Genomic DNA, 52,953 nt, shown 5'->3' on the forward strand with positions numbered 1-52,953 from the left:
AGATTTTAGATTTTAGATTTTAGATTTTAGATTTTAGATTTTAGATTTTAGATTTTAAAAAAATCGCTACGCTCTTTTTTTGGAATTTGTGATTTAAAAATTGGATTTATTAACATCCAGCTTTGCGAACTTTTTATTCATAAAGATTTACAATCAAAATCAAAAAAACCTTGCGCTCTTTGCGGTAAAAAAAATGATCGCAGTAATAAATAATTAGATACTATAAAAAAATAAAATATGAACTTAGAAAGTCCAAAGGTTACTGTTCAGAAATCAGCTCAGGATTTATTTGATTTATTGACTGATGTAAAGAATTTCGAAAAATTAATGCCGGATAATATCGCTAAATTTGAAGTGACTGGCGAAGATGCTTTTATTTTTGGACTGAAAGGTATGCCGGAAATAAAACTAAAAATGAAAGAAAAAGTAGCACCAAACAAAATTGTTTTGGGTGCTGCAAGTGATAAACTTCCGTTTACTTTGGTTTCGAACATCGAAAGTGTTTCTGATGCCTCAAGCGCTGTTCAATTGCAATTTGAGGGCGAATTTAACCCAATGATGGCCATGATGATTAAAGGACCAATTAGCAAATTCATTGAAACTTTGGCAACTAATATGACTAAACTTTAATGGTGAATTGTTACTTGTAAATTATAAATTTTGAAAAGCCTGATCTTCTTGATTGGGCTTTTTTTTATGCCACAAAGGCGCTAAGACACAAAGTTTAATTTCTTCGCTTCTTTTGCGAAATACTTTAAAAAACTTTGCGTCCTAGCGCCTTCGTGGCAAAACTTCCTCAATAAAGCATTTGAACTTCCTTTATATCAAATTCTGCAACAGAATCATCTTCTAATAAAATTTGAATTTTCCCGATGTAAGAAACGCCTTGAATGATTCCCATAAAGTTTCGTCCGGCACCATTTTTAAACGGCATCGGAACACCTTTTTTAAACAAAGTATTGAAATATTGTTTCCAAAAGTCGGCTGAATTGGTTTCCCACAATCTGATTTTCTCTTGTATTTTGTCAATGATTAAAGCGGGAAGAATATCTTTATCAAAAGTATTTCCGGTAATTACTGCCAATGAAGATGCATGTGGCAATTCAGTGAAGTTGGTTTGGTTAACATTTAAGCCTAATCCTACAACTGACACGATTCTGCCATCACTTTTGAGGGTATTTTCGATAAGTATGCCACCAATTTTTTTATTGTATGACATAATGTCGTTAGGCCATTTTATACATAAATTGGGAATATCAAAAGATTTTAAAGTTTCGATTACGGCTAATGAAACCACAATACTCAGATTAAAAACCTGTTCATTATCATATAGAAAATCCTTTACCAAGGCACTCATAATTAAGTTTTTACCTGATTCAGACTGCCATTTAGAGCCCATCTGCCCCTTGCCTTTTGTCTGATTTTCAGCCGTTACGACGGTAAAATTATCAAGCTCGTCCTGACTTGCTAAAGCTTTTAGGAAATCGTTTGTAGAATCTATGGCATCGAGTTTGATTAGTTTCATTAAAATAATTTATTTATACTTAATTTAATATTTTGTTAAGGTTCAAAATTAATCACAAAAATTGGTAACTTTACAAAATCATATAAAATAATTCATGGCGAAAAAGACTATTAATAACGATGTTCTATTGGCGAACATAATCAAAGGAATTGAAGAAGTAAAGGGAAATGATATCGATATTCTTGACTTAAGAGAGATAGACACGGCTGTTTGTGACTATTTTGTTATCTGCAACGGTAACTCTAACACTCAGGTTAACGCCATTGTGAATTCAATTCAAAAAACAGTATCAAAAGACTTAAAAGATAAACCGTGGCACGTAGAAGGAACCGATAACGCGGAATGGGTTCTTATGGATTATGTGCACATCGTCGTACATGTTTTCCAGAAACACATTCGTGAATATTACAATATCGAAAGCCTTTGGGGTGACGCCAAAATAACTACAATCGAAAACAAATACTAAAGAAAATTTCTTCTAATGGCTAAAGATAATAATCCAAATCCGAGTAAATTTAAAATAAGTCCCTGGTTAATATATACTGCAATACTTCTAGTTTTTTTATTTATAAGTTTTGCAACCGGTGGATCTAACTTAAGCGAACCTGCTCAATTAACTTCTTCTAAATTCAATGTATTATTAGAGAAAGGACAAATTGAAAAAGTAATCGTTTATAATAAAGCTGAAGCTGAAGTATACTTAAATGCTGCAGCTCTTAAAGATGCTGCCAATAAAAAAGTAGCTAAAGATATTTTTGACAGACCAAATAAAGGTCCGCACTATACTTTAGAAATTGGTAACGATCAAATTTTTCAAACTAAACTAGAAAAAGCAGTTGGTGAAGGCAAACTAAAAGATTTTAACTTTCTTCAAAAAAATAACTGGAGCGATATTTTAATCAGTCTTCTTCCTATCATCATCATCATTGGTGTATGGATTTTCATTATGCGTAAAATGTCAGGCGGTGCCGGTGGAGGTGGCGGACAAATTTTCAATATTGGAAAATCAAAAGCGAAACTGTTTGACGAAAAAACAGATATCAAAACTACATTTAAAGATGTAGCTGGTTTAGAAGGTGCAAAAGAGGAAATACAAGAAATTGTAGAATTCCTTAAAAATCCTGAAAAATACACCAATCTTGGAGGTAAAATTCCAAAAGGAGCTTTACTTGTAGGACCTCCGGGAACTGGTAAAACTTTGCTTGCAAAAGCGGTTGCCGGTGAAGCTCAGGTTCCGTTCTTCTCCTTATCAGGTTCTGATTTTGTTGAAATGTTCGTAGGTGTTGGTGCTTCACGTGTGCGTGATTTATTCAAACAGGCTAAAGAAAAATCTCCTGCTATTATTTTCATCGACGAGATTGATGCTGTTGGTAGAGCAAGAGGAAAAAGCAATATGTCTGGCGGAAACGACGAGAGAGAAAATACTTTGAACCAATTATTGACAGAAATGGATGGTTTTGGTACAAACTCAAACGTAATTGTTTTGGCTGCGACAAACAGAGCTGACGTTCTTGATAAAGCATTAATGCGTGCAGGACGTTTTGACAGACAAATTTTTGTTGACTTACCGGACATTCGCGAAAGAGCTGAAATCTTTAAAGTACACTTAGCTCCTATCAAAAAAGTTGAAGGTCTTGATCTTGATTTCTTAGCAAAACAAACTCCGGGATTCTCTGGTGCTGATATTGCAAATGTTTGTAACGAAGCTGCCTTAATTGCTGCCCGTAACAACAAAGCTGCTGTAGACAGACAAGATTTTTTAGATGCTGTTGATAGAATCATTGGTGGTCTTGAAAAGAAAAATAAAATTATTACTCCAGAAGAGAAAAGAGCAATCGCAATTCACGAAGCTGGTCACGCAACTGTAAGCTGGATGCTAGAACATGCTGCACCACTTATTAAAGTAACGATTGTACCTCGTGGACAAAGTTTGGGAGCTGCATGGTACTTACCGGAAGAGAGACAAATCGTGAGAACAGATCAAATGTTAGACGAAATGTGTGCTACTATGGGTGGAAGAGCTGCTGAAAAGGTAACTTTTGACAGAATTTCTACCGGAGCATTAAGCGATTTAGAAAAAGTAACACGTCAGGCTCGTGCAATGGTAACAATTTATGGTTTGAATGATAAAATCGGAAATGTTACGTATTATGATTCAAGCGGACAAAGCGAATATAATTTCTCTAAACCATATTCTGATGAAACTGCGAAAGTTATTGACAAAGAAATTTCGGAATTAATTGAAGGTCAATACCAAAGAGCAATTCAAATTTTACAGGAAAACAAAGACAAGCTAAATCAATTGGCTGACATCTTAATAGAAAAAGAAGTTATCTTTAAAGATGACTTAGAAACGATTTTCGGAAAACGTACTTTTGACAAAAATTTGGAAGAAGTAGTTTCGTAAATTATTCAGGAAATATACATTATTTATTAAAATCTTAATTCAAAATAGCCTTTTGAATTAAGATTTTTTTATCTTTGAACGTTTTCAATTAACATGTAAAGTATTTCATATAAAAATGAATTTTTTCAAAAAAATATTTGGTTCCAGCGACGCCGCTTCTGATGAAGAAAACGAAAGTGAATATGCAGGCTCTCCAGTTCAGGATAGTCATTTGTCTATAGACGAAAGATTCATTTTCAATTTCAAGAAAAATGGAGGTAAATTTTTGTATTGTGAAAACAAACAGGAAGTAGCTGAACAGTTCGAAAATATCCTTGAAGAAAACGACTGGTTTGAAAAAGAAGTTTTATGTTATGAACCTGCCTTATTTAGTTTATTAGAAGAGAATAAATTACCCTATCTTTCTCCTTCAAATCCAAAATTTTTATTTGCAACCTGCGAAAATTTAATTGCTGACGAAGGATCTATTTTATTTTCATCAAAACAAATCAAACAAAATAAACCAAACGAACTACCTCCAAACATTGTAATTGTAGCCACAACAAGCCAGATGCTGCCAATGAAAAGCGATGGGCTAAGCGCTATTAAACGCAAATACGAAAGAGACTATCCTACCAATATCACCACCATAAAATATTTCGAAAAAGCAAAAGAAGAAGATTTTACACAATACGGAAGTGTTGCCAAAAATCTGTATTTATTGCTTTTAGAGGACCTTTAAGATGAATGAAACACTCAAGAGAACCATTTCTGGTGCTGTTTATATCGCTTTACTTTTAACTTCAATTCTGTTTTCTACAGAGAGCTTTATCATTCTTTTTGGTATATTTCTGGTCATAGCAACTTATGAATTTTGTAATTTAGTAAAAATCAACAAGTACTTTGCTATACTATTTGTTTCGCTTTTTTATTCCACTGTATCTTTAATCAGTTTTTATAGAACTGAAACTGAAAGTTACATCAGTAAAATTTTAAAAGAAAACACGATCCTTACTGTTAATACAGATAAATTATTTTCTGTATTACTCATTATTACATTAATTATTTCCATAAAATGTATCGTGTTTCTGTTTGATGACACTCAGATCATAAGTAAAGTATCAAAATACATTTACCTGATTGGATACATAATGTTACCATTTCTTTTTATAGTCAAAATTTCTTTTGGAATTGCCGCTTACAATCCGAAAATCATAATTGGCTTATTTATCTTAATCTGGACAAATGACACTTTTGCCTATTTGGTTGGAAAATCTATTGGAAAACATAAATTATTTGAACGTATTTCTCCTAAAAAAACCATTGAAGGTTTCTTTGGCGGAGTTGTTTTTGCGGCTTTTGCAGGTTTTTTAATTTCCAAATTTTACATTCAGCCTACTCCTGAGTTTAGCAATAAATCTATTTTAATTTGGATGATAATTGCGCTCATTGTTAGTGTTTTCGGAACTATAGGAGATTTGATTGAATCAAAATTTAAGAGAATTGCTGGCGTAAAAGACAGCGGTTCGATAATGCCGGGACACGGAGGTGTTTTAGATCGATTAGATAGTGTTATATTTGTAGCACCAGTTATATATTTATTTTACCAAATTTTATATTATGTTTCATAAAGAGGGAGGCCCATCCATTTTATTAGGTACTGTTTTTGCAGTTGCTGTGCTTTTAATTGCTGACAAATTCATTGATATTACCTGGCTAAGAATGCTGGTACAAATTGCCGGCGTTGTAGTTTTGATTATTATTTTGCAATTTTTTAGAAATCCTAAAAGAATCGCAATTAGAAACAGCGATCACATTCTTGCTCCGGTAGACGGAAAAGTTGTGGTAATTGAAGAAGTTTATGAAGGTGAATTTTTTAAAGACAAACGTTTACAGGTTTCTATCTTTATGTCGCCTATAAACGTGCATGTTACGCGTTATGCAATGGACGGTATTATTAAATTTAGTAAATACCATCCGGGAAAATTTTTAGTAGCATGGCATCCAAAAGCAAGCGAAGAAAACGAACGAACAACGGTTGTAATTGAAAATGAAACTTTTGGGCAAATATTATACAGACAAATTGCAGGTGCTTTGGCGCGTAGAATTGTAAACTACGCTCAGGAAGGAATGCAGGTTGTGCAGGGTACTGATGCCGGATTTATTAAATTTGGTTCAAGAGTAGATTTATTTTTACCTTTAGGTACAGAAATTAATGTAGAGTTGAACCAAAAAGCAATTGGCGGTAAAACTATTATCGCTACAAAAGCATAAATGACTCAAAAAGATTTAGATACTCGCTTTTTAGAGGCTGTAGAAACTGCTTTAAAAATGACTCAGGCCTCGCTGCCGCAAGATGTGCAGCTAAGGCTTTATGCGTATTACAAACAGGCAACTTTTGGAACCGCAGTATACAATCAATCTGAAAATTTTGATTTGCGCGATGCATTCAAAACAAATGCATGGATGCAAATTAGTCATATTTCGATTGATGAAGCAAAAGAAAATTATATTGCAATAATTAATTCTTTAACATCAAAATAATTTCTATCATGAAGAAAATCATCACCTGTTTGACAATTTCGGCTTCATTTTTACTATTATTTTCTTGTAACGAGAGTAATAAGCTAACTGAAGTTGTTGAAGTTCCTTTGCCTACGAAGGAAGAAAAAATAACAATTGGTTCTCCAGACGAAGTAAAAGCTGAGCCTGGTTCTTTCGGATTGCTAAAATTACCTTTTTCTTACGATGCGCTCGCTCCCGAAATTCGTTCTCTTACTTTAGAAACGCATTATTCGAAACATTATGTATCGTATACAAATAATCTGAATAAAGAAATTGCATCGACGGAGTTTGAAAATATGCCGATTGAGGATATTTTGAAAAAGTTAGATCTTAATAATGCTAAGCTTCGTCAAAATGCAGGTGGATATTACAACCACACCATGTACTTTAATCTTTTAACACCTAAGGAACAAACACCGCAGGATACTTTGGCCGGATCTATTAATAAGGAATTTGGTTCTTTTAATAATCTTACCAATCAGTTTAAAGGTCAGGCTACAAAACAATTTGGTTCTGGCTGGGTTTGGCTGGTAGTTGATAAACTGGGAAAACTTCAGGTTACTACTACTGAAAATCAAGATAATCCGTTGATGCGAAATGCTTTGGTTCCGGGAACTCCAATTTTAGGAATTGACTTATGGGAACATGCTTACTATCTTGACTATCAAAATAGAAAAGGAAGTTATATTGATGCTTTTTATAAACATATCAATTGGGAAAAAGTAAACGAAAACTACATAGAAGCCTTAAAAAAGGTTCGAAAAGTATAAAACAAAAAAGCTGATACAAATTAAGTATCAGCTTTTTTTTATGCATTAAAAGTTCACGACTCCGCTCGAACTGAGAAACCTATTTTAACTCATAAATAAATGATTCTGAAGGGCTAATTTTAACTTTTGCAATTCCTTCACCATTCGCTACTTTTAACTGAACAGCATTCTTTTTATACAATTGATCTATGAGTTGATATTCTCCGTCTTTTAAATTCCATTTTGAAATAATATCTGTTGGAATCTTCAAATCAAATTCACTTGTTTTTTCAGATGAAAAATTGGCAACTATTATTAGTTTTTGATTTTGTGACCAACGAACATACGAATAAATCAATTCATCATAACCTGGATTATTCTGGCGATTTACAGATTGAATTTCCTGAAAACTTCCCATCAAGGCAGAACTGTTAATTGAAAAATTTAATAATCGTTTGTAAAAATCACGTAAGTTTTTTTCTAATTCAGAAAGTTGTCCTCCATCGAATTTTCCTTCATTCATCCAGCGCTGATGATTTGGAACTCCTATATAATCAAAAATTGAAGTTCGCGAACGCGTACCGAAACCTGCATTTTCATTTCCGGCCTCTCCTACTTCCTGTCCAAAATACACCATTGTTGGCGATGTGCTAATTGTTGCTGAAACTACCATTAAAGGTTTTCCCCGTTCGGGCGTTCCTGCAAATTCAGGACTTGCTAAACGCTGTTCGTCATGATTGTCCAAAAAATGCAACATATGATGCTCAATATCCGACATTCCTTTTTGAATATCTGACAATCCATCCGGCGATGATTTTCCTCTAATTATATCTTTTAGTTTGTCATAAGTTTCGACTTTATCATACAAATAATCCATTTTTCCTAAGCGAATGTAATTGCGATATTCATTTGGATTATAAACTTCTGCCAATAAAAAAGCATTTGGATTTTTCATTTTGATAGCCGAATTCATATAACTCCAAAATTCAAACGGGACCATTTCGGCCATATCATAACGGAAACCATCGACACCTTTTGCTGTCCAGTATAAAGCGATAGATTTGAATTTTTTCCACGAATCCGGAACGTCTTTATCCTGCCAAAAAGCAAAATGTTCCTGATATGATTTTTGATCAAATCCTGAAGGAAGTTCAGGAAAATCTTTTGAACCATCCGGACGAATTCCGTAATTTACTTTTACGGTTTCGTACCAATCATTTTGATCCGGTTTTACCTTTCGAGACCCGTTTCCTGTCCATTTAGCAGGATTTTCATCAAAGAAACCGTCAACCATTGGATTTTTTTCTCCGTTTAAAGGAATATCTCCATCCGGGATTTCAAAATGATTATTTGGGATATAATAAAAATTATTATTGCGATTATATTCTACATTTATATTATCGTCGGCACCAAAATCTTTAATTCCTTCGGGATTATTTTTTCCTTCGTATTTTCGGGCAATATGATTGGGCACAATGTCTATTATTACTTTTAATCCGGCTTTGTGTGTGCGGGCTATTAAAGCCTCAAATTCCTGCAATCTATTTGCCGGATTTGCAGCCAGATCAGGATTTACATTATAATAATCTTTTACCGCATACGGCGATCCTGCGCGGCCTTTAACTACTTCGGGATCGTCATTTGAAATTCCGTAAGCTGTATAATCCCCAACCAAAGCATGATGCGGAACTCCAGTATACCAAATATAAGTAACGCCCAAATCTTTAATTTCATGAAGCGCCTTATCTGTAAAATCATTAAACTTTCCTACTCCATTTTCTTCAATTGTTCCCCAGGGTTTGTTGGTTGTATTTTTATTTCCAAATAAACGTGTAAAAACCTGATACACTACAATTTTCTTATTTGTAGCATTTTCTTCATTTGCTGTATTCATTCTCAAATCTCTTGTTTTACATGCCGAAAACAGCATTGTTGCAGCCATTCCTGCAACCAAAATTCTTTTATTTATCATAATCCATTTATAAACTCCAATTTTTAAATTCTAAATTCCAGTTTTAGCGAAATCGAGATTATTTTTTACTGAGTTATTCTTAATCAATAGCAACCATTTTTTAAATTTAATCTAATTTTTAAAATTCAAAAGAAACAAAAATCATTTTGCATTAATTCTGTTCCTGAAAAGTCAACTACAACGAAATAGTTTGTTGTTTTGTTGGTAACTTAAAGAAGGTTCAAAGAGGCAAAGGTTTTTAATAATCTGAAATTTTGAAAATTGTTGTTTTTTAAATTGAATCCCGCATCTTTATGTTATACGCACTGCAGTGCGTCTCTACGATATACTTTATGCATAAAAATTCTTTTATAAACCTTTGAACCTTTGCTACTCTGAACCTTTGCATCTAAAAAATATAAATTAATCCTAATATCCTCAAAGGTTGTAACCTTTTTCATAAATTTGACAAAAATTTAATCAATTGAAGAAATCACTGTTTTTCATAACTTATTGTTTGCTGTTTTTAAGTGTTCAAAGCATTTTTGCGCAGGCACCTAAAAAAATTATTGTTGAAAATGCCGATTATTCTGATGTCAATCAGGAATTAATGCCAGATGCACTTTTACTAACCGGAAATGTAAAGGTAAATCATGACGGTGTTGTGCTAACTTGCAATAAAGCTTATTTTTTTCAAAAAGAAAACTACCTAAAAGCCTTTGGAAATGTACAATTAGTGCAGGGTGATACTTTATTTCTTAATAGTAAATACGCCGAATATAACGGAAATTTCAAAAGGGCTTTCGCGACAGGGGATGCCGTTATGAGTTCGCCGGATGCTACTTTGCAAACGGATACCATTAATTTTGACCGAAATGTTCAGGAAGTTTTTTACAACTCAAAAGGAACAATTGTAAATAAAGATAATACTTTGGTAAGTAAATCAGGCCGCTATTATGTTGCTCAAAAGAAGTTTCAGTTTTTAACCGAAGTGACAATTACGAATCCAAAATACGTTATTAAATCAAATCATTTAGATTATTATAGTAATTCAGGCCATAGTTATTTACTTGGTCCGTCGACAATTACAAGTAAAGCCAATTATATTTATACCGAAAAAGGATTTTATGATACGAAGAAAAACGTAGCTCATTTTGTTCGAAACTCTTATATCAAATATGATGACAGGCGTATAGAAGGCGATAGTTTATTTTATAATCGAAATACCGAATTTGCTTCGGCAACACGAAATGTAAAAATTACAGATTCTATTAATAAAGGTGTTGTAAAAGGCCATTATGCAGAATTATACAAGCTAAAGGACTCGATGTTTGTAACCAAAAGAGCTGTTGCGATTAACCAGGTTGAAAATGATTCGGTTTACATTCACGGAACAAAATTGATGGTTACAGGAAAAGAAGGCGAACGTATTTTGAGAGCTTATAATAATGTTCGTTTTTATAAAACTGACATGAGCGGAAAATGTGATTCGATTCATTCTAATTCTAAAACGGCTTTGACAAAACTAATCGGAAATCCGATTTTATGGAATGGCGAAAATCAGATTACCGGAGATATCATGCATTTAATTGGTGATAATAACACAAAAAAGCTCGATTCGCTAAAAGTCCTCAACAATACGTTTCTCGTCTCGCGGGACACGCTGAGCACTGGTTTTAATCAGGTAAAAGGACTTAATTTATTTGGAAAATTCAAAGAAGGAAAACTACATGATGTTGACGTCATCAAAAATACCGAAGTCATTTATTATATGCGAAATGACGCGAAGGAACTCATCGGAATTAATAAAAATGTAAGTAGTAAAATCAATCTTATTTTAGAGAATAATGCGGTTGAAACCATTACGTTTTTCAACAAAGTAGATGGCGATATTTATCCTGAAGCTGATTTACCCGAAAATGCCCGTAAATTAAGAGGTTTAGTCTGGCGCGGTGACGAGCGAATAAAGTCGAAAGATGATATTTTTACTGCCGAAGAAAATGAAATGAATGAGAAATTAATTCAGGAAGGAAAAGACGAAAACGCAAAAGAAAATGTTCCGATGAAAGTCAGGAAGGAAACACTTGATTACGGTAAAAAGAAACCAGCGATAAAAACTACAGCAAAAGCGAGTGCAAAAACTAAAAAGTAGTTTTTAGTTTTCAGTCGCAGTTTTCAGTTTTCTATCCTAAACTAAAAAACTTAGAATCTTAGTAGCTTAGCAACTTAGAACCTCAAAAAAATGAATCCAGATTTTATAAAATACCAGGCACAAACTTCTCCTTATCCATTAGGAATGGAAGTTTCACATGCCATTGGCTCTTATATTTACGACACTAACGATAAAAAATATTTAGATTTTGTTGCCGGAGTTTCTGCCTGCACATTAGGGCATCAGCATCCAAGGGTAAATCAGGCTATAAAAGATCAGTTAGATAAATATTCGCATGTAATGGTTTACGGCGAATATTCGCAAAGTCCGGCCGTACAGTATTGTAAGCTACTGGCTTCACTCCTGCCGGAATCTTTAAATAAAACCTATTTGGTTAATTCAGGTACAGAAGCGATTGAAGGCGCGCTTAAATTAGCCAAAAGATCAACAGGTCGCAGTCAGCTTATTTCGTGTCATAATGCTTATCATGGCAACACAATGGGCTCTATGAGTGTTATGGGATTTGAAGAACGCAAACAAGCTTTTAGACCATTGCTTCCTGACGTTGATTTTATTACCTTTAACAACGAAGAAGATTTACAAAAAATAACAACCAGAACTGCGGCAATTTTACTTGAAACAATTCAGGGCGGTGCCGGATTTATTCAGCCTCACGATAACTTTTTACAGAAAGTCCGTAAGCGCTGTGATGAAGTTGGTGCCATGATGATTGTCGATGAAATTCAACCTGGTTTCGGCAGAACAGGAAAACTTTTTGGTTTTCAAAATTACGATGTCGTACCGGATATTGTGGTTATGGGAAAAGGAATGGGTGGTGGAATGCCTGTAGGAGCCTTCACAGCTTCGGCAGAAAAAATGGATCTTTTAACAGAAAATCCTAAATTAGGGCATATAACCACATTTGGAGGCCATCCTGTCATTGCGTCAGCTTGTTTAGCTACTTTGCAGGAATTAACTGAAACTAATTTGATGCAAGAAGCATTAGAGAAGGAAAAACTGTTCAGATCGCTTTTGGTACATCCTTTGATAAAGGAAGTTAGAGGAAAAGGATTAATGCTTGCCGCAATGACCGAAACTGCCGAAATAACCAATGAAGTTATTTTAAGCTGTCAGGACAAAGGTCTTATTTTATTCTGGTTACTATTTGAAGGATGTGCTATACGAATAACGCCTCCATTAACCATCTCTGAAGAAGAAATAAAAGAAGGCTGCGCCATAATTTTAGAAGTTATGGATCAAATCATTAAAAGACAACAAAAAGCTTAATTAAAGCTTTACATTAAAAAGAAGAATAATAACGAATAATCTTTTACATTTCAGAAGATTATGATTAAAAACAGAATGTGAATTCTGTCCATATTGTTAATTAAATTGTTCAAAACAATTAATTTCCTTTCCACACAACAATAATATGGTTGCCTAAATTTATAACAGGCTAATTTCAAATAAAACAAAGTATGCAATTAAGCAACGAAGAAGAAGATTATAACCTATCCTTATCAAAATTTGAGTCTATGTTAAAAACTAACAAAGTACTCTTTTTTGATTCTGAAGAATTTGAAGAAATTATTCTTCATTATTTAGATATAGGTAAGGCTAATTTAGCAAAAAAGGCCTTAAAACTTGCATTAGACCAACACCCAAAATCTACAGGCTTAAAATTAGTACAAGTAGAAATGCTGGTTTATGACGACAAACTTGAGATTGCTGAGAAGCTTTTAAATGAGTTGTATGCAATTGAACCAAATAACGAGGAAATTTACATCCAGAAAGCGAATATCTGCTCCAAAAGAGATCAACACGAGAAAGCTGTAGAATTGCTTAAAATTGCCTTGCAATATACTGACGACTACGCCGATGTGTACAACTTAATTGGAATGGAATATCTTTTCATGGATAACCTTGAGATGGCAAAAGAAAGTTTCATCAAATGTCTTGAAGAAGATTTAGAAGATCAATCTGCGCTTTATAATGTAGTTTACTGTTTTGAATTTTTAGATCAAAACCAGGAAGCTATTCTTTATCTTAACGATTATATCAACAAAAACCCATATAGTGAAATCGCCTGGCATCAACTTGGACGTTTGCATTATGGGGTAAAAGAATACGAAAACGCCATTCGTGCTTTTGATTATGCAACACTTATTGACGATGAGTTTTTAGGTGCTTTTATGGAAAAAGCAAAAGCTTACGAGCGTCTTAAAAAATACAACGAAGCTATTGAAAGCTACAACCGCACGATCGAATTAGACGATGCGACTTCGTATGCTCTATTACGAATTGGTAAGTGTTACGAAAAATTGGGGAATTCTGTAAAAGCGCTTCAATATTATAACCAAACTGTTCATGAAGATCCGCTTTTAGACAAAGGCTGGATTGCCATTACTGATTTTCATGTTCGCCAGAAAAACTTCCAAAAAGCATTATTTTTTGTAAATAAAGCTTTAGCTATCGACAATCAAAATCGTTTGTATTGGAAACGTTATGCAACGATCAACAAACAAATGAACTTTTTTGAAGAAGCAGAATTTGGATATAGAAAAGCGGTAGAATTTGGTGATTATGCGCTAGATACCTGGTTATTCTGGGTTGATATTTTACAATTTTTAGGAGAATTTGAAAGCGCAATTCAGACTTTATTGCAAGCTACTGAGTATTTTCCTGAAGAAAATGAAATAGAATATCGTTTGGCAGGATTGTATTTTATGATTCAGGACAACACAAAAGCAAAATTCCATTTAAGCAATGGGTTACGTTTAAACTTTGATAATTACATTTTAATCGAAGATTTATTTCCAGTGGTTTGGACAAAGAAAACGGTTAGAAACTATATAGAAAAACACAGAAAACAATAATGATTGATATTTTAAAAAGACGTTTTGGCTTATTAGGGCGTAATATTAGTTACTCATTTTCAAAAGGATATTTTACTGAAAAGTTTAATAATGATGAAGTTTTTTTGGGCAACAGCTATGAAAACTTCGATATTTCAGAAATTAATCATTTCAGTGGATTAATAAAAAACAATCCTGATTTAAAAGGGCTAAATGTAACGATACCTTATAAAGAACAAGTTATTCCGTTTTTAGATAAATTATCAAAAAAAGCAGCCATAATTGGAGCCGTTAACACCATTAAATTCACCAAAAAAGAAAAATTAAAAGGCTACAATACAGATTATTATGGTTTTAAAAAGTCTTTAAAGCCCTTATTAGAACCACATCATAAAAAAGCGCTTATTCTTGGTACAGGAGGCGCATCAAAAGGTGTTGCCTTTGCCCTTGACGAACTTAATATTCCGTACACTTTTGTCTCCAGGGAAGCAAAAGAAAACATTATTGATTACGATTTGATAAATGCCACTACATTTGATAATTTTCAAATCATAATCAACTGTACGCCAGTAGGAACAAGCCCGAATATTGAAGCTTGTCCTAATCTTCCGTACGAGTTTTTTACAGATAAGCACATCGCTTACGATTTAATTTATAATCCTGAAGAAACGCAATTTTTAAAAAATGCTAAAGAAAAAGGAGCAATAATTAAAAACGGTTATGATATGCTTATTTTTCAGGCTGAAAAAGCATGGAAAATATGGAATAAATAAAAAACAGCAGAGGGTAAAATGTTAAGGTAATTTTCGTACTTTTAGACTACTCATTTATAAGTAGTTATGAAAAAATTCTACCTTTTTTTACTGCTATTTTTATTTATTACTTTTTTCGCAAAAGCTCAGGACACTGAAGAAGCTGCCAAAAACGTATATACAGAGGCACGCTATCATTATTATCTAAAAACCATTTTATTATTTAATGAATATTTAGATACAGATTCCGGATCATTTAATACGACCGAACTTCGATTTTTACATCCTATCGCCAACAAAGCATGGAATTTAAGAATTGATCTTCCTTTAATTTCAACCAACTCAAGTTCTGATAATAAAACCGGAATTGGTGATATTGGTGCAGGAATCAGTTATATCCCTTATTTAGAACATGAAAATGGCGGAATTGCTTTTCGCGCCAGAGTCATTTCTAATTCGGCAACTGATCCCGCTCGCGGATCCGGGAAATGGGTTTTCTCTCCTGCCTTTTTCTACGGAAAATATTTAAAGAAAGACAAAATAATATGGATTTCTTCTCTGGAAAACCAGCTTAGTTTTGCAGGTTCGGATAATAGAGAAGACATTAATACAACTTCGTTTGAAAATTATTTCATGTTTATAATGGGAAAAAACTGGATTGCAGCTGATGCGGCATTTAGATATAACGCTACAAACAAAGGATTTCCAAACAATGCTTTTTTAGAATTTGGCAGACGAATAACAGCAAACGATATGGCCTATATTCATCCAAGTGTGGGTTTTGGAAGTCATAAGTCTTATAATTTTGGTATTGAAGTCGGAATGTTAATTCTCTTTTAAGTTTTAATTAAAATAAGAAGTTATTTACTAAAATATTATTTTATTATTGTTTTTCTTAAAACGATATTGTTTTTAAATTTAAATTTACTTCAAAAATAAAGCGAAAAAACAAGTATCATAATCTTAAATCACTTCAATAAATAAGAATTTCACCGCAAAATAGCAGATAAACAAACGATTTATTTTGTATTTAGAAACACCTTTACTATCTTTCGCAATGTTTAAATCAATATACTTATACATTTAAAATGTTAGAAGAAAAGAATGATAACCTGCAAGAGGCAGACGGAAAAGTTGGAATCGAAATTAGTGATTCTATCGAGAATGATGCAATTGAAACATCAGAGACAGTGACAGCACCCGAAAATGAAATAGAAAGTGCAGATGAAACTGTGGAAGCAAATCATCAAACAGCATTAGACGCTATTACAAATTCGAATGCCGAAGAGAGTGAAGATGAGACGCTAAAAGAGCGTCATGATATTCCTATGCAGGATTATGACACTTTTTCAATGGATGCGCTTGTTGATGAATTGAAAAAACTTGTCAATACAGATAAAGTAATGTCTGTAAAAGATCATATTGAAGAAATTAAAAAATCGTTTTTATTACAATACAATCATCTTATAGAGGAGAAAAAAGAAGAATTTAACGCTTCTAAAGAGGATCCAAATGAAGAATTTGAATATCATTCTCCTTTAAAATCTAAATTTGACGAATACTACAACATCTTTAGAGAAAAAAGAAATGTTCATTTTAAACATTTACAAACTAATTTAAAAACAAATTTAGAGAATCGACTTGCTATTGTTGAAGAACTAAAAGAGCTTATAAATCCGCAGGAAAACATCAAAGACACACTTAAACATTTTAATGATTTAAGAGAAAGATGGAAAAATGCAGGAGCAATTCCGAAAGATAAATACAATCACGTTTGGAATAATTATCACTTTCATGTAGAAAATTTTTATGATTATCTGCATTTAGATCGTGAAGCAAGAGATTTAGACTTTAAATATAACTTAGATCAAAAGCAAAAAATTATTGCTCGCGTTGAAGAATTGGTTAATGAAACTGATATTAGCAAAGCTTTCCGTGAATTGCAGGATTTACACAGAATCTGGAAAGAAGATATCGGACCGGTTTCTAAAGAACACCGTGATGTGATTTGGAATAAATTTAGTGAGTTAACTAAAAAAATTCATGATAAAAGAGAACTTTTATTTGAAAGCCAAAGAGCAAACGAACAGCAAAACCTTGAAGTTAAAAAGGAAATTATTGCAAAAATAGAAGTACTGGGTACCGAAAAAGTAAACTCACATTCGCAATGGCTGGTACAAATACAAAAAGTTGAAGCACTTAGAAATGAGTTTTTTGCAGCTGGTAAAGTTCCATCTGAAGTAAATGAAGAAACATGGGCCGCGTTTAAAACTGCCGTTAGAAACTTTAATTCATTTAAAAATTCGTTTTACAAAGACATTAAAAAAGACCAAAACGATAATTTAAATAAAAAAATGGCTTTGGTTGCTAAAGCCAAAGAATTACAGGAAAGTACAGATTTTGCTGCCACTACTCCAATAATGAAGCAAATTCAGGAAGAATGGAAGCAAATTGGACATGTGCCTAAAAAATATTCTGATAAAATCTGGAAAGAATTCAAAGACGCCTGCAATCATTATTTTGACAAATTAAAAGAGCATAAATCTGAAGAAAACGGTGATGAAGTTGCTGCTTTTGATAATAAAAAAGCTTATTTAGATATTCTGAGAACTTATCAGTTAACAGGTGATCACAAAACAGATTTAGATGCAATAAAACAACATATTGAAACCTGGAAAGGCTTTGGAAAAGTTCCTTTTTCAAGACGTCATATTGAAGGTAAATTCAATAAAATTCTGGATGCTCTTTTCGAAAAATTAAGTTTGAGTAAGAAAGAAACAGAAATGATGCGTTTCTCAAACAGAATAGATTCATTATCTGAAAGTAACGACACGAGAAAATTAGATAACGAAAAGATTTTCTTAATGCGTAAAATTGAAGAAGTACAAAACGAAATATTCCAATTAGAGAATAACATTCAGTTTTTTACGAATACTAAAAACGCTAAAAAAGAGAATTCAATTGTTCTTGAAGTTCGTAAAAACATTGCTATTCACAAGGAAAGTCTTGACGTTTGGAAAGACAAACTGAAACAATTGCGAAATTTAGGTCAGGAATAAGATTTAAATATTAAAAATAAATTAGGGTGTAATGAATTTCATTGCACCTTTTTTTATGCACTAGGTTTTTTTTACCGCAAAGCACGCAAAGATTTTACGCAAAGTTCGCAAAGCTGGAACATACAAAGCTTTGCGAACTTTGCGTTTTTTTATAAGCTCAGTCTAAAAAAACATTGCGTGCTTTGCGGTTAAATAATCCTCAAACTTAACATTCTAATTAAATTTGATAAAACTATTCTGTAAAATATTGATTATATTTGAGTATCAAAAGATTATAAACCTTAATACAATATCACATGAAATTTACAAGAAAAGCAAATGCTAACTGGCAAGGAACCGGTATGGAAGGAACTGGAAAAATTAGCACTCAAAGTACAACCCTCGATAATGCTCAATTATCATTTAAAACCAGATTTGCAGATGGCGTTGGAACAAATCCTGAGGAACTTGTTGCTGCAGCTCATTCGGGGTGTTTTACAATGCAATTAAGTTTTTTACTAAATGAAGGAGGTTTTACTGCAGATGATTTATCAACAGAAGCGACTGTAACTTTTGAAGATGGCACAATTACTTTAATTCATTTAGATTTAAAAGGAAAAGTCCCTTCTATTTCTGCAGAAGAATTTGAGAAAACAGCAGCAAAAGCAAAAGAAATTTGTCCGATATCTAAACTATTGAATACTACAATTACCTTATCTGCTACTTTAGTAAGTTAATTTAAAAAGTATAAGGCATAAAAAAAACCATTCGTTGTAACGAATGGTTTTTTTTTATTATCAAAAGAAATAGAATTCTAGTTCATTGTAGCTTTTAATGCTTTTGCCTCAGCAGTCATTTCTAAAGCTTTGTAAACTCCTAATAATGTTTTAGAAACATCATCATTTTTAGGATCTAATTCATGTGCTTTTTTAAGATAAGGAATTACTCCTTTGAAAACATTTTCTCTTTCTGTTTTCAAAACGTCATAACGCTTCATATCTTTTGCAGAAGTTCCCAATTTGTTCATTTCGTCAATGATTGGTTTCTCAGCCTCTAATTTTAAAGCTGCAAGATTAAGGTAAGCATTTGTATAGTTTGGATCAATTTCGATTGATTTCAAATAATATTTTTCAGCATCGGCATTGTTTTTAGCATTTGCACTAATAACTCCTAAGTTGAAAACTAAATCAGCATTGTTTGGATCTTTTTGTAAAGCCTCTCCAACTAATTTTTTGTAAGTATCAAAATCTTTAGTTTCTAAATATAAATTAGCTTCTGAAAGAATTAAAGAAGAATCATCCGGATTTGCTTTTCTTGCATCTGCAATTGCTTTTTTAGCATCTTCAACACGTCCTTTTTGTACTAAAATCAAAGCTAAGTTTTTGTAGATCTCACCTCTTTTAGAAGGAATTGCTTCTGTTTTAGGTTTTTCGTGAGTTCCTAATTTAATAGCCAAATCTCTTTCGCTAGCTGTATTGAAACCATCTTCGTTACCAGAAGCTTTGTTGATTGCAGTATAGCTTGTTCCTTTTCCAGAATAGTTTAATTTTTTCAACTCTTCATACATTGGTAAAGCTGTATCGTAATCCTGAGCATTTACAGCTGTTGAAGCAGCATAATACAAGTTAATTGTATCTTTTCTGTCTAACAAATAAGCATCATACAATTTTTTTGCTCCATCAGCATGTTTGTTTGCCTGAGTGTCAGCAATTGCTGAATTAATCAATAAACCTTTAATTTGAGTAATTGAAGCTGCAGCCTGAGTTGAATACTTTTGTTTTCCAGATGCTTTTTCAACTTCAATCAATTTATTATAGCTTTGAGCAGCTGAAGATAAATTTTTACTTTCTTCTACTTTTTTATTTGCTAAATCAAGGTAAGCATTACCTTGTACAAAATAATATTGAGCCTGTTCAACATCTTTGGCATTCACCACCATGTTTTCAGCATCTTTTAGTATCGTAATTGCTCCTTGAGCATCTCCGCCTTTTAATGCTTTTTCAGCACTTTTAATTTGATCTTTTTGAGCAAAAGTAGCTACCGAAATCAATAATGCTGACGCAAGTATTACATATTTACTTTTCATAATATTCAATTTGTGTATTTAATTTTAATTTTCGTGGTTATATATTTTTACTCTTCCGATTCTTCTTCAGAATCATCTTCGTCTTCTACTACTTCATCAGTATCGTCTTCATCGTCTTCAACTGTACCGTCGTCTTCAAGAACTTCCAAATCTGGCTTAACTCTTTCGATAACCGGCCCAACTACATTTCCATCTTCATCAACAACAACTTCTTCAACATCGTCTTTCATGACTTTTGTTACGGCTGCAATAGAATCTTTACCTTTTAAGTTAATTAATCGAACCCCTTGAGTTGCACGACCCATTACACGTAAATCTTCGATAGCCATTCTAATTGTCAATCCTGATTTATTGATAATCATTAAGTCATCAGCATCAGTTACAGCGTTGATAGAAATAAGTTTTCCTGTTTTTTCTGTAATGTTAAGTGTCTTCACACCTTTTCCACCACGGTTCGTAATTCTGTAAACATCTTCTCCGTCTTCGTCTACTAATTTGGTACGTTTTCCGTATCCATTTTCAGTTACAACTAAAATTTGCGAATCGTTAACATCATTTTTAGCAACAGTAACCATACCAATTACTTCATCAGTATCGTCTTTTAAGCTAATTCCACGAACTCCAGAAGCTGTTCTTCCCATCGGACGTGTTTTAGTTTCTTCAAAACGAACCAATTTACCAGATTTAACGGCCAGGATAATTTGGCTTTCACCGTCTGTTAATTGCGCACCCATTAATTCGTCGCCTTCCTTAATAGTAATAGCCGCAACTCCATTTACTCTTGGTTTAGAATATTTCTCTAAAGAAGTTTTCTTAACCTGACCTTGTTTGGTAACCATTACAAGGTTATGACTGTTGATATAATCTTTATCTTTTAAGTCTTGCGTACAAATGAAAGCTTTTACTTTATCATCGCTTTCAATGTTTACAAGGTTCTGAATTGCTCTACCTTTTGCCGTTTTACTTCCTTCCGGAATTTCGTAAACACGCATCCAGAAACATTTTCCTTTTTGGGTAAAGAACATCATATATTGGTGGTTGGTTGCAACGAACATGTGCTCAAGGAAATCCTGATCTCTTGTTCCTGCACTTTTTTGTCCAACTCCTCCTCTATTCTGCGTTTTATATTCTGTTAAGTTCGTACGCTTGATATAACCTGCATGAGAAATTGTAATTACTACATTTTCATCGGCAATTAAATCTTCGATACTTACATCTCCACCAGAATATTCAATTTGAGAACGACGCTCATCTCCGTATTTCTCACGAATTTCTTCAAGTTCCTCCTTAATTAATTTAGTTCTCAAATCAACATCAGCTAATAATGCTTTTAAGTGCTCAATTAATTTCATTAATTCTTCAAACTCAGCTCGTAATTTATCCTGCTCCAGACCTGTTAACTGACGCAAACGCATCTCAACAATAGCACGGGCCTGAATATCTGATAATTTAAATCTTTCGATTAATTTCTCACGAGCTTCTTCCGTGTTTTTAGAACCTCTAATTATAGCGATTACTTCATCAATATTATCAGAAGCAATAATTAAACCTTCTAAAATATGTGCTCTTTCTTCGGCTTTACGTAATTCAAATTGTGTTCTACGAACTACAACATCATGACGGTGCTCAATAAAATAGTGAATCATATCTTTTAGATTCAACATTTGAGGACGTCCTTTTACCAATGCAATATTGTTTACACTGAAAGAAGATTGCAGTGAAGTAAACTTATATAAGGTATTCAAAACTACGTTTGGCGTAGCGTCACGTTTCAGGATATAAACGATACGCATACCGTTTCTGTCAGATTCGTCACGAATATTGGCAATACCTTCAATTTTTTTATCGTTAACCAAATCAGCCGTACGTTTGATCATTTCGGCTTTGTTAACCTGATATGGAATCTCGGTAACGATGATACATTCTCTACCGTCAACTTCTTCAAAACCAACTTTTGCACGCATTACAATACGTCCTCTACCGGTTTTAAAAGCTTCACGAACGCCTTCATAACCATATATTACACCACCAGTTGGAAAATCAGGAGCTTTAATATGTGTCATTAATTCGTCAACTTCAATATCGTTATTATCAAGGTACGCCAATGTACCATTGATTACTTCAGTTAAATTGTGTGGAGGCATATTGGTTGCCATACCTACTGCAATACCGGTTGCACCGTTTACTAACAAGGTAGGAACTCTTGTAGGCATTACTTTTGGCTCATATAATGTATCGTCAAAGTTCAATTGAAAATCAACTGTTTCTTTTTCGATATCTGCCATAATATCCTCAGAGATTTTTCGCATTCTGGCCTCAGTATAACGCATTGCCGCCGGACTATCTCCATCGACAGAACCAAAGTTACCCTGACCATCAACTAATAAATATCGCATACTCCATTCCTGAGCCATACGTACCATCGCATCATAAACAGATGTATCTCCGTGTGGGTGATACTTACCCAGAACCTCCCCTACGATTCTCGCAGATTTTTTGTGGGCAGATCTTGATGTTACTCCTAAGTCATACATTCCGTAAAGAACTCTTCGATGCACTGGTTTCAAGCCATCTCTAACATCCGGAAGCGCTCTTGATACGATTACTGACATCGAATAATCGATGTAAGCTGATTTCATTTCATCTTCTATGTTAATGGGAATTAACTTTTCTCCTTCAGACATAAGTTGTTATGTTTAATAATTATATTAGTTTCAAAGCGTGCCAAGATACGGTTTTTTGAAATTTTTTCAGCTATTTACTTACACTTATTTCAATGATTTATTAACAACTTTATTTTACTTTTTAGTTAATAAATTAAGCGTTTTTTAACGCTTTTATTGTTATTTTTTTTGTCTATTAGCTGACAGGAGATTCGGAAGGGTATGGTTTTTGTTTTTCAAAGACTAATTCACTAAATTTACAATTACAATTATATATTATGGATGATAATTTTTCACCAAGAGTAAAAGATGTTATTACCTACAGTAAAGAAGAGGCCTTACGTTTGGGTCACGACTTTATAGGTACTGAACATCTAATGCTAGGCATTTTGAGGGATGGAAACGGTAAAGCCATTCATATACTTAATAACCTTGCAGTCGATTTAGATCATTTGCGCAGAAAGGTAGAAATACTGAGTCCGGCCAATCAAAGCGTTGAAGTAAATGCTGAAAAGAAAAATCTTCATCTTACCCGTCAAGCGGAAAGGGCACTGAAGACAACTTTTCTGGAAGCGAAAGTATTTCAGAGCTCATCAATTAGCACGGCCCACCTGCTTTTATGTATCTTACGAAACGAAAACGATCCCACAACCAAGCTGTTGAATAAACTAAAAATAGATTATGACATAGCTAAAGAACAATATTTAAATATGACTCCAAACGAAGAAGAATTCTTAGAAAACTTGCCAAGAAACGAATCATACAATGACGATTCAGGACAAGATGACAGTCTTAAGGAAAGTAGTTTTAATAATCCAGCCAATAAGTCAAACAAAAAATCCAAGACTCCGGTTTTAGATAATTTTGGGAGAGATTTAACAGAAATGGCCGAAGAAGGAAAACTAGATCCTGTTGTAGGACGCGAAAAAGAAATAGAGCGTGTATCGCAAATTTTAAGCCGTAGAAAAAAGAACAACCCACTTCTTATTGGTGAACCAGGAGTTGGTAAATCTGCTATTGCCGAAGGATTAGCATTGCGTATCATTCAGAAAAAAGTATCACGTATTCTTTTCCACAAACGTGTAGTAACGCTTGATCTGGCAAGTTTAGTTGCCGGAACAAAATACCGCGGTCAGTTTGAAGAAAGAATGAAAGCCGTGATGAACGAACTTGAAAAAAATGACGATATCATTCTTTTCATTGATGAAATTCACACTATTGTGGGTGCTGGCGGAGCAACAGGTTCTCTTGATGCTTCAAACATGTTCAAACCTGCATTAGCAAGAGGCGAAATTCAATGTATTGGTGCAACAACGCTTGATGAGTACAGACAATATATTGAAAAAGACGGAGCTCTTGAAAGACGTTTTCAAAAAGTAATTGTAGAACCAACTTCTGTTGAGGAAACAATCGCGATTTTGAACAATGTAAAAGACAAATACGAAGATCACCATAACGTAACTTACACGCAGGAAGCGATCGAAGCTTGTGTTAAATTAACAAACAGATATATGTCTGAGCGTTTTTTACCGGACAAAGCTATTGATGCTCTTGACGAAGCTGGTTCTCGTGTACACATTACTAATATTGATGTTCCTAAACAAATTCTTGATTTAGAGCGTCAGTTAGAAGAAGTTCGCGAAAACAAAAACATGGTAGTGAAAAAACAAAAATATGAAGAAGCTGCCAAACTTCGTGATGATGAAAAACGTATCGAAAAAGATTTAGCTGTTGCACAAGAGCAATGGGAAGAAGATTCTAAAAACAACAGAATTGAAGTTACAGAAGATAATGTAGCCGATGTTGTTTCCATGATGACCGGGATTCCTGTAAACAGAATTGCACAAACAGAGAGTAATAAATTAGCCAAATTACCTGAATTGATTCAGAATAAAGTAATTGGTCAAAACGATGCGGTTTTAAAAATTGCACGTTCTATTCAACGTAACAGAGCCGGACTTAAAGATCCTAATAAACCAATTGGTTCGTTTATTTTCTTAGGTCAGACCGGAGTTGGTAAAACCCAATTGGCAAAAGTTTTAGCAAAAGAATTATTCGATTCTGAAGATGCATTGGTTCGTATCGACATGAGTGAATACATGGAAAAATTTGCTATCTCTCGTTTAGTTGGAGCGCCTCCGGGATACGTAGGTTACGAAGAAGGTGGACAATTAACTGAAAAAGTTCGTAGAAAACCTTATTGTGTTGTTCTTTTAGATGAGATCGAAAAAGCGCATCCGGATGTGTTTAATATGATGCTTCAGGTGCTTGATGACGGATATTTGACCGATAGTTTAGGTCGTAAAATCGACTTTAAAAATACTATCATTATCATGACATCTAACGTTGGAGCACGTCAGTTGAAAGATTTTGGACAAGGTGTAGGATTCGGAACTGCTGCAAAAGTGGCTCAGGCCGATGAAAACTCAAAAAGCATTATCGAAAATGCATTGAAAAAAACTTTCGCTCCAGAATTTTTAAACAGAATTGATGACGTAATCGTGTTCAACGCATTAGAGAAACATGATATTGATTTGATTATCGAAATCGAGCTTACAAAACTGTACACTCGTATTGCTGAATTAGGATATAAATTAAGTCTTACTGATAAAGCAAAAGCATTTATCGCTGAAAAAGGTTTTGACAGACAATTTGGTGCAAGACCTCTAAAAAGAGCGATTCAGAAATATGTTGAAGATTTGTTAGCAGAAGAAATCATTACTTCAAAAATACATTCAGGTGATGAAATCTTAATGGATTTAAAAGATGATTCTCAGGAACTTTCTGTAGAAGTACACAAAGCCGAAGAGCCTACAAATCTATAAATTGATAAATTTTATAACAGAAATAACAAACCCGTTACGTTTTTATAACATAACGGGTTTTTTCTTTGGATAAAATCGTATATTTATTAAAAGCAAATAGCTACTTTTGAATATTAAATTTTATAACAAACAATAACGTATGCTTCAAAATAAAGTCATTTTAGGTAGCGAAGAATGGTGCTCATTTCCAGAACTAGGAATCCCTACAATCAAGGCTCGCGTCGATTCTGGCGCAAAAACTTCGGCAATGCACGCCATAAACATAGCTCCTTTTATAAAAAATGATGCCAATTGGGTAAAATTCGACATTAACCCTATTCAGAATAATATCAAAACCATTATTCATTGTGAAGCTCCGCTGGTTGACAAACGAATTGTAAAAAGTTCAAGCGGTTTTAGAGAACATCGTTATGTTATTCAAACCAACTTAAAAATTGGCGATGCAAAATGGCCAATCGAAATGACTTTGACCAATCGTGACTCAATGGGTTTTCGCATGCTTTTAGGACGCGAAGCCATGAGCGGACGTGTATTGGTTGATCCTGAAGAAAAATACATGTTGGGACAGCCAACAACTGAAGCGTTAAAAGAATTATACCAAAACTCAGAAAAAGCAAGTTCTGGTTTGCGAATCGGACTTTTGGCGAGTAATCCTGAATTATACAGCAATAAAAGAATCATGGAAGCCGGCGAAATGCGCGGTCACGAAATGCATTTTTTGAATATCAAAGAATGTTACATGAAACTGGATGCTAAAACTCCTGAAATTCATTACAGAGGCGGAAAAATATTGAATCAATTTGACGCTATTATTCCGAGAATTCGACCAAGCATTACGTTTTATGGTTGTGCTTTAACACGTCAGTTTGAGGCTTTGAAGGTTTTCGTTTTAAACTCGGCTACAGCCATAACGCAATCGCGAGATAAATTATACTCATTGCAATTGCTTTTAAACAGCGGAATTGACATCCCAACAACCGGTTTTGCCAATTCTCCTCTAGATACTGACAACTTGATTAAAATGGTTGGAGGTTCGCCTTTAATCGTAAAATTACTGGAAGGAACTCAAGGAAAAGGTGTTGTTTTGGCAGAAACAAAAAAAGCGGCAGAAAGTGTTATCAACGCTTTTAAAAGCTTAAATGCAAACATTTTAGTTCAGGAATTCATTAAAGAAGCCAACGGAAAAGACATTCGTTGTTTTGTAATTGACGGAAAAGTAGTTGCGGCAATTCAGCGTGAAGCAATGCCAGGCGAATTCAGAGCGAATATTCACTTGGGCGGAACAGCTTCTGTTATAAAAGTAACTGCAGAAGAGAAAAAAATTGCCATTAAAGCCGCAAAAGCAATGGATTTAAAGGTTGCTGGAGTTGATATTATTCGTTCTTCAAAAGGACCTTTATTGCTGGAAGTAAACTCTTCTCCTGGACTTGAGGGAATTGAAGGTGCAACAAATAAAGACATTGCCGGAGAAATGATCAAAGCCATTGAGAAGAATTTTAAATTGATATAAGTTAATCACAATTCGTATAATATAAAAGCAAAGTAGCCCCAATATTGTCATCCCGAGGAACGAGGGATCACACTCGTAGCTCGACAACGGCTTTCGATTTACTTTGCGGAGTTTCTAGTGCGATCCCTCGTTCCTTGGGATGACACAAACACATACTAGCTTTGTCAAAGTTTAAAACTTTGACAAAGCTTTTTTTAAACATAAATCCAAAAAAAATGACACTATACCCCTATTTAGACATTGTTTTTAGAAGTCTCGCTGTTTATTTTTTCATGACAATTGCAATTAGAATTTTCGGTAAAAAAGAACTTTCACAATTAAATACTGCCGATATCATTCTGATTTTACTAATTAGCAACTCTGTTCAAAATGCAATGGTTGGACCGGATACAAGTCTTTGGGGAGGTTTGGTTGCGGCTTTGGTTTTGTTTGTAATCAATTTTGTTATAAAAAAACTAACGCACAAATACAAAGTGCTCAACGATTTACTTCTGGATAAACCTGAAATCCTGATTCACGATGGAAAACTTGACTTTAAAGCCTTAAGCAAATTAGACATTTCACACGACGAATTGAAAGAAGCGATGCGCGAACATGGTTTAGAACATTATACCGATGTAAAGCTTTGTATGCTCGAAATTGACGGTACAATCAGTGTAATTTCTGAAGACAAAAAGAATCTGAAACAAACGCATTATAAAAGAAAGCACAATCATAAGAATTTTAGAAAATAACTGTTAGAAATTCCAAATTCCAAACTGAAAACAAATTCAAGTACAAAAATTTCAAATTCCAACTAACTAAACCAATCAATGAAGAAATTATTCCCGATTTTATTTGCTTTTATTATTACCAACGGATTTTCCCAAAATCTAAATAGTAAAAGACTAGACAGTTTATTTCAACTTTTAGACAAAAACAATAAATATATGGGAAGCATTGCGATTTCAGAAAACGGAAAACTTATTTATTCAAACTCTATTGGTTATGAAAATGTTGAGGCTTCAAAAAAATCAGATATAAACACTAAATACAGAATTGGTTCTATTTCGAAAATATTTACTGCTTCATTGATTTTTAAAGCTATTGAAGAGAAAAAAATCAATTTAAACCAAACGATGAATCAATACTTTCCAACAATAAAAAATTCCGGCAAAATCACTATTTCAAATCTATTGAATCATCGAAGCGGCATACATGATTTTACTAATGATGACAGCTACTTTGATTGGAATACACAATATCAGTCAAGAGAAAAAATGATTGAGAGAATTGCTTCCGGAGAAATTGCTTTTGAGCCTGACACAAAAGGGGAATACAGTAATTCTAATTATGTGCTGCTAACTTTTATTCTTGAAGATATTTACAAAAAATCCTATTCTGAAATTTTAGCTCAAAAGATAATCAAACCCCTAAAGCTTAAAAACACTTATTTTGGAGGAAAAATAAACACAGACAACAAAGAATGTAATTCTTATACCTATTCCGGAAAATGGCAAAAAAGTACTGAAACAGATATGTCTATTCCGCAAGGAGCCGGAGGAATTGTTTCGAACCCAACTGATCTGAATCTTTTTATTGAAAGTCTGTTTGCGGGTAAAATCATTTCTGCAGAACATTTAAATGAAATGAAAACCATAAAAGACAAATTTGGTATGGGAATGTTTGAATTTCCTTATCAGGATAAAAAAATATACGGTCACACGGGTGGAGTTGACAGATTTAAATCGGTATTGGCTTATTTGCCAAAAGAAAAACTGGCAATAGCATTTTGTTCAAACGGAAAAGATTATGATAATAACAATGTTTTACAATGTGTTTTAAGTTCTTATTTTAATAATCCATTTCAAATGCCAATATTTTAAAAATTCCAAATAAAAAATTCCAAATTCCAACGCTTTGGGATTTGGAATTTAATATTGAAACCTGCGTTTTTTATTTCCAAAACTCAAACCATTTCTTTTCATTAATTACATCAATGTTAATAGTTTTTATAGTTGTAGTGGTCAATCCAAATAACTTAAGATTTTGATTTAAATTGGATAAAATATAATCCTGCTCTTTCGGGAATTTCTCAGCAATCATCTTATAATAAACTAAAAGTTTTTTATCTTTTACTCCATTCACAGCTTGTAGCGCCGCATGAATAACCAAATTTGAGCTATCTTGTAAACCCACTATAAAAGTATCGACATAATCACTTTTATTTTCTAATTGTCCAAGAGAATAATAAGCAGCCTTTTTTATTTCTTCATTTTCATTATATACAAATGGAACCATAACAGCTCCGTAATCGAATTTCATTTCTTTCAGTAAATAAGTACCGAATCTAAATGTTTCTTCATCTTTTATTCTCTCAATATTGTTTTTGATAAATTCTTTCCAATCAGCACTTTTATTTTTTGCGTACCAAAACACAAACTGAAACACAGACAAAATATCTTCTTTGGCAAAAGCTGTCAAATAAGGATAAGCCCGATTATAATCAAACTTAACAAGCACCTGAAGCAGCATTTTTTTAATTTTACCAGTAGCCGATTTATACTGTTCTTCAAGAAAATTCAATTCGCCAGAGTCTATTTTTTTCTTTTTTAAGATTCCATATAAACATTCTAATTTTATCTTTTCGTCATCCGTAGCAGCATAAACACTCAAAATATGCGATACAGCACCGCCTAATGTATAATTGAATAACTCTGTTTCTGCTTCATTTTCAGAAGTAATTTCATCAAGCCAGCGTTCGTACCAATCCAGAAAATTGGATTCAAAAACAAAAAATGGCTTTTGCAGATCTAAATCAATATTCACGATTCGCCCTTTAAATTCTCCATTTAAAACAAGTCCATAATAATAAGTACAGCCTTGAGTGCCAATGGGTAAAACACCTGAATATAATTTCCCTGATTCAACATCAAAATCATCGTCAGACAGGTTTTCATTTTCATCAATATTTTTTGTCAAATCTTTCCAGAATTCATCGCTCATTTCTGGATTTAACATACAGTCTTCTTTTAAATATTTTTCCGGATTAGCTGAAATAAATTCCTCAACATTTTTCCCGAGAGGAAATATTCCATAACCGGGACCGGCAGCAGAATCCTGATAAGATATTCCACCATTGCCAATATGCAGTAAAAACGTTTTGTAACCATCCGGAAGAGAAACATTGTAATCACTCTCAAATTGTATAATATCGCCAATATCTGCCGTTTTACCAATAATATATTCATGACTATCAGCACCAAATACTTTTAAGCCTTTATCTGTATTTTTTGCTATAATCAACTTCTTTTTTATCCTCTCTATTTGATCTGAAGTTTTTTGATCTATCATAATGAAATTTGAATTTGTATCAAATATATTACTTTATAAGTATTGAAAAAGATGTTTCTGCAAACAAAAAAACCGCTTTCAAAATTGAAAGCGGCTTTAATATATTTTGACAAATGTGATAATTACTCTCTCACATTTTACATTCATCTGTTTACGAAATAAATAAACTTAAAACAAAGTAAACCAATCCAGCTAAAATAGCCGAAATAGGAATCGTTAATATCCAGGCCCAGATCAAACTTACAGTTACCCCCCAACGAACGGCAGATACACGTTTTGTTAATCCAACCCCGATGATAGAACCTGTAATCGTGTGAGTTGTACTTACTGGTATTTTTAAGTGTTCTGTAAAATACAATGTTAAAGCTCCGGCAGTTTCAGCAGCAACACCTTCAAATGAAGTTACTTTTGTGATTTTAGAACCCATTGTTTTTACAATTTTCCATCCTCCGCTTAAAGTTCCTGCAGCAATTGCAGAATAACAAGCTAGCGGAATCCAGCCCGGCATTACTCCTTTTACTCCAGTATCATCATTTGGCAAAACAACGTCTAACCATGAAGCCATATGAACTCCAGGATTTGTATGGATATAAACGGCTACAGCGGCAGCAATAATACCCATTACTTTTTGAGAATCGTTTCCTCCGTGACCTAAACTAAAAGCAGCAGAAGAAAGTAATTGCATCTTTTTCAAAGCAGCATCTGCCTGATGAAGATTTAAGCTACTGAATATTAAACAAAAAGCACTTACCGTTAAGATAATAAAAGCAACTAAAAACCATTTAATATTGTGCGGATCAAAAGCTACACTCCAAAAATGAGAATCAAAACGAGGTTTGTCAATTTCTGAATAAGGAACCATTAAACTACTCACAACCCAAATAGTTGCGATCATTAAAGCCACAGTAAATATTTTTGGAAAAATACTTTTACGAGAAGCGTTTAATAACCAGATTGATATTAAATAAGAAGCAAACGCTCCCAATAAAGGTGCTAAAACAATAAAAGCAATAATGATAATAACTCCCGAGGGCATTCCACCATCTTTTCCAGCCTTATACCAGCTTACGATTTCATACCAATAATGTGTAGCTCCATCTTCACCAATATAACCAGAAAAACCGTGTACAGCGATTGCGTGAGCAACAGCTGCTCCTGCAAAACCACCAATTAACGTATGTGAAGAACTTGAAGGAATTCCTAACCACCAGGTTAATAAATTCCAACAAATAGCTGCAATTACACCGGCAAGAATTACGACAAGATTGATTTCCATAGTGTGCGCTGTTTTGGCAACAGTATCTGCAACACCAAATCCGAAAACCCAATACGCCAGAAAGTTAAAAAACGCTGCCCAAAGAACGGCCTGAAAAGGCGTTAATACCTTTGTGGCAACAACTGTAGCAATAGCATTTGCCGCATCATGAAAACCATTGATGTAATCAAAAATTAAAGCTAATACTATAATAATTATAAGTAGCGTCATAAATTATAACTTCAGAATGAAATAAATTGAATTAAGAATGTTTTACAGAAATAGATTCCAGTATGTTGGCAACACTCTTACATTTATCTGTCGCAGATTCTAAAACCGATAACACTTCTTTATATTTAATAATATTTTTAGCGTCTGTTTCGTTCTCAAAAATTTCAAAAACTGCTTTGTTATAAACGTTATCTGATTTATTTTCCAATTTATTAATTCTGGCGCAAGCCTCCTTAATAATATTCATGTTTTTCAAATTGCTCAACTCTTTTACAGCGCTGTCGATGTTTTGACAAGCTTCAAGGTTGATTTCAGTCATTTTTCTGATTGATTTTGTAATTTTATCAACCTGATACAATCTCATTCTGCTCGCCGCACCGTGCAAATAATCGGCAACGTTATCAATAGAAGTAATAAGCGTGTGAATATCCTCTCTATCAAATGGAGTAATGAAATTTCTACTCAATTCAAGATTAGTTTGACGTGTAATGTCTTCTCCTCTTTGCTCTAATTCATCAATTTTTTGAAAAAGAACTTCTCTTTCTTTCAATGGAAGATTTACAGCTTCGTGTAAATTAGAAGCTAATTCAATTAAATTGCTTGAAGCCTCTTCAAAAAGTGGAAAGAATTTCTTGTCTTTCGGCACTAAAAATTGGAAAATACTGTTTATTGACATTTTTATATTTTTGATAGTGCAAAATTACTTCAATATTATTCGGTAATGTTAAGCCATTGTTAACAAATCGTTTTCAATTTGGAAACTATCCAAAAACGAAACCGTCTTTTCAATGTCATAATGTAAGATTCTGTCTTCTTTTACCAAAGGCACAACTTCTCTGTAACTGCTTAAAAACATTTCGATGAAATCACTCGATTTTAAAGGCTCTCTATACGCAATTGCCTGCGAAGCATTCATTAATTCGATAGCGAGAATGCGCTCTAAATTATCCATAACACGCAGCGCTTTTGTAGCTCCGTTTGCTCCCATGCTTACGTGATCTTCCTGTCCGTTGCTCGAAACAATACTATCAATACTAGATGGTGTAGCCAATTGCTTATTTTGACTTGCAATACTTGCAGCAGTATATTGCGGAATCATAAAACCTGAATTTAATCCCGGATTATCTACCAAAAATGCGGGAAGATTTCGCAATCCCGAAATTAACTGATACGTTCTTCTTTCAGAAATACTCCCTAATTCTGCCAAAGCAATTGCCATAAAATCTAAAGCTAAAGCCAACGGCTGTCCGTGGAAATTCCCTCCAGAGATAATCTGATCGGCTTCAATAAATATATTAGGATTATCGGTTACCGAATTAATTTCGGTTTTGAATACTTTTCGAACATAATCAATCGCATCTTTTGAAGCACCGTGAACCTGTGGCATGCAACGGAAAGAATACGGATCCTGAACATGTTTTTTCTCCTGTGCAATAATTTCGCTTCCATCCAAAAATTCATTAATACGCTGCGCTGTAATAATTTGTCCTTTGTGAGGACGTATAAAATGAATCAATTCGTTAAAAGGTTCAATTCTTCCATCAAAACCTTCCAAAGAAATGGTTCCGATTAAATCTGCCAAATACGAATATTTGTATGCTTTTATCAAAATATGAGCTCCATAAGCACTCATAAATTGAGTTCCGTTTAATAATGCCAAACCTTCTTTTGACTGTAAAACAATTGGTTCCCAGTTAAAATGTTTTAGAACTTCGGCAGAAGCCACTTTTTTGCCTTCAAAATAAACTTCACCTTCTCCTAATAGTGGTAAAGATAAATGTGCCAAAGGAGCTAAATCTCCGGATGCACCAAGAGAACCTTGTGTATATATTACAGGCAGAATATCATTATTATAAAAATCAACCAAACGATTTACAGTTTGCAGTTGAATCCCTGAATGTCCGTAACTTAAAGACTGAATTTTAAGAAACAGCATCATTTTTACAATCTCGGCAGGAACTTCTTCTCCTGTTCCGCAAGCGTGTGATTTCACTAAATTCTCCTGAAGTTTTGATAAATTTTCATTTGAGATTTTCACACTATAAAGTGAGCCAAAACCAGTATTGATTCCGTAAATAGGTTCTGAATGTGAAGCCATTTTTTTATCTAAATAATCACGGCATTTCTGAACATTTACTTTTGCTTCTTCAGATAATTCAAGCATCTTTTGGTTTACAATGATCTTTTGTAAATTTTCCAAAGTCAATGTTTCAGTACTTATATAATGGACTTCTCTCATGGTAATATTTATTTTAAGGCATCAAAATTCAGCAAATCAATATTAAAAAGCAACATTTGTTCATAATAATTAAAATTTAAACAATTTCAGTTTATTCCTTTTGCCTATTTCATAATCAAAATTGGTATTAAAACGGTCTGCTTCTTGATTTTGCCCTGTGAAACTTAAATTTCAAAAAAAAGATTCCTATTTAACATATAGACTAAATTATGTGTTTTTCTTGTTTTCAAAACAAATAAATCAGTTCCTAATCACTAATTATATCATCAAAAGCATATTAAATATACGAATAAGACAACTTTGAAGATCGAATCTTAACAAATGCTCAATATTGAAATTGATCTTTTGGAAATATTAAAATATTCGCAAAAAGGAAATAAAGATTTTTAACTTTTATAAAAAGCTGTACTTTTGAAAAATCAAAAATGAAAAGTAACAGCATTAAATATCAATCTACAATGACAACTCAAACAAGAGTTGCAATTGCTGCTACAATTACTTCTACTACAACAACTACCCCTTAGGGGTATACATTTTACATATAATCCTGGTTATCTATACTTTTTTCATGAAAGAAGAAAGGCATTGGATACATAAAAAACATTTAAAAAGAAAAAAAATAGTCACAGTTTTCAGTTTCAGTTCACAGTTGATCACCTTTGAACCTTTGTTACTCAAAATCTTTGCACCTTATTAAAAAACATCAAAATGAAAGTATTAAAATTTGGCGGAACTTCGGTTGCCAATGCTCAAAATATAAAACTCGTTCTCGAAATTATAAATCAAAAATCTAAACAGGATAAATTAGTTGTAGTAGTTTCTGCTTTAAGCAAAGTCACCGATTTATTGCAATTAGCCGCTGCAAAAGCTGCAGCAAACGACGAAAGCTTTAGAGAAATTGTTGCCGAAATCGAGAAAAAACACCTTGACACGCTTAAAGAATTGATTCCCGTAAGTGAACAAAGCAGTTTGCTAAGTCATGTAAAAAGAATCATCAACCACTTAGAAACTTTATTAGACGGATGTTTTTTATTAGGCGAATTATCTCCAAGAACAGCCGATACAATTTTGAGTTTTGGAGAATTGCTTTCGTCTTACATTATTGCGCAGGCGTATCAGCAAATCAATAAAAATGTGGTTTACAAAGACAGCCGCGAAATCATCAAAACAAATGCTGATTTTGGAAAAGCAGCCGTAAACTTCGAAATTTCAAACCAGTTGATTCAGGAATATTTCAGTCAAAATGAATCACAAATCAATATTTTACCGGGTTTTATCGCCTTAACTCTTGACGGAATCACAACGACTCTTGGCCGTGGAGGTTCTGATTATACTGCCGCTATTATCGCCGGAGCGCTTGATGCGGACCAACTTGAAATCTGGACAGATGTAAACGGAATGTTTACTGCCAATCCAAAAATCGTAAAACAAGCACAGCCAATTGCTGCAATTTCGTATCAGGAAGCGATGGAATTATCGCATTTTGGTGCGAAGGTTTTGTATCCGCCAACTATTCAGCCCGTTTTAAGAAAAAATATTCCCATTTTAATCAAAAATACTTTTGAACCAGAAGCCGAAGGAACTTTAATTTCCAGTCATGTTTCATCAAAAGATACTGTGGTAAAAGGAATCAGCCATATCGATAATATTTCGCTTGTAACACTTGAAGGTCCCGGAATGATTGGAGTTGCAGGTTCGTCGAGACGTTTATTTGAAGTATTGTCTCAGGAAAAAATCAATGTCATTTTTATTACTCAGGCTTCTTCTGAGCATTCGATTTGTATCGGAATTTTAAATTCTGATGCTGAAAATGCCGAAGCCGCGATTAACAGAGCTTTTGAAGTGGAGATTCTTCAAAACAAAATTGATCCGGCAATTGTCGAAAAAGATCTTTGTATTATCGCTTTGGTGGGTGAAAACATGAAAAATCACCAGGGTTTAAGTGGAAGAATGTTCAGTACTTTAGGAAAAAACAACGTAAATATTCGTGCCATTGCGCAAGGTGCATCTGAACGTAATATTTCAACTGTAATCAACGAAAGAGACGTTAAAAAAGCGCTGAATACTTTACACGAAAACTTCTTTGAAGAAAACACCAAACAGCTGAATTTGTTTGTAATGGGCGTTGGAAATGTTGGTGAAAAATTCATTGAACAAATTCATACTCAAAAGAAATTCTTAAAAGATAATTTAAAGATCAATGTTCGCGTAATTGCTTTATCCAACTCCAGAAAAATGCTTTTTGATGAAGATGGAATTTCGTTAAAAGAATGGCAAGCCGATTTAGATAAAGGTGAACCTGCCAACAAAGAATCTTTTATCGAACGCGCCAAAGAACTGAATTTACGTAACAGTATTTTTGTGGATATTACGGCAAATGCGACGGTTTCTGAAACTTACGAGCAATTCCTGAAACAAAGTATTGCGGTTGTAACTTGCAATAAAATTGCGTGTTCATCTGCTTACGACAATTATAAAAAACTAAAAAGTTTATCTCGTCAATACAACGCTCCGTTTTTGTTTGAAACGAATGTTGGTGCGGGATTACCCATTATTGATACCGTTAAAAACTTAATTGCGTCTGGCGATAAAGTGCATAAAATTCAGGCGGTTTTATCGGGAAGTTTAAACTTCATTTTCAATAATTTTGATGAGAAAAATTCTTTTCACGATGTTGTAAAAGAAGCCGGAGTTCAGGGATTTACAGAACCGGACCCGAAAATTGACTTAAGCGGAATCGACGTTGCACGTAAAATCCTGATCTTAATTCGCGAAAGCGGTTACGAAATGGATATTGACGCCATCGAAAACGAATCGTTCCTGCCTGCAGAATGTCTGGCAACAACCAACAACGATGACTTTTTTGCCTCGTTAACCAAACACGCTGAACATTTTGAAAACATCTATAAAGAAGCTTTAGCGAAAGACTCAAGATTGAAATACGTAGCACAATTCGAAAACGGAAAAGCAAGCGTTGGCCTGCAATTTATCCCAAAAGATCATCCGTTTTACAATCTGGAAGGAAAAGACAATATCGTACTTTTCTACACAGATCGTTACGTAGATCAGCCGTTATTGATCAAAGGCGCCGGAGCCGGAGCTGCAGTTACAGCATCAGGAATTTTTGCGGATGTAATTCGCATTGGGAACATATAGAGGTACAAAGGTGCATAGTTACAAAGGTTCAAAGGTTTTTTCTTATGTCGCTTTGAACCTTTGTACCTGAACCTTAAAATAAAAAATATTCAGTAGCAAAAACCTCTGAACCTTTGAGCCTTTGCTACTTTGAACCTATAACAAATGACACAAATTAAACTATTTTGCCCGGCAACAATTGCCAATCTTTCGTGCGGATTTGACGTACTTGGACTTTGCTTAGACAATGCGGGCGATGAAATGATTGTTCGAAAAACAGATCAAAAAGGCGTTCGTATCACTAAAATCGTCGGTGCCGATTTGCCTATGGAAACAGAGAAAAACGTTTCCGGAGTTGCGGCCTTGGCAATGTTAGAAGCCTATGAAAGCCATTTTAATCCGATTGATTTTGGATTTGAAATCGAGATCTATAAAAACATCAAAGCCGGAAGCGGAATTGGAAGCAGCGCTGCAAGTTCTGCCGGAGCCGTTTTCGGGATTAATGAATTATTAGGAAAACCTTATTCTCGTAAAGATTTGGTTCAGTTTGCGATGCAAGGCGAGAAATTAGCCAGTGGAAATGCTCATGCCGACAACGTTGCCCCTGCCCTTTTAGGCGGATTTACTTTGGTAAGAAGTTATGCTCCGCTTGATATTATCAGAATTGATAGTCCGGAGGAATTGTTTGCGACAGTGGTTCATCCACAAATTGAGCTGAAAACATCGGATGCACGTTCGGTATTGAAACAAACGGTTTCCCTAAAAAGCGCGATTATGCAATGGGGAAATGTGGGCGGATTAATTGCCGGTTTATACACCAAAGATTACGATTTGATTGGGCGTTCGCTTCATGACGAAATCGTAGAACCTTTACGAAGTGTTTTGATTCCGGGTTTTGATTTGATCAAACAAACGGCTTTGGAGAACGGTGCTTTAGGTTCCGGAATTTCAGGTTCTGGTCCGTCGATTTTTGCTTTAAGCAGAGGAAAAAATACCGCCGAACAAATCGCCAAAGCCATGAGCGACGTTTATGAAAAGATGAATTTGCCTTATGAAATTCACGTTTCAAAAATTAATCCTGATGGGGTTAGGATATCATAACACGAATTTCACGAATTTACACAAATTGGATTAAAAATAACATCACGTTGTCAGACTTAGCGAAGTCGAAGTCCCGCAAAGTATAGACACAAAAACATATCCTCAAAGTTTGTCATTTCGAGGAACGAGAAATCTCCGCAAGTAGCTCGACAAAGATTGGCGATTTTGATTGCGGAGCTACTTGCGGAGATTTCTCCTCCGTCGAAATGACAAAAAAACCGAATAATAATTATTGGAATTTGGTCCCGAAGCCTCGGGATAAAAAAATTTGAATTTGATTGTGAAGAAGTCTATTTTCTATACTCTATACTCTATTCTCTTTTTTCTAAAATCTAAAGTCTAAAATCTAAAATAAGCAATGAAATACTATAGTTTAAACCATAATGCCCCAAAAGTTTCGTTTCAGGAAGCTGTAATACAAGGATTAGCGAGCGATAAAGGATTATATTTTCCGGAAAATATTACGGCTTTAAATCCTTCTTTTTTTGATAAAATTGAAAGTTTAAGCCACGAAGAAATAGCTTTTGAAGCGATTCAGCAATTTGTTGGAGATGAAATTCCGGCAGAGAAATTAAAAGAAATAATTGCCGAAACTTTATGTTTTGATTTTCCGGTTGTGGAAGTCGAAAAAGGCATTTATTCATTAGAATTATTTCACGGGCCAACAATGGCTTTTAAAGACGTTGGAGCGCGCTTTATGTCACGTTGTCTGGCGTATTTTAATAAAGATAAAAAAGACAGCAAAAATACTGTTTTAGTAGCAACTTCGGGCGATACGGGCGGTGCGGTTGCAAGTGGATTCCTTGGCGTTGACGGTGTTGACGTTGTGATTTTATATCCGTCGGGAAAAGTGAGCGATATTCAGGAAAAACAATTGACTACTTTAGGACAAAACATTAAAGCGCTTGAAGTTGACGGTGTTTTTGATGATTGCCAGGATATGGTAAAAAAAGCCTTTTTAGATGAAACTCTGGCGCATAAAAACCTGACTTCGGCGAATTCTATTAATATTGCGCGCTGGCTGCCGCAAATGTTCTATTTTTTCTTTGCTTACAAAGCGTTGAAAAGCCAAAATAAACCGTTGGTTTTCTCTTGCCCAAGTGGGAATTTCGGGAATATCTGCGCCGGAATTATGGGTAAGAAATTAGGTTTGCAAATTGAGCATTTCGTTGCGTCTACAAACGTAAACGACACGGTACCAAGATTTTTAGAAAACGGAAAATACGATCCAAAACCTTCTAAAGCGACAATTTCTAACGCAATGGACGTTGGAAACCCAAGTAACTTTATTAGAATTCAGGAATTATATAACAACGATTTAAAAGCTTTCGAAAAAGATTTTTCATCGTACAGTTATACCGATGAAGAAACGCTAGAGGCTTTAAAAAACATTTATAAAGCTGACGGTTACATCGCAGAACCGCACGGTGCTGTTGGTTATTTAGGTTTGAAAAAAGAATTGCAAAAACACGATAATACAATTGGTATTTTCTTAGAAACGGCGCACCCTATTAAATTCCTTGATGTGGTTGAACCTGCTTTGGGAATTACCCTTCCTATTCCGGAACAAATTGAAAGTGTTATGAATGAGGAGAAAGTTAGTGTGAAGATTGGGACTTATGAGGAGTTGAAGGCGTTTTTGGGATAGTTTCAATATTTTATAAAAAATTTAAAGCCACAGATTACAACATTTTAAAACTGTAATTTGTGGCTTTATTCTTTTATGAATATAAGATTCACAAATAATTATTAATTAAAATCTATCTTAAATTTTATAACCAATTTATTTAAAAAATTATGGAAATGAGACTTCGATTAAACTACGAAAACTTCTTCAATGAAAATGATAATATTCAAAATTTAATAGAACCTTTAAATAAATTGGATTTATTAAGAGCTGTAAGTTTCATAACAAACAAATCCAGAACAGAAAAGGATTCTATTGAAACAATAAATAATTGGTTTAGAAATCCTTTGCATAAATTAAATTTGATCCCAAGAACTCCAGCAAACACAACTATTTTAAACATTTTCAGCAGTCTAAAATTATTGACATATATATATGAAAAAGATACACAAACAGAGGTAATTATTGATACGGATGAATTTGAGTTACGGATTTTTAAAGCATATCTTCTATTAAATTCTGAACAGGATAAAATTGAAGAAGCAGGAAAAAATAAGTTGCCACAAGATGGATCTGATGAACACCTAAGCGCGTCTTTACTAATAATGACATATCATAATCATGATCTCCAAAATTATATTCTAAACGAAGTTTTTTTATCTCAATTTATAAAGGCTATAGATTTTTTTCAGTTTATTGAAAATGATCCAAAACTTGCTCCCCATCTTTCTTTATTCCTTTCAACTTATAAATGTAACACCTGGAAAGAATGGGTAACAAATTTATTAAATCTGATAATACCCGTTATAAATCATAACAATGAAACCTACTCAGAAATTCGACTTGAAGATGATCATGATTTTGAAATAAATTCAAACTTTATAAATTTATTTACAGTTCCAATTGATTATAATGAATCACCTGATTTTGTAGGTTTGAGAAGTAACCCAATTTTAAAAATTGACGAAAAAACATTTATTATTCTAAGTAAATTATTTTTAGTTGAACGAATTTTTAAAAGTGTTGTTTTTGAATTCAGTTTAAAAATCAATGGAAGTTTGCCCAAAGAATTACGAATAAAAGATTTTCGATCAATTTATTGTGATCATTTTTCTGAACAGGTATTATTATATAACACTTTAGATAAATGCTTCCCCGGTAGTAATAAATGGATTAAATTTAAAGGAGAAGATTTTAAAAAAAATGGATATTCAGCAGAACCTGACTATTATGTAAGATTTAAAAATAAAATATTTTTATTTGAAAGTAAAGATGTAATCTTAAGAGGTGAAGTAAAACAATCAAGAGATTTTTCTATTTTATCAGAATCTTTAAAGGAGAAGTTTTTAAAACACGATATTCAAAAAAAAGCAATATTGCAAATAATTGAAAATGTAAAAAGGTTATTTAATATTTATTATGAAAAAATAGACAATAAATATAAAGTAGAATTTTTAAATATCTTCCCAATATTGGTTGTTCATGATAGACAGTTTGATACTCCTGAATTGAATCGACTAATAAACATTTGGTTTAAAAATGAACTTAGAAAAAACTTTAGTGCTAAAGAAATTTTTAAAATAAATGATCTTGTTATTATTAATATTGATACTTTAATTTTATATCAAGAGCATTTTAGAAAGAGAGGAGAGTACGGATTAGAAATAATGATTAACAAATATTTTGAATTTATAAGACCAACTATTATTAAAAGTAAGGAAGAATTTAGGCAGAAGTATCTTAATACTTCTATTTCTTTCTCTCTCTTTGTTGCAAGAAAATTTGATCAGACTAATTTTAAAAATCAACCATCTTATATTGAAAATTATATTCAGAAACTTGATTTAAAATAAAGTCTAGAAAAGAATAAAAAAGAGATCTTAATAAGATTCTTTTCATTCTAATACATCACTTTCTATCGTAATCATACCGATCGTTAACACAAATAAATTCAAAACGTATTCTACACACCACCAGCGGGACACTCACCCTAGCAATTGCAGTAACAAAGCGTTAATGGTAAGCTTAAAAAAATAGTAGATATTCAAAATATATTTTTATATTTACAACGCAATCGTAGCTCAGCAAGGTTAGAGCGCTTGAGAAATCAAGAGGTCGTAGGTTCGATTCCTGCCGGTTTATGAGATACTACTTTTTTTAGATTTCATAAACTGGCAAATCAGCTAATTAAATAAAATATGCCAGACCCAAACACCCTAGATTTTTACAAAGCATATGTTGTAAATACTACTGATTATCTTACTGCAGAAAATGAAATAAGAAGAACAATAAATAGAGCAATTAAAGAGAATAAAACAAATACTCTTAACGTTCAAACAAAATTATATGCTCTCTTATATTCAACTTATTCAGAATCAAGTTTCATGAAAATGATATTAACTCCTTATGGTTTTGAACAAAAATATATAGATGAAATTCTTAAACAGGCAAGTATTCAAGAGAAATGGTATAAAACAATAGAACTAGCTTTCTTAAAATTCAATACATTCTCCAAAGGTTCTGAAATTCCAAATAAAAGTCTAGAATTAAAAAGAATTGTACTTAAATATATTGTAGACCCAAGTATTATTAGAAACAAAATTGCACACGGTCAGATTACAGTTGCTTTGAACAGTAAAAACACTGCGCTAAATATCGATTTGACCACAAAGATTGATAATTTAGATGTTGTGTATATTTATAGATTATTTCAAGTAAATAAAAAATTAATTTCAATAATTGAGGATTTAATTGAGTCTCCTGACAAAGCTCATTACAATTACTATTACAGCAAATTTCAAGAACTAGAATCATTCATTTCAAAATCACAACATTGGAATTTGTCATCAAAGAAGAATACAAAAAGTATGTCTAAAACAGTTATTCGTTAAAAAGGCTATTATAAAAAAAGAGACCTTTTGTGAAGGTCCCACAGCTGGCGCGAGCGTCCCGCTCGTGAACCCAAACAGAAAAAACTTCCCAAATCCCAACATTCATTTTAAAAATAATAAAAAATGAACATACGCCTTTTTCCTAAAAAAGATTGCACAGCCTCTATTTGGAATGGTGGATTGACATATGAATACATGATATATCCGGAAACAGCAAACTATAGCGATAGAGATTTTGTATTCAGAATAAGCAGTGCTACAATAGAAAAAGTGCCTTCGGAGTTTACCAAATTTAAGGGTTATCATCGCTATTTGGTTATGCTTGATAACAGCTTAGATATTGAGGTTAACAAAGAAAAAAAAAGCTATGAGAAATTTGAAATCATGGAATTTAATTCGGATGATGAAGTGACTTCTTATACAAAAGGTACTGATTTTAATTGGATGGTTTCTGAAAAAATTGGCCATCACAAACTGCAAATAACAAATAGCAATCAGAATTGTAATTCTCAAATAGTACTTTTATTTTCTTTACATACAACCGTTATTAAAATTAATGAGAAACCATACGATCTGGAACGGTATGAGTTATTAGTTATTGAAAACCCAAAAAAGGAAAATATAATGCTTCACTTTTCGAATGAATGTCTTTATGGAACATTAGAATCACTTTAGTTTTAGCTAAAGACAATCATAAATATTATAATTTTGTTCCTCCAGCTAAAGCAGGAGTCAATTCAAATTTCGAGTTGAAAAGAACAAAAAACTTTAAACTATAATTATCGCATAAAAATTTCATGATTACAAAAGCAACATTACAAGATATCCCGGCATTAAACATTTTAATCAACTCCGCATACAGAGGCGAAACTTCAAAAAAAGGCTGGACAACAGAAGCTCATTTATTAGAAGGAAAAAGAACAACGGAAGAAGAATTAACGGAAATGATTCAGGATCCTAAAAATACATTTCTGAAATATACCGAGAACGATCAAATTATCGGTTCGGTTTTATTGGTAGAGAAAGAACATCAATTGTATTTGGGAATGCTTACTGTTTCGCCTGAATTACAAAATAGCGGAATCGGTAAAAAGCTATTGGCCGAAGGCGAAAAACATGCTAAAACCCTGGGATTGTCAAGTATTATCATGACGGTTGTTTCGGTTCGTGCAGAACTTATCGCGTGGTACAAACGTCACGGTTATGTTGATACGGGAGCAAGAGAAGCTTTTCCTTCCAGCGATATTCATATTAATGTTTCTGATAAGCCTTTGGAGTTTATATATTTAGAGAAGTGCGTTTAATTTTTTGCCACGAAGACACTAAGGCACTAAGTTTTTTTTAAAGCTGGTGTGCAATATACTTGCAAAGATGCAGAGGCGCCAAGTTTAATTTCTTTGCGACTTTGCGTCTTTGCGAGATTTTAGACGCACTACTATGCACCTCTACAGAAAAACTTAGCACCTTAGCATCTCAGTACCTTAGTAACTTTCTTCAGCATCTTTTCTTAATCTTTGACAGAAATTCGTGTGAAACACCTAAATAGGATGATAAATTTTTATTGTTGATTTTATCAATCTTATGCGAATATCTTTCTACAAACTCCAAATACCGTTGTTTTGAGGTTTTGTTTAAAACATCTAAAAGTCTTTGCTGAATATTGATGTTGGCTTTTTCTACCATAATAATATGAAACTGTACCAGCTTTGGCACTTGCTCAAACAACAGTGTTTTGTTGGCTTTACTAATTACCAAAATCTCGCTATCTTCTATGGCCTTGATATTGTAGGTTGTAGGCTTTTGATGATAGAAACTTTCGAGGTCGCACATCCATTCGTTTTCAAAAGAAAAGAAAATGACACTTTCGGCTCCGCTGTCATTTATAATGTAGGTTTTAAAAGAACCTTTCAAAATAAATCCTTCATAAGAACTGTTGGAGTCCTGAATTTGGAGGAATTCATTTTTTTTCAGTTTTATAAACTCGGCTTTTTCTACTATGCATTTCCATTCTTCGTCGGTTAAGTTAATTTTACGTTCAATGTTTAATCTGAGGGCTTTGTACATGTGTTTTTACTTTTATTCTTACTTGGGGGCGTAAGTATTTGAATGAATTAAAAAGATGTAATCGATTACGTAAAAGTACTTTATTTAATTTTTTTTGTCTCTTAACAATTGTTAAAAAAATATTTTATCCAAAAATTTTTACAAAACATTGAACTTGTTCAACTTTTTTAAGAATTATTATAAGCAGATTTGTACTGTTAAATATTTTAACAAAAAAACCCAAACTTAAATTATTATGAAATTAAAATTAAATTTGTCAGTCTTGGTATTGGCACTTACTTTCGGTTTTACAAGTTGTAATACCGAGGAAATTGCTTCATCAACTGATGCAAGCGCTGTTGTTGAAACTACACCTGCTTCGGGTAATATGACAGCAAAAATTGGAAATTGCGCAGAAGTTCCGGGATGGGCTTCCCAAAACGGTGGAACAACAGGTGGTGGAAGTGCTGCTGAAACAACTGTTACTACTTATGCTCAATTGAAATCAGCTATCGAAAGCAGTTCTGTAAAGGTTATTAAAGTTAGCGGAACTATTACTGTTACAACCAGATTGTCGTTTCAGGATCAAACCGGTAAAACTATTTATGGTGCCAACGGTGCAAAATTGGTTTCGACTAATCAAACCAAAGATGCTTCGGGAATCATTAACATCAAAAGATGTAAAAACATCATCATCAGAAATCTTATTTTTGAAGGTCCTGGTGCATATGATACTGACGGTTGGGATAATGCCATTCTTGACGAATGTACAAATGTATGGGTTGACCACTGCGAATTCAGAGACGGTGTAGACGGAAATTTTGACATCAAAAACAAATCAGATTATATTTCGGTTACTTATTCTAAATTTCACTACCTAAAACCACCAAAAGCAGGAGGTTCAGGAGGATCAGATGATCACAGATATTCTAACTTAATTGGTTCAAGCGACGGTGCTACGGGAGATCGTGGAAAACTAAGAATTACTTTCGCTCGTTGCTGGTGGGCTCCGGGATGTAAGGAAAGAATGCCAAGAGTTCGTTTTGGAAAAGTGCATATCGTAAACAGTTTCTTCAATAGTACTGTGAGCAATAAATGTATCGCTGCTGGTTTTGAAGCTGATATTCGTGTAGAATCAAACGTTTTTGAAGGTGTAAAAACTCCTATCGATTTAATGACAGGTTATACAGCTGTTACAGCAGCTGATAATGTTTTTACAAGTACATCTGGAAATCAGGCTGGAGGAAGCAAAACTGCTTTTACACCTCCGTACACGATTGTAAAACTTGCTAAGACTGCTGTTAAAGCTGATGTTTCTGCAAATGCAGGACCAACTTTAGGCGGAAATATCTGCGGATCGTTTTAATAAATTTTCATTTTTAAATTTCATAATTTCAAATTCATCACTTGAAACTATGGTTTTAGAGAAATGTGAGTTAGTTAGTTTAGTTTTGTCAAACCCTATAAGTGTAAATTCTTATAGGGTTTGACTTTTTTGTTTTGTGCTGAATTTAACCGCGAAGTTCGCTAGGTTTTTTAATTGCGCAGAGGCGCAAAGGCGCAAAGTTTATTAATTGATTGCGTTTAAACATTATGTTAGACGCACTGCTGTGCGCCTCTACAGAAAACCTTTGTCCCTTTAAACCTTTTGTCCCTTTGAACCTCTTTTAAAGAACTAATTCCTCAAATAATCTCTGAATTGTTTTTTCTAAATCTTCGCACAAACCAGGATGCGGTCTTGAGGTTTGAATTGCCGAACTGCGAATTGCGGTCAACCAACGAAAACGCGAGGGAATATCCATTTCGCCAATGGGTCCGCCCTCTTTATCTCCGGCTGCAATTTTCTTTAATGCGGTAACATTGCAATGCAATTGCTCAATATCAAAATCGTTTGACAGGGCTTGTATTTTATCATCATCAATGTGGGACAATACTTTTATAAATTTGGCTTTTTTGCAAAACAAAATGATTCCGATATTCAGGAATTCTTCGCGTTCTACTCTTGGTACTACACGAATTACGGCGTACTCATATAAGTGACTATCTTGCATTTTGAGCCTGATTTACAAAGATTTCGGAATTGTTTAATCTCGTTTGCAAAAACTGTAAATATACATTTCGCAAAGTTTCCGGAGTTTCGTCGGTATCTTCCCATTGCAGCCATTCCAGCGGAATTGTGTTAACAATTTCTTCCAGAATTTCCGGAGTTAAAAGTGCTTTAAATTCGGCATCGACTTCTTTTAAAAGTGAAGCTTGTGGCAATAAAACGTGGTCTTTGATTAATGCAAACGGACTTTTGGCGTGTTGTTCCCAATTGTTCCAGGAATGATGAAAGTATAAACATGCACCGTGGTCGATTAGCCATAATTCTTTATGCCAAATCAACATATTGGTGTTTTTGAAAGTTCGGTCGACATTGGTAATATAAGAATCCAGCCAAACAATTTGTGATGCCAATTTATCATCGACAGTTGTTACGACAGGATCAAAAGTGATTGCTCCGGATAAAAAGTGAAGTGCCAGATTTAATCCCTGACTTCCTTGCAGTAAATCCTGAATTTCTTCGTCGGCTTCTGTTCTTCCAAAGGCTTCGTCGAGATTGGCGAAAACCAATTCAGGAAGCTGTAGTTTTAAGGCTTTGGCGATTTGTCCGCCCACTAATTCGGCGATCAGGGCTTTTACGCCGTGACCGGCTCCTTTGAATTTTAAGACGTATTTAAAATCGTCATCGGCTTCTGCTAAAGCGGGTAAGGAACCGCCTTCGCGTAAGGGTGTTATATAACGGGTAACGTTTACGGTTCTGAGATCGAAGTTTTTCATATTTATAAAATGAACTACAAACTTACGGATTTTGATTTTAGATTTTAGAGGTTAGATTTTAGATTTTTTATTAACTGGGAGAGTTTTTACCGCAGAGATCACAAAGTTTTTTCGCAGAGTTTGCTAAGGTTAATTTTAAAGTTTGCTTAGCTTATGGAAGTTCACAAAGCTTGATGGTGAATTCCAATTGAAAAGTTTCAAATTCTAATTATCGCCATTTTTGTCATCTTGAGAGTTTTTACCGCAGAGAACACAAAGTTTTTTCCCAGAGTTTGCTAAGGTTAATTTTAAAGTTTGCTTAGCTTATGGAAGTTCACAAAGCTTGATGGTTATTCTAAATTATCGTCGTTTTTTGTCATCTCGATTTCTATGATAAAATCAAATCCCTTATCAAAAAGATTTGGTTTTATCATAGAAATCGAGATGACAAAGCTATGTCTAATTTTATTGACTATACTTTTATGTAAACTTTAGTTGATAGACAAAAGTTGATAGAAAAGATCATTTTCTAATTGTCACATTATCTAATTATCTAATTCTAAAAAAGCTTTTCCAAGATTCTTAATAATATCCGAGGCTGTAAACGATTGATATCCGGTTTTTGGCAACGCAATATCTGCCGTTAAACCGTGAAGATAAACGCCAAGTTTTGCGGCATATTTGGGCTCGTAGCCTTGCGCTAGTAAACTGGTCAGGATTCCGGTTAGGGCGTCGCCGCTACCTGCTGTTGCGAGTGCAGCGTTTCCGGTGGTGTTTTCGTAAATTTTACTTTGGTTGATAATGTAGGTTGGTGCGCCTTTCATTACTATGATTACTTTGTATTTCTCTGAAAATGCAATTGTTTTTTGAAACTTTTCAGATTCTGAATTCCATTTGCCTATTAAGCGTTCGAGTTCTTTTGGATGTGGTGTCAGGATAGTATTTTCGGGAACTAATTCGAGCCAGGATTGGTTTTCTGACAGTATATTTAAGGCGTCGGCATCGAGAACCAAAGGTACTTTGTTGATTCTTAAAAATTCGAAAAGTGCTTTTTGTGTTCCTAGCTCCTTCCCTATTCCGGGACCGATTCCGATTGCTTGCGGAGTTAATGGAAGGTGAATATGTGTAATGAAATTGGTATTTTCATCGGTGGCAACCATAACTTCGGGAATGGAGATTTGAAGGATTTGATAACCGCATTTTGGCGTAAAAGTCGTTACGAGTCCGCAACCTGTTTTTAAACAGGATTTTGATGCGAGAACGGCTGCTCCTATTTTGCCGTAACTTCCGGCAATAATTACGGCATGTCCCTGAAGTCCTTTGTGTGTGTTAGGATTTACGGGTTTGTATAGCTGTAGAATTTCTTCTTTTGTAATTAAAAACGGGTCTTTCATTTGGCTTATTTATCTATTGTATTATATTAATTTTTAATTACTTATGGATTGTGGTTAATTGTAACGCGGATGAAACGGATTTACTTCGTAAAGACGCGGATAAAAACGGATTTTTAATTTGCCAATGCTTTTGAATTTTACCTTAATTTCAATAATAAATGATTAAAGTTACATAAAAATCGAAGAAGAGAATGTTTCTTTTTACCGTAAATTCCTAGCCCAGATTGCAGAGAAAAGCCCGGAGTAAAAAAAGCAAAAGTTTCTTGTTCTAAAAAAGCGACCAGCGGAAGCTCTTTTTGGAACATTAGAAACTTTGCTTTTTTTATGAGGACTTGTAACGGAAAGCTGGAATTGCTTCTAATTATTGCGAAATTTATAATTTAGACTATCATTTTTAGATATTTTTTGAATAAATTTGCGTCACAATTTTATAAATCAACACAATGAAAAATACTGCGCTTACGCACATACATGAAGGTTTGGGAGCTAAAATGCTGCCTTTTGCTGGTTATAATATGCCTATTACTTATGAGGGCGTGAATGCTGAACATGAAACTGTTCGAAATGCTGTAGGCGTTTTTGACGTTTCGCATATGGGGGAATTTTTGCTGACGGGTCCAAATGCTTTGGCTTTGATTCAGAAAGTGACTTCGAATGATGCTTCGACTTTAACGATTGGAAGAGCGCAATATTCTTGTCTGCCAAATAATGATGGTGGGATTGTGGATGATTTGATTGTTTATAAAATGAAAGAGGAACAGTATTTACTGGTTGTAAATGCTTCGAATATTGAGAAAGACTGGAACTGGATTTCGGCTCAAAATGATTTGGGTGTTGAAATGAAAAACCTTTCTGATGATTATTCTTTATTGGCAATTCAGGGACCAAAAGCGGTTGAAGCAATGCAGCCTTTGTCTTCGATAGATTTAGCTGCAATTCCGTATTACCATTTTGAAGTGGCTGATTTTGCGGGAATTGAGCACGTTATTATTTCTGCTACTGGTTATACTGGTTCTGGCGGATTTGAAATTTACTGTAAAAATAGTGAGGTTGAACAGGTTTGGAATAAAGTTTTTGAAGCCGGTGCAGCTTTTGGAATTAAACCAATTGGTCTTGCAGCGCGTGATACTTTGCGTCTTGAAATGGGTTTCTGTTTGTACGGAAATGATATTAACGATACGACTTCTCCACTTGAAGCCGGTTTGGGTTGGATTACGAAATTCAATAAAGATTTTACGAATTCTGAAAGTTTGAAAAAACAAAAAGAAGAGGGTGTTTCTAAAAAACTGGTTGCTTTTGAAATGCAGGAGCGCGCCGTGCCAAGACACGATTACGAAATTGTAGATGCTTCTGGCTCTGTAATTGGTGTTGTAACTTCTGGAACAATGTCGCCTTCTATGAATAAAGGTATTGGTTTAGGATATGTTACTATAAACAACAGCGCTGTTGACAGCGATATTTTTATCAGAATCAGAAAAAATGATGTTCCTGCTAAAGTGGTTAAATTGCCTTTTTACAAGAAATAATTTTTATATAAATTTTTAAAGCATCACTTAAAATGATGCTTTTTTTTTCGCCACTAATTCACGTATTTCTGTTGTAAGAATTCGTGAATTAGTGGCGAATACTTTTATAATAATAGCAATAAAAAAATGAATTTCTTGTAAGATATTTTCGAAAAAATATAAACCGGTATCAAAAAATAAGCGTAATTTTAATATAGCAAATTGATCTCCGCTTTTTTATGAAAAGAATATTATTACTATTAATGTTATGTACAAACATTCTGTTTAGCCAGAGTGGTGATCCTACATGCGAAATATTAAATAAAATAAACGCCCTGATTCAAGCAGAGCATATACGCCCAAAACCGGTAAATGATAGTTTGTCTATTTTTGTTTTTGACAATATTATCGATGAATTAGATCCGTCACGAAATATCTTCTTTAAAAGCGAATATGATGAGATGGCGCAAAAATACCGCTTGAAACTCGACGATATGATTCTTAGCAATGATTGTAGTTTTTTAGCTGATATTACTACTAAATATAAAACAGGTCTTTTGAGAACGAAAGCTGTTTTAGAAAAAATAGATTCGGGAACTATCGATTATGATAAAAAAGATACGATTCGGTTTTATAAAAAATCCTTCGATTTTTATCTCAAAAAAGAAAATCTGGAGAAAGTCTGGCTTAAAAAACTTCGTTATCAAATATTAGATGATATTGCAGAAACTAGTGAAAACCTGGATTCTATTAAGGCTAATTTTGCATCAATTGAACTGGCATCCCGAAAATTGGTTTTATCGAATGAAATTTGCCGAATCACTACGCTTTTGGAAAATAACCTGAAGCAGGAAGAAAAATTATACAATTTCTTTTGCCTGTATTTTGATCCGCATACAGCTTATTTTAGCAATGACTCTAAATCGAGTTTTGTTGCTTCGCTCTCAAAAGAGCACTTATCATTGGGAATGACCGTAAACCTAAATGAAAAAAACGAAATTATAATAGACGAAATTGATCCGAATGGTCCCGCTTTTAAAACGGGACAAATAAAAAAGGGTGATCAAATTCTTTCGGTATCCAATCATAAGGAAACTTTGCAGGTTTCGTGCGCTTCATTAGAATCAATTTCTACGATGATTTTATCTGAATCTAATAAAAGTATTGTGCTTACCATAAAACGTAATTCAGGTAAAAGCTTTGATGTCTATATTGAAAAGCAGGTGATGAAAGATGAAGAAAACTCGGTTTTTAGTTTTATAGTGGGCAAAGAAAATAAAATTGGATATATTAAAATTCCAAGTTTTTACGCTGATTTAGATGGAAATAGTCGAAAAGGCTGTGCAGATGATGTTGCCCGCGAGGTGATAAAACTAGAAAGAGACAATATTAAAGGTCTTGTTATTGATTTGATTGATAATGGCGGCGGATCTATGGAGGAAGCCATAAAACTGGCCGGAATGTTTGTTGATTATGGTCCTATTTCGATTGTTGTTGATAACAAACAAGAAAGATCGGTTATTAATGATCCGTATCGTGGTGTTATTTACAAAGGTCCGATGGTGGTTTTGATTAATAGCAATACAGCTTCGGCAAGCGAGTTTTTTTCCTCAATATTGCAAGATTACAATCGCGCCTTATTATTAGGCAGTAATACACTTGGGAAAGCAACCATGCAGACTATTCTTTCGCTTGACGAGGAAAAAAATACCGATTTCTTAAAAATCACGATTAATAAATTTTACAGAGTTACGGGTAAAAGCCATCAATATATTGGGGTTAAACCCGATGTTGTACTTCCGGAATTTTATGAAGGGATTTATCAAAAAGAAAGCGATTTTCCGACTGCCATAAAAAATGATAGCATAGAATCACTTTTAAAATATAGAACTTATGTAAAAAGAAGTGTTATTGATAAAATTGCCAAAAGCAGTACGCTTCGACTTGCAGATAATTATTACTTCAACAACATCAAAAAAATCAACTTAAAAATTGATGAAATGGTGAATGTTCCTAAAGCTGAAATTCCGATGACTTTGGATGCGGTTTTTAAACAGAAAAAAAACGTGAATTATATCTGGACAGAAATTAATACATTCAACGATGAAAATAATCCGCTTGATGTTTATAATTCGAGTGTAAACCAGTTTCTTTTAGGCGCCTACCCCACCGAAAAAACAATCAATCAATATCAGATTGATAATCTTAGAACGAATCCTTATTTAAACGAAGCTGTAAATATTATTACTGATTTTAATGCGGCGAAATGATATTTTAGATTTTAGATTTTAGATTTTAGATTTTAGATTTTAGATTTTAGATTTTAGATTTTAGATTTTAGAT

At 33.7% G+C, this 52,953-nt stretch carries 41 protein-coding genes; 29 read left to right on the forward strand and 12 right to left on the reverse strand.

The window, feature by feature from the left end:
- The first annotated feature begins 237 nt into the window (after positions 1-237).
- Positions 238-630: an SRPBCC family protein gene (locus SD960_RS22830; protein ID WP_318806182.1), complete on the forward strand. Its 393-nt coding sequence runs from the start codon at positions 238-240 to the stop codon at positions 628-630.
- 166 nt (positions 631-796) lie between these two features.
- On the opposite strand, the gene SD960_RS22835 is transcribed toward SD960_RS22830, so the two are convergent.
- Positions 797-1,525 carry a biotin--[acetyl-CoA-carboxylase] ligase gene (locus tag SD960_RS22835; protein ID WP_318806184.1) on the reverse strand — a complete coding sequence of 243 codons (729 nt, stop codon included), beginning with the start codon at positions 1,523-1,525 and terminating at the stop codon, positions 797-799.
- 94 nt (positions 1,526-1,619) lie between these two features.
- Here SD960_RS22835 and rsfS point away from each other — a divergent pair, with 94 nt between their 5' ends.
- The 7 genes from rsfS to SD960_RS22870 all read left to right on the forward strand — a co-directional run bounded on the left by rsfS (position 1,620) and on the right by SD960_RS22870 (position 7,246).
- Positions 1,620-1,991 carry a ribosome silencing factor gene (gene rsfS / locus SD960_RS22840; protein ID WP_042564267.1) on the forward strand — a complete coding sequence of 124 codons (372 nt, stop codon included), beginning with the start codon at positions 1,620-1,622 and terminating at the stop codon, positions 1,989-1,991.
- Between the two features lie 15 nt (positions 1,992-2,006).
- Positions 2,007-3,932 carry an ATP-dependent zinc metalloprotease FtsH gene (gene ftsH, locus SD960_RS22845; protein WP_073393649.1) on the forward strand — a complete coding sequence of 642 codons (1,926 nt, stop codon included), beginning with the start codon at positions 2,007-2,009 and terminating at the stop codon, positions 3,930-3,932.
- Between the two features lie 115 nt (positions 3,933-4,047).
- The gene (locus SD960_RS22850) at positions 4,048-4,653 is read left to right on the forward strand and encodes a lactate utilization protein B/C (protein WP_318806187.1); all 606 of its coding nucleotides are present in this window, start codon (positions 4,048-4,050) and stop codon (positions 4,651-4,653) included.
- 1 nt (position 4,654) lies between these two features.
- Positions 4,655-5,542, forward strand: coding sequence for a phosphatidate cytidylyltransferase (locus tag SD960_RS22855; RefSeq protein ID WP_318806188.1), 888 nt, complete (start codon positions 4,655-4,657; stop codon positions 5,540-5,542).
- On the forward strand, positions 5,532-6,185 hold the full coding sequence (locus tag SD960_RS22860; RefSeq protein ID WP_042564263.1) for a phosphatidylserine decarboxylase family protein: 654 nt from the start codon (positions 5,532-5,534) through the stop codon (positions 6,183-6,185). Before SD960_RS22855 ends, SD960_RS22860 begins: the two co-directional genes overlap by 11 nt.
- Positions 6,186-6,455, forward strand: a complete 270-nt coding sequence (locus SD960_RS22865; RefSeq protein ID WP_042564262.1) for an acyl-CoA-binding protein — start codon at positions 6,186-6,188, stop codon at positions 6,453-6,455. It abuts the gene before it with no gap.
- An 8-nt stretch (positions 6,456-6,463) separates the two neighbouring features.
- A complete protein-coding gene (locus SD960_RS22870) occupies positions 6,464-7,246 on the forward strand; it encodes a superoxide dismutase (protein ID WP_318806191.1) in 783 nt (260 codons plus the stop codon).
- 79 nt (positions 7,247-7,325) lie between these two features.
- Here the strand turns inward: SD960_RS22870 and SD960_RS22875 are convergent, their stop codons facing one another.
- The gene (locus tag SD960_RS22875; protein WP_318806193.1) at positions 7,326-9,197 is read right to left on the reverse strand and encodes an alpha-amylase family glycosyl hydrolase; all 1,872 of its coding nucleotides are present in this window, start codon (positions 9,195-9,197) and stop codon (positions 7,326-7,328) included.
- A gap of 463 nt (positions 9,198-9,660) precedes the next feature.
- Between SD960_RS22875 and SD960_RS22880 the strand changes: the two genes are divergently transcribed.
- The 7 genes from SD960_RS22880 to SD960_RS22910 all read left to right on the forward strand — a co-directional run bounded on the left by SD960_RS22880 (position 9,661) and on the right by SD960_RS22910 (position 18,710).
- A complete protein-coding gene (locus SD960_RS22880) occupies positions 9,661-11,328 on the forward strand; it encodes an OstA-like protein (RefSeq protein ID WP_413230388.1) in 1,668 nt (555 codons plus the stop codon).
- A 90-nt stretch (positions 11,329-11,418) separates the two neighbouring features.
- Positions 11,419-12,615: an aspartate aminotransferase family protein gene (locus SD960_RS22885; RefSeq protein ID WP_318806195.1), complete on the forward strand. Its 1,197-nt coding sequence runs from the start codon at positions 11,419-11,421 to the stop codon at positions 12,613-12,615.
- 191 nt (positions 12,616-12,806) lie between these two features.
- Positions 12,807-14,204 carry a tetratricopeptide repeat protein gene (locus SD960_RS22890; RefSeq protein WP_318806196.1) on the forward strand — a complete coding sequence of 466 codons (1,398 nt, stop codon included), beginning with the start codon at positions 12,807-12,809 and terminating at the stop codon, positions 14,202-14,204.
- Complete coding sequence (gene aroE, locus SD960_RS22895) at positions 14,204-14,956, forward strand: shikimate dehydrogenase (protein ID WP_318806197.1); 753 nt, start codon at positions 14,204-14,206, stop codon at positions 14,954-14,956. The genes SD960_RS22890 and aroE overlap by 1 nt, the downstream gene beginning before the upstream one ends.
- 66 nt (positions 14,957-15,022) lie before the next feature.
- On the forward strand, positions 15,023-15,775 hold the full coding sequence (locus tag SD960_RS22900; RefSeq protein ID WP_318806199.1) for a lipid A phosphoethanolamine transferase: 753 nt from the start codon (positions 15,023-15,025) through the stop codon (positions 15,773-15,775).
- Positions 15,776-16,023: 248 nt separating this feature from the next.
- A complete protein-coding gene (locus tag SD960_RS22905; protein WP_318806201.1) occupies positions 16,024-17,994 on the forward strand; it encodes a DUF349 domain-containing protein in 1,971 nt (656 codons plus the stop codon).
- A 296-nt stretch (positions 17,995-18,290) separates the two neighbouring features.
- A complete protein-coding gene (locus tag SD960_RS22910) occupies positions 18,291-18,710 on the forward strand; it encodes an OsmC family protein (RefSeq protein WP_042564253.1) in 420 nt (139 codons plus the stop codon).
- Between the two features lie 77 nt (positions 18,711-18,787).
- On the opposite strand, the gene SD960_RS22915 is transcribed toward SD960_RS22910, so the two are convergent.
- Together SD960_RS22915 and gyrA are read right to left on the reverse strand one after the other, a co-directional pair.
- On the reverse strand, positions 18,788-20,059 hold the full coding sequence (locus SD960_RS22915; protein ID WP_073393643.1) for a tetratricopeptide repeat protein: 1,272 nt from the start codon (positions 20,057-20,059) through the stop codon (positions 18,788-18,790).
- A gap of 47 nt (positions 20,060-20,106) precedes the next feature.
- On the reverse strand, positions 20,107-22,743 hold the full coding sequence (gyrA, locus tag SD960_RS22920; protein WP_318806202.1) for a DNA gyrase subunit A: 2,637 nt from the start codon (positions 22,741-22,743) through the stop codon (positions 20,107-20,109).
- Between the two features lie 257 nt (positions 22,744-23,000).
- Here gyrA and SD960_RS22925 point away from each other — a divergent pair, with 257 nt between their 5' ends.
- From SD960_RS22925 to SD960_RS22940, 4 genes are all read left to right on the forward strand, one after another.
- Positions 23,001-25,547, forward strand: a complete 2,547-nt coding sequence (locus SD960_RS22925) for an ATP-dependent Clp protease ATP-binding subunit (RefSeq protein WP_042564250.1) — start codon at positions 23,001-23,003, stop codon at positions 25,545-25,547.
- A gap of 139 nt (positions 25,548-25,686) precedes the next feature.
- The gene (gene rimK / locus SD960_RS22930; protein WP_318806203.1) at positions 25,687-27,057 is read left to right on the forward strand and encodes a 30S ribosomal protein S6--L-glutamate ligase; all 1,371 of its coding nucleotides are present in this window, start codon (positions 25,687-25,689) and stop codon (positions 27,055-27,057) included.
- Between the two features lie 215 nt (positions 27,058-27,272).
- Positions 27,273-27,791 (forward strand): DUF421 domain-containing protein, encoded by a 519-nt coding sequence (locus SD960_RS22935; RefSeq protein ID WP_318806204.1) that lies wholly within the window; start codon positions 27,273-27,275, stop codon positions 27,789-27,791.
- Between the two features lie 78 nt (positions 27,792-27,869).
- On the forward strand, positions 27,870-28,922 hold the full coding sequence (locus SD960_RS22940) for a serine hydrolase domain-containing protein (RefSeq protein ID WP_318806205.1): 1,053 nt from the start codon (positions 27,870-27,872) through the stop codon (positions 28,920-28,922).
- Between the two features lie 70 nt (positions 28,923-28,992).
- On the opposite strand, the gene SD960_RS22945 is transcribed toward SD960_RS22940, so the two are convergent.
- The 4 genes from SD960_RS22945 to hutH all read right to left on the reverse strand — a co-directional run bounded on the left by SD960_RS22945 (position 28,993) and on the right by hutH (position 34,115).
- Entirely contained in the window at positions 28,993-30,390 is a 1,398-nt protein-coding gene (locus tag SD960_RS22945; RefSeq protein ID WP_318806206.1) for an SMI1/KNR4 family protein, read from the reverse strand.
- Between the two features lie 151 nt (positions 30,391-30,541).
- Positions 30,542-31,876, reverse strand: a complete 1,335-nt coding sequence (locus SD960_RS22950) for an inorganic phosphate transporter (protein WP_318806207.1) — start codon at positions 31,874-31,876, stop codon at positions 30,542-30,544.
- A gap of 31 nt (positions 31,877-31,907) precedes the next feature.
- A complete protein-coding gene (locus SD960_RS22955; RefSeq protein ID WP_042564245.1) occupies positions 31,908-32,552 on the reverse strand; it encodes a DUF47 domain-containing protein in 645 nt (214 codons plus the stop codon).
- Between the two features lie 48 nt (positions 32,553-32,600).
- Positions 32,601-34,115, reverse strand: coding sequence for a histidine ammonia-lyase (gene hutH / locus SD960_RS22960; protein ID WP_318806208.1), 1,515 nt, complete (start codon positions 34,113-34,115; stop codon positions 32,601-32,603).
- A gap of 708 nt (positions 34,116-34,823) precedes the next feature.
- Here hutH and thrA point away from each other — a divergent pair.
- The 7 genes from thrA (at position 34,824) to SD960_RS22995 (ending at position 44,173) form a co-directional block, all read left to right on the forward strand.
- Entirely contained in the window at positions 34,824-37,271 is a 2,448-nt protein-coding gene (thrA, locus tag SD960_RS22965; RefSeq protein WP_318806209.1) for a bifunctional aspartate kinase/homoserine dehydrogenase I, read from the forward strand.
- A 144-nt stretch (positions 37,272-37,415) separates the two neighbouring features.
- Positions 37,416-38,351 carry a homoserine kinase gene (locus SD960_RS22970; protein WP_318806210.1) on the forward strand — a complete coding sequence of 312 codons (936 nt, stop codon included), beginning with the start codon at positions 37,416-37,418 and terminating at the stop codon, positions 38,349-38,351.
- 358 nt (positions 38,352-38,709) lie between these two features.
- Positions 38,710-39,999 carry a threonine synthase gene (gene thrC, locus SD960_RS22975; RefSeq protein WP_318806211.1) on the forward strand — a complete coding sequence of 430 codons (1,290 nt, stop codon included), beginning with the start codon at positions 38,710-38,712 and terminating at the stop codon, positions 39,997-39,999.
- A 149-nt stretch (positions 40,000-40,148) separates the two neighbouring features.
- The gene (locus SD960_RS22980) at positions 40,149-41,831 is read left to right on the forward strand and encodes a hypothetical protein (RefSeq protein WP_318806212.1); all 1,683 of its coding nucleotides are present in this window, start codon (positions 40,149-40,151) and stop codon (positions 41,829-41,831) included.
- Positions 41,832-42,176: 345 nt separating this feature from the next.
- Positions 42,177-42,869 (forward strand): hypothetical protein, encoded by a 693-nt coding sequence (locus SD960_RS22985; RefSeq protein WP_318806213.1) that lies wholly within the window; start codon positions 42,177-42,179, stop codon positions 42,867-42,869.
- Between the two features lie 123 nt (positions 42,870-42,992).
- A complete protein-coding gene (locus SD960_RS22990; protein ID WP_318806214.1) occupies positions 42,993-43,544 on the forward strand; it encodes a HutD family protein in 552 nt (183 codons plus the stop codon).
- Between the two features lie 122 nt (positions 43,545-43,666).
- On the forward strand, positions 43,667-44,173 hold the full coding sequence (locus SD960_RS22995) for a GNAT family N-acetyltransferase (RefSeq protein WP_318806215.1): 507 nt from the start codon (positions 43,667-43,669) through the stop codon (positions 44,171-44,173).
- Between the two features lie 190 nt (positions 44,174-44,363).
- Here the strand turns inward: SD960_RS22995 and SD960_RS23000 are convergent, their stop codons facing one another.
- Positions 44,364-44,933, reverse strand: coding sequence for a Crp/Fnr family transcriptional regulator (locus SD960_RS23000; RefSeq protein ID WP_318806216.1), 570 nt, complete (start codon positions 44,931-44,933; stop codon positions 44,364-44,366).
- 235 nt (positions 44,934-45,168) lie between these two features.
- On the opposite strand from SD960_RS23000, the gene SD960_RS23005 reads away from it, so the two are divergent.
- A complete protein-coding gene (locus tag SD960_RS23005) occupies positions 45,169-46,278 on the forward strand; it encodes a pectate lyase-like adhesive domain-containing protein (protein ID WP_318806217.1) in 1,110 nt (369 codons plus the stop codon).
- Positions 46,279-46,579: 301 nt separating this feature from the next.
- Here the strand turns inward: SD960_RS23005 and SD960_RS23010 are convergent, their stop codons facing one another.
- The 3 genes from SD960_RS23010 to SD960_RS23020 form a co-directional block, all read right to left on the reverse strand.
- Complete coding sequence (locus SD960_RS23010) at positions 46,580-46,963, reverse strand: DUF3037 domain-containing protein (RefSeq protein WP_318806218.1); 384 nt, start codon at positions 46,961-46,963, stop codon at positions 46,580-46,582.
- Entirely contained in the window at positions 46,953-47,732 is a 780-nt protein-coding gene (locus SD960_RS23015) for a HipA family kinase (protein ID WP_318806219.1), read from the reverse strand. Before SD960_RS23015 ends, SD960_RS23010 begins: the two co-directional genes overlap by 11 nt.
- Positions 47,733-48,256: 524 nt before the next feature.
- Positions 48,257-49,105 (reverse strand): NAD(P)H-hydrate dehydratase, encoded by an 849-nt coding sequence (locus tag SD960_RS23020; RefSeq protein ID WP_318806220.1) that lies wholly within the window; start codon positions 49,103-49,105, stop codon positions 48,257-48,259.
- Positions 49,106-49,548: 443 nt separating this feature from the next.
- Here SD960_RS23020 and gcvT point away from each other — a divergent pair, with 443 nt between their 5' ends.
- Positions 49,549-50,631 carry a glycine cleavage system aminomethyltransferase GcvT gene (gcvT, locus tag SD960_RS23025; protein ID WP_318806221.1) on the forward strand — a complete coding sequence of 361 codons (1,083 nt, stop codon included), beginning with the start codon at positions 49,549-49,551 and terminating at the stop codon, positions 50,629-50,631.
- Positions 50,632-50,849: 218 nt separating this feature from the next.
- On the forward strand, positions 50,850-52,880 hold the full coding sequence (locus tag SD960_RS23030) for a S41 family peptidase (RefSeq protein WP_318806222.1): 2,031 nt from the start codon (positions 50,850-50,852) through the stop codon (positions 52,878-52,880).
- The last annotated feature ends 73 nt before the right edge of the window (positions 52,881-52,953 follow it).

The sequence above is a fragment of the Flavobacterium sp. MMLR14_040 genome (assembly GCF_033657265.1).
In the GTDB taxonomy this organism is placed as follows: domain Bacteria; phylum Bacteroidota; class Bacteroidia; order Flavobacteriales; family Flavobacteriaceae; genus Flavobacterium.

What these genes read in the sequence shown, in the direction of transcription:
- SD960_RS22940 (WP_318806205.1), top strand. Translation starts at nt 27,870, where the DNA reads ATGAAGAAATTATTCCCGATTTTATTTGCTTTTATTATTACCAACGGA.
- SD960_RS22885 (WP_318806195.1), top strand. Translation starts at nt 11,419, where the DNA reads ATGAATCCAGATTTTATAAAATACCAGGCACAAACTTCTCCTTATCCA.
- SD960_RS22985 (WP_318806213.1), top strand. Translation starts at nt 42,177, where the DNA reads ATGCCAGACCCAAACACCCTAGATTTTTACAAAGCATATGTTGTAAAT.
- SD960_RS22945 (WP_318806206.1), bottom strand. Translation starts at nt 30,390, where the DNA reads ATGATAGATCAAAAAACTTCAGATCAAATAGAGAGGATAAAAAAGAAG.
- SD960_RS22860 (WP_042564263.1), top strand. Translation starts at nt 5,532, where the DNA reads ATGTTTCATAAAGAGGGAGGCCCATCCATTTTATTAGGTACTGTTTTT.
- SD960_RS22830 (WP_318806182.1), top strand. Translation starts at nt 238, where the DNA reads ATGAACTTAGAAAGTCCAAAGGTTACTGTTCAGAAATCAGCTCAGGAT.
- SD960_RS22900 (WP_318806199.1), top strand. Translation starts at nt 15,023, where the DNA reads ATGAAAAAATTCTACCTTTTTTTACTGCTATTTTTATTTATTACTTTT.
- SD960_RS22850 (WP_318806187.1), top strand. Translation starts at nt 4,048, where the DNA reads ATGAATTTTTTCAAAAAAATATTTGGTTCCAGCGACGCCGCTTCTGAT.
- thrA (WP_318806209.1), top strand. Translation starts at nt 34,824, where the DNA reads ATGAAAGTATTAAAATTTGGCGGAACTTCGGTTGCCAATGCTCAAAAT.
- SD960_RS22990 (WP_318806214.1), top strand. Translation starts at nt 42,993, where the DNA reads ATGAACATACGCCTTTTTCCTAAAAAAGATTGCACAGCCTCTATTTGG.
- SD960_RS22835 (WP_318806184.1), bottom strand. Translation starts at nt 1,525, where the DNA reads ATGAAACTAATCAAACTCGATGCCATAGATTCTACAAACGATTTCCTA.
- SD960_RS22925 (WP_042564250.1), top strand. Translation starts at nt 23,001, where the DNA reads ATGGATGATAATTTTTCACCAAGAGTAAAAGATGTTATTACCTACAGT.
- SD960_RS22855 (WP_318806188.1), top strand. Translation starts at nt 4,655, where the DNA reads ATGAATGAAACACTCAAGAGAACCATTTCTGGTGCTGTTTATATCGCT.
- rimK (WP_318806203.1), top strand. Translation starts at nt 25,687, where the DNA reads ATGCTTCAAAATAAAGTCATTTTAGGTAGCGAAGAATGGTGCTCATTT.
- SD960_RS22980 (WP_318806212.1), top strand. Translation starts at nt 40,149, where the DNA reads ATGGAAATGAGACTTCGATTAAACTACGAAAACTTCTTCAATGAAAAT.
- SD960_RS22875 (WP_318806193.1), bottom strand. Translation starts at nt 9,197, where the DNA reads ATGATAAATAAAAGAATTTTGGTTGCAGGAATGGCTGCAACAATGCTG.
- ftsH (WP_073393649.1), top strand. Translation starts at nt 2,007, where the DNA reads ATGGCTAAAGATAATAATCCAAATCCGAGTAAATTTAAAATAAGTCCC.
- thrC (WP_318806211.1), top strand. Translation starts at nt 38,710, where the DNA reads ATGAAATACTATAGTTTAAACCATAATGCCCCAAAAGTTTCGTTTCAG.
- gyrA (WP_318806202.1), bottom strand. Translation starts at nt 22,743, where the DNA reads ATGTCTGAAGGAGAAAAGTTAATTCCCATTAACATAGAAGATGAAATG.
- rsfS (WP_042564267.1), top strand. Translation starts at nt 1,620, where the DNA reads ATGGCGAAAAAGACTATTAATAACGATGTTCTATTGGCGAACATAATC.
- SD960_RS22910 (WP_042564253.1), top strand. Translation starts at nt 18,291, where the DNA reads ATGAAATTTACAAGAAAAGCAAATGCTAACTGGCAAGGAACCGGTATG.
- SD960_RS23005 (WP_318806217.1), top strand. Translation starts at nt 45,169, where the DNA reads ATGAAATTAAAATTAAATTTGTCAGTCTTGGTATTGGCACTTACTTTC.
- aroE (WP_318806197.1), top strand. Translation starts at nt 14,204, where the DNA reads ATGATTGATATTTTAAAAAGACGTTTTGGCTTATTAGGGCGTAATATT.
- SD960_RS23030 (WP_318806222.1), top strand. Translation starts at nt 50,850, where the DNA reads ATGAAAAGAATATTATTACTATTAATGTTATGTACAAACATTCTGTTT.
- gcvT (WP_318806221.1), top strand. Translation starts at nt 49,549, where the DNA reads ATGAAAAATACTGCGCTTACGCACATACATGAAGGTTTGGGAGCTAAA.
- SD960_RS23010 (WP_318806218.1), bottom strand. Translation starts at nt 46,963, where the DNA reads ATGCAAGATAGTCACTTATATGAGTACGCCGTAATTCGTGTAGTACCA.
- SD960_RS22955 (WP_042564245.1), bottom strand. Translation starts at nt 32,552, where the DNA reads ATGTCAATAAACAGTATTTTCCAATTTTTAGTGCCGAAAGACAAGAAA.
- SD960_RS22890 (WP_318806196.1), top strand. Translation starts at nt 12,807, where the DNA reads ATGCAATTAAGCAACGAAGAAGAAGATTATAACCTATCCTTATCAAAA.
- SD960_RS23020 (WP_318806220.1), bottom strand. Translation starts at nt 49,105, where the DNA reads ATGAAAGACCCGTTTTTAATTACAAAAGAAGAAATTCTACAGCTATAC.
- SD960_RS22905 (WP_318806201.1), top strand. Translation starts at nt 16,024, where the DNA reads ATGTTAGAAGAAAAGAATGATAACCTGCAAGAGGCAGACGGAAAAGTT.
- SD960_RS22865 (WP_042564262.1), top strand. Translation starts at nt 6,186, where the DNA reads ATGACTCAAAAAGATTTAGATACTCGCTTTTTAGAGGCTGTAGAAACT.
- SD960_RS22870 (WP_318806191.1), top strand. Translation starts at nt 6,464, where the DNA reads ATGAAGAAAATCATCACCTGTTTGACAATTTCGGCTTCATTTTTACTA.
- SD960_RS23000 (WP_318806216.1), bottom strand. Translation starts at nt 44,933, where the DNA reads ATGTACAAAGCCCTCAGATTAAACATTGAACGTAAAATTAACTTAACC.
- SD960_RS22970 (WP_318806210.1), top strand. Translation starts at nt 37,416, where the DNA reads ATGACACAAATTAAACTATTTTGCCCGGCAACAATTGCCAATCTTTCG.
- hutH (WP_318806208.1), bottom strand. Translation starts at nt 34,115, where the DNA reads ATGAGAGAAGTCCATTATATAAGTACTGAAACATTGACTTTGGAAAAT.
- SD960_RS22995 (WP_318806215.1), top strand. Translation starts at nt 43,667, where the DNA reads ATGATTACAAAAGCAACATTACAAGATATCCCGGCATTAAACATTTTA.
- SD960_RS22915 (WP_073393643.1), bottom strand. Translation starts at nt 20,059, where the DNA reads ATGAAAAGTAAATATGTAATACTTGCGTCAGCATTATTGATTTCGGTA.
- SD960_RS23015 (WP_318806219.1), bottom strand. Translation starts at nt 47,732, where the DNA reads ATGAAAAACTTCGATCTCAGAACCGTAAACGTTACCCGTTATATAACA.
- SD960_RS22950 (WP_318806207.1), bottom strand. Translation starts at nt 31,876, where the DNA reads ATGACGCTACTTATAATTATTATAGTATTAGCTTTAATTTTTGATTAC.
- SD960_RS22935 (WP_318806204.1), top strand. Translation starts at nt 27,273, where the DNA reads ATGACACTATACCCCTATTTAGACATTGTTTTTAGAAGTCTCGCTGTT.